Origin of the sequence: Prosthecobacter sp., assembly GCF_034366625.1 — a bacterium.
Taxonomy (GTDB): domain Bacteria; phylum Verrucomicrobiota; class Verrucomicrobiia; order Verrucomicrobiales; family Verrucomicrobiaceae; genus Prosthecobacter.
The window spans coordinates 287087-344757 of record NZ_JAXMIH010000014.1; the positions used below are offsets into that span (position 1 = coordinate 287087).

Below are 57671 nucleotides of genomic sequence, written 5' to 3' on the forward strand. Positions count from 1 at the left end.
GCGCTGGTCCACCGGGAACGGCGGTTTGATCTTCTCCAGAATCCCCACGACCTCGGGATCGATTTCCTTGAGCGCCTTGTGCAGCGTGTTGCGCATCTCCTCGTTCGCTTTCATCGCCTCGTCACGCGATGCGATGACCTCGGGGCGCTGCCAGGCCTTTTCAAAGGCCGCGCGCACCTTGCCACGCTCCGCCTCGGATAGCTTTTCAAAACCATCAAATCCTCGCGACGGCTTCCCGCCCATGCCTGGAATCATGCCTGGAGGGCCGCGCCGCTCGCCATCGCGGAAAGACGGCCCCTCGCCCGGTTTCGGCGGAGGTGGCTTGGTGTCTTCCGACTGAGCAACAGCAGTCGTGACGAGGGCTAAAAACAAGGCCAGAGGGCGCATGGCAGGCATGTTCCGCCGCTGCGTTGGTTTGGCAACTTCATAGCTGGGCTCGGTTTTCATCTCCTTATTAAAACTGGGCTCGACTCCAAAAGTTGCGCTCACTTGAGCCGCTCCAGTTTCAGCAAGGGAGCCGCCGCAGACGCAAACTGGGCCACATACAGGTTTCCATGCGCATCCACCGCCACGCCATGCGGATGAATGAACGTTTTTCCATCGCTCTTCATCGGCTGCAGCACACCGTTTTCATACACGGCAGACGGACCACCGATGTTCGAGACGACTTTCCAGTTCGAATCGACAATGGAGATGAACCCCGGCGCATTTTTGTCCTTCGGCCAGTTGTCGCCGAGATGCGGGATGATCGTGTGCTGGCCGAAAAGCACGATGTCACGCGGATTCCCGCCAGGAAACGGCATTTGATCAACGAAACGGCCCTCTGGAGTGAACATGCGGATTTCCTGCTGGTCGCTCATGCCGATGACCACACGCGGCGTGCCATCGCGGTCATCAAACGCACCACCATGCGGCCCCCAGTGCTTCAATTGGTCCTTCGGGTCGCCCATGTTGCCACCCCAAGCTCGGAGCAGCGATCCATCGGCTTTGTAGTGGAAGATGTAATCCTTCCCGTAACCGTCGAAGACCGCGAACTCGCCACTCGGGAAGTGGATCGTCTTCGAGGGCCGGTATTCCTTCGCATCGGCATGCAGCTTCGCTTTTTCAGGCCAGGGGAACACCGCCAGTTCCTCGCCATCGAGCGTCAGCTTGCGCACCTCGTGCAGTTGAGTGTCCGTGATGAACAGCACCTCGCGCTCTCCCTCTCTCACGAGACTCATGCCGTGCGCGCCTGGCATGCGTGCCGTCCAGTGTTTGATCAACGCACCAGACTTCGTGTCGAGGATGATCACGTTGTTCCGCGCATCATCGGTGAGGAAGAACAACCGCCCTTGCGAGTCGATGACGACCGCGTGGCCGTTTTTCACATTCACCTGCGCTAAAGCCTCGCGTCCCCAGTTTGGAACCACGCGATAGCGGAACTCGCCCTGACCGAGGACTTCTTCAGCCAGAACGGCGGTGTTCATGAGGCAAACGGCAAACAGGATGGCGAAACGGATCATGCGGCCATCCAAACATGCTGCCGCGCCTCCTGCAAGAACGCCGCACACACGATTTGCCTGCCGCTCGATTGGCTGTCAGTGTCCGCGCATGCCGTTTCTGCTCATTGGTGTCGCTCTCTTCGCCGGTCTCGCCCTCGTCCGCTGGGCGCAGGCGCGGCATGCGAGCATGATGACCAAAGGCCTACGGGTGAACGCGCCCACGGCACACAATGCTGGCGAGATCGCCCTCCTGTTTCTCAAATCCGAAGGCGTCGATGATGTGCAGATCGTCGAGCACAACGCCCTCGTCACCAATTACTTCGATCCCGCCCGTCGCAGGCTGTTCCTGCGTAGTGAGGTGGCCCATGGCACGACTTTGACCGCGTGGGCCATCGCCCTGCACGAAGCCGCGCACGCCCTGCAAACAGGAGACAGTCTGGGCGAACTCAAATGGCGGCAAAGCTGCATCCGCATGAGCCGCTACCTGCCCACGCTGGCCGTGCTGGTCATCACCGGGATGACGCTTTTCAAAGTGCTGATTCCACGCAACGCCATCTTCATCGCCGCTGGCGTCCTGCTGCTCCTTTTGCTGTTGAACCTCGGCAGCGTGCCCACCGAGCTCAACGCCAACAAGCGCCTCCGCCGCTTCTTGGAAGAACACCTCAAAAATCACGGCCAGGCGCACGAACGCATCAACGAACTGCTCTTCTGCATGGCCATCCGCGAAACCGGCGACCTGCTCAGCTCCCCGCGCTACTTCTTCCTCAGCGCCCTGCCCGGCACAGGAAAATCACGCCCTTCGTAAGGCTTCGCTCCGCGGCCCGTTTGCCTCGCATGGTCAAAACGATCGCCTTTCTCATCACCACGGCATCTCTCGCGCTCGCTGACACGCAAACGTCCGCTTCCTACAGCGGCGATTTCATCATCAAGGTCAACTACCCCTACCTTCTGTCGAAACCCAAAGGTTATGACGTGGATCAGATGAAGAAATGGCCGCTCGTCATCTTCCTGCATGGATCGGGCGAGCGCGGCACCGATCTCGAACTCATCAAAAAACACGGCCCGCCCAAATTGATCGCGGCTGGGCAGAAATTCCCCGCCGTCATCGCCAGCTTGCAGTGTGATTCGAAGAATCTGTGGAATCCACACGGCGTGAAGGCCGTCACCGATCATCTCATCAAGACCGAGCGCATCGACACAAACCGCGTTTATCTCACAGGCATCAGCATGGGCGGTTTTGGCACTTGGGAGACGGCCTTCGAGTACCCCGACACCTATGCCGCCATCGCACCGGTCTGCGGCGGAGCGGGCGTGCGCTGGGTCACAGCGGAGCGCCTCAAACATCTGCCCGCCTGGATCTTTCACGGCGACAAGGACGGCGCTGTCCCGGTCGAAAACAGCCAGAAAATCTACGACGCGCTCAAGAAGATCGACGCCCCGGTCAAATTGACGATCTATCCCGGTGTCGGCCACAATTCGTGGACTGCGACGTATGACAGCCCCGAGTTCTGGAAATGGCTCTTTGAACAAAAACGCTCATGAAAATCCTCATCGCCCTTCTCGCAGCCACCTCGCTGCATGCCCAAATCCTTCCCGGCACGAAACCGCTGGAGCCGAATCCGGATTTTTCTGCCACGATGGTCGCGGGCATCGACAAATTCGCGCTGCGGCTCATCGAGCAGTCGAAGACGGGCCGCAAGCCGACGCGGGAGAAGCTGAAGGCTGCCATTGGCATCGTGGATGAGCGCGTGCCTGTCACGGCGCTCGAATTCGTCGGCGACACGGCCTCCCCTGCCTTGCTGCTCGAAACGGAGCAGTGCCGCGTTTTCCGCGTACGCTGGCCGGTCTTCGACGGCGTACATGGCGAGGGCATTTATGTGCAGCCGAAGGGCAAACCGCATGCGCGGGTGATCTACCTGCCGGATGCCGACGGCACGCCGGAGAGGCTGGTGGACGAATGGCTGCTCACCACCGGCTGCGAGGTCGTCATTCCGGCGCTGGTGAGCCGCGATTCGGAGTTCAGCACGAATGACAAGTTCAACGTGAAGACGAACATCCCGCACCGCGAGTGGGTGTATCGCCAAAGCTACGAGCTGGGGCATCACATCATCGGTTACGAGGTGCAGAAGGCGCTCTCCATTGTCGATTGGTTCAAGGCGCAGCCGGAGCAGGTGCCGGTGCTCATCGCCGGAGTGGGCGAAGGCGGCATGCAGGCCCTGCACGCGGCCGCCATCGACGAGCGGATCGACAGCGTGTACTCGATGGGCTACTTCGCGCCGCGTGAAGGTGTGTGGCAGGAGCCGATTGAACGCAATGTCTTCGGCCTGCTGCGTGATCTCGGCGACGCGGAGATCGCCAGCCTCATCGCACCGCGTCCCCTGGTGTTGCAGCACTTGTTTTATCCGAACCGTGTCGTCTCGATGGAGGCCCCCAAAGGTATGCGCGCCATCGCCGCGCCGGGAAAACTCTCCGCGCCTGATCTGGCCGCCTTCAACGCCGAGATTGAGCGCGCGAAGACTCTCGCGCCCACCGGCCGCATCCTCGCGGCCACGCAGGAGACGAACAACGATCAGATCATCCGCCATCTGCTGCCCCTGGCCTCCGCCGATGCCGCACTAAAATCGCTAAAGATCACCGGAGCCACGATCACGATCAAACCCGATGCCACACGCCAAAAGAGGCTCGTGCGCGAGCTTGAAGCCTTCACGCAACGATTGCTGGTGACCACCGAGACGGAGCGCAAGGAGCAGTTCTGGAACAAGCTGCCGCTCAAATCGCTGCCTGAGTTTGAAGCCTACACGGTGAAGGAGCGCGAGCGCTTCTGGAACGAAGTCATCGGCCGCCTGCCGGACCCGAACCTGCCGATGAACGCCAAGAGCCGCTTCGTGCGAGAGACGGACAAGGTGCGCATTTACGAAGTCACCTTGGACGTGTGGGACGATGTGTTTGCGTGGGGCTGGCTGTGCCTGCCGAAGGATCTCAAGGATGGCGAGAAACGTCCCGTCGTCGTCTGCCAGCATGGATTGGAAGGCATTCCGGAAGACACCATCACCACGGACGAGACGAACCGCGCCTTTGGAGCCTACAAGGCCTTCACGCTACGTCTCGCGGAACAGGGATTCATCACTTTCGCGCCGCACAACCCGTATCGCGGCATGCACGCCTTCCGCACGCTCCAGCGGAAGCTCAATCCGCTCGGCCTCACGCTCTACAGCGTCATCAACGGCCAGCATCAGCGCATTCTCGAGTGGCTGAAGTCGCAGCCCTTCACACCGCCGGACAAGATCGCCTTCTACGGCCTCAGCTATGGCGGGAAGTCGGCCATGCGCACGCCCGCCGTGCTAACCAATTACTGCCTGAGCATTTGCAGCGGCGACTTCAATGAATGGGTGCGCAAGTGCGTGAGCACGGACATGCCGATGAATTACACGCACACCCACGAGTACGAGATCTGGGAGTGGAACATGGGCCGCACCTTCAACTACGCCGAGATGGCCGCGCTGATCGCGCCGAGGCCCTTCATGGTCGAACGCGGCCACAACGACGGCGTGGGCATCGACGAATGGGTGAACTACGAGTTCGCCAAAGTCCGCCGCCTCTACAACAAGCTCCTCATCGGCGAGCGCACGACGATCGAGCACTTCGACGGCCCGCACACGATCAACGGCGTGGGGACGTACCAGTTTTTGAAGGAGAAACTGGGGTGGAAGTGAGATTCACAACGCCGCGAGAATCTTTTTTAGCAGCAGTCCTGTCGGTTGCACCGGAATCACATCAACGGGAAAGAGCGCATCCTCCCAGATGAGAATGTTGGCAGGCTTGGCATCGAAGACCGCGATGTTTTCCTCGCGGTAATACCATGCCATCGAGGGGCCGACTGACTGGCTGAGATGGAGCTTTTGATAGCCGCGCTGCTGAAACCAATTCTCGATGATGCGCAGCGGACGTTTCGGACTGTCATCGCGGGTTTCTTCGGTGAGGGGGCGCCCCGGAATGAAACGCTGACTGGTGACTGTGGTGAACTGCCCATGAAGGCGGGTGAAACCCTCCAGCCGATAGCCGAGTTCTGGAAAGAGACGGCCGACGAGCAACAACCGGGTGAAATATTGCAGCGGCGTGCCTGGACTGATGTGGAGGATGGGCTCCGCGTGTGGATAGAATCCGCACCCGTCTTTGGTGACACGCATGATCCGCTGCGGGTGCGGATTGCCCACGAGCTTGAAATCGTGCTCCTGTCCGCCGGTTTGAAAATCACCGCAGCCGTCAGGATCGAGCCAAATCCCCTGCTCTCTCGCAAAGACCTCAAGGACAGCTATCTCGCTGGCGCACTGACTGGGAAGCTCGGCGACTGACCAAGATTCCGTCGAATCGAGGCATAAGCATCTTCGAAGGACATCGACGGCATTCTGGAGATGACCGCCTGCGCTTCCTCCTGCGTCATCCACGGCGTCACGGGCCGGGAGCTGGCCGGGGTCGCTTGGTAGGTCGCCGGAGTCTCCTGGATGCATGCATTGGCTGTGACGAGATCGTTCACGCGTTCAAGCTACCCGCATGTCCGGCGGTGGCAAGCACGCTCTCGAAGGCAGACAGCCCGTTGCAATCCCCGCATCGTCCGCTAGGCTCGTGGCGTAACCCCAACGCGCATTATGCAAACACCCAAAATCACCGCCTACCTGAAAACCTACTGTGGCTGGAGCGAAGGCATCCGTGCCATCTTCCGCAAATATGATCTCGCCTACGAGGAGAAGGACATCATCAAGAACCCCGCCTTCCGCTGGGAGATGGAACAGAAGAGCGGCCAGCCGCTGTCACCCTGCGTCGAAGTGAACGGCACCATGCTGGCCGACATCAGCGGCGAGGAAGTCGAGCGCTGGATGACCGAAAACGGCCTCCTCAACCTCAGCGATGCCCCGGCCGATGCGCCGACGAACTCCGCCTGCACGGATGCCCAGCATGCCGCGATGGCGGCCGGTCAGGTCGGCACCTTGAAGTTTGTCGGTTGAATTCCCATGAGTCCTCGTCTCCTCCTCGCCTCGCTGGTCTTCACGCTGGCCGCCTGCAACACGGTCTATTACGCCGCCTGGGAAAAGCTGGGCTTTGAGAAGCGTGACCTGCTCAAAAGCGCGGTCAAAGCCGCGCGTGGCGAGCAGAAGGAGGCTGGTGGGGAGTTTCAAGACGCGCTGACGCAGCTTCAAAAGCTGACCGGCTACAGCGGCGGCAATCTTGAAAGCGCCTACAACCGCTTCAAAGGAGAATACGAAGACTGCGAGGCCCAGGCCACGAGGGTGCGTGAAGAAATCCGCGAGGTGGACACGGTGGCGCGGGATCTGTTCCGTGAATGGGAGCGCGAAATCCGCCAGTATGAGAGCGCCTCGCTCGCGGCGGACAGCCGTCGCAAGCTGGCGGACACACGCAGCCGCTTCGAGCAGCTTTCCAGCTCGTTGCACGCTGCAGAATCGACGATGGAGCCTGTTTTACGTCAGTTTCGCGACCAGGTGCTTTATTTGAAGCACAACCTCAACGCCGCCGCCGTCGGTTCGCTGCGTGGCAAGGCAGACAACATCCAGGGCGACATCCAGCGCCTGCTGGAGCAGATGAATCGCTCCATTGCCGAGGCGGACCGGTTCATTCAGACGCTCTGATCAAGGAGCGGGACCGACCAGAGGGGCAGGATGTCCCCGGCTCTTTCACCTGCCGCAGTGATTTCATGCTTGCCCGGGCGAAAGCGGTTTCATAACCTCACCGTTCTTTCACACCCAACCCAATGAAATTGAACCACACCCTCCCGCTTGTGCTTGGCCTGCTGGCCATGCCAACACTCTCCCGAGCCGAAGACCCCAAACCCGTGCAGCCCGGCGGCAAATTGCCGAAGCCTGTGGCCATCCAACTTGTCAAAGTGGCGGATGATCTCGTCGAACCCGTGCATGTCGCCTGCCCGAAAGACGGCACGGGACGTGTGTTCATCTGCGAACGGCCCGGCGTGGTGAAGATCGTGAAGGATGGCAAGGTGCTGAAGCGCCCGTTTCTCGACATCAAGGACAAGACGGTCAGCTCCTTCCTCGAACAGGGCCTCTACGACCTCGAATTTCATCCGAAGTTCAAGGAGAACGGCCTGTTCTACATCCACTACTCCGACATGTGGTTCAACGGCGACGGTTTCATCGTCGAGTACAAGGTGAAGGCCAGCAATCCTGACCAGGCCGATCCTGACAGCGCCCGCGTGGTGATGCAGCTCGAGCGTCCGTATTGCAATCACAACGGCGGCGAGATCTGCTTTGGCCCCGATGGTTATCTTTACATCGGCAGCGGTGACGGCGGCTGGGAAGGCGACGTGCTCAACGCCGGCCAGGATCTCAGCACCACGCTCGGCAAAGTGCTGCGCATCGACGTGAACACACGCACCACCGAAAAAGGCTATGGCATTCCGAAGGACAACCCTTTCATCACTCCGCTCCAGCAGATGACGCTGTTCGGCATCAGCGAAGAAGCGTTCTCGAAGATCCAGCCGAAGGCACGCCCTGAAATCTGGAGCTACGGCATCCGCAATCCATGGACGATGAGCTTCGACAGCAAGACCGGCGAGTTCTACGTCTATGACATCGGCCAGAACCACTGGGAAGAGATCAACGTCGAGCCTGCGGGCTGCAAAGGCGGCATCAACTACGGCTGGAAGGCCATGTGTGGCAGTCATCCCTTCCCGCAGATCTTGAAGAAGAATCCCGACGGCACCGAAACGAGCGTCAATCCCGACAACTGGGCACAGATCGGCAAACTGCCCGTCGCGGAATACAGCCACGTTGATCAGGGCAACTGCGTCATCGGCGTCGGCGTCTATCGCGGCAAAGATTATCCGAGTCTCGATGGCGTGTGCTTCGTGGCCGACTGGGGTTCCGGTAAAGTTTGGGGCCTGCAACGCGATGGTGCCGGTGCCTGGCAGATGCAGGAGTTACTCGACCTCGATACTCCGCTGCGCCCCACCGGTGGCGGCGAAGGTGAAGACGGCGCGCTTTACATCTGCCACGGCACGGCTGGCTATGGTGGCAAGACTGATCCGTATCAGGAAGCACGCGGCGCGGTGTGGAAGATCGTGGCGGCTGACAAAGTGCCTGCGGGTGCGGAAGTCGCCCCCCTGCAGAAGAAGTAAGCATTGAATCCCTTTCACCGGTCGATTCACGCGGAGCTGGGAAACTGGCTCCGCGTTTTTGTTTTTGCATTGCCACCTCGTTGCCAGCCAGCCAGAATCAGCGCGCATGAAATTCATCCCAACCACATTTGCCACCCTCCTGTTCATCACCACCGCCGTTCTGGCGCAGACTCCGGCTCCCGCCACCAAACCTGCTGTTCCTGCGGTCAAACTGCCGCCGCAGCCGCCGGATGTGGCCGCACCGAAACTCGGACCTGATGGCAAGCCAAACGCGGGCTTCATTGCCGCGCATGAACGTTTTGTGGCCATTGCAAAGGAAGGCAAGGCCGAGCTCGTGTTCCTCGGTGACTCGATCACCGCAGGCTGGGGCAGCAAAAAGGAGATCTGGGACAAGGCGTTCGGCGCTTACAAGCCTGCCAACTTTGGCATTGGTGGCGACCGCACGCAGCATGTGCTCTGGCGCATCACCAATGGCGAACTCGACGGCATCAAGCCCAAGGCCGTCGTCCTCATGATCGGCACGAACAACTCCGGCACCGATTCTGCTGAAGGCATCGCCAAGGGCGTCACCCTCATCGTCGAAACGATCCGCGCCAAGCAGCCGCAGGCCAAGATCCTCCTGCTCGCTGTTTTCCCGCGTGGTGAGAAGGCCGCTCCGAATCCTGGCCGCGAAAAGCTGAAGCAGGTGAACGCCATCATCGCCAAGCTCGACGACGGCAAAAACATTCACTTCCTCGACATCGGTGACAAGTTCCTGCAGCCCGACGGCAGTCTCACCAAGGAGATCATGCCCGATTTCCTGCATCTCTCCCCAGCAGGCTACCAGATCTGGGCCGACGCGATCAGTCCGAAGCTCGCAGAGCTGATGAAATAGGCTGACCACCGCCCAGAACAGGCTGCCACGATTTCATCTGGCATGCCCACCTCCTGCGTGCATAGGAGCGTCATGCCCCAGCCTGTTCTGCTCTCCGACGTTGGCAAAGTTCTCATCGATTTCGATTTCAGCATCGCGGCCAGGCGGCTGGCCGAGCGCTGCGATCATCCGGCGGAGACGGTGCTGACGTTGTTCGACGACATTAAAGGGCCGTACGAGGACGGACGCATGGATGATGTGGCATTTGTGCGCGAGGCAATCGCGGCAACCGGTTTCCGCGGCACGGCGCAAGAGTTTGAGGCCATCTGGTGTGAGATTTTCACGCAGAACGAGCCGATGCGCGCCACGCTGGGCGCGCTGGCAGGCAAATTGCCGATGCATCTGCTCTCGAACACGAGCGGGCTGCACAAGAACTACTTTCTGCGCACTTTTGCCATCTTTCAGCACTTCCAAGACGGCGTGTATTCGTATTCCGCAGGCTGCTCGAAGCCGGGGGAGGCAATTTTTCACCAAACCATCGCCAAACTCGATCTTGATCCCGTGCGCACGTTTTACATCGACGATCTCGCAGCGAACATCGAGACCGCCGCGCGGCTGGGTTTTCGGACCTTTCACTACAGCTTTGCGAAACATCCACAGTTGCAGGCCGAGCTCGATGAATGGCTGGCAGCTCAGGGCATTGGTTGACGGGCGCAAATACCTGTCATAACCAGTACGCGCTGCCGTTCGTATCACTTGTGTGGCATGATAGCATGCACCGACTTAATCCATGAAATGCGACGTTTGCGAGAATGAGGCCACAGTCTTCCTCACCCAGATCATCAACGGTCAGATGACCACGGTGAATCTGTGTGAGACCTGCTCGAAGGCCAAAGGCGTGACCGAGGAGACCGGCTTCGGTCTGGCGGAGGCGTTTCTCAGCCCCTCGCAGCGTGCCGATACGGAAACCATGGAGATCGTGTGCGATGCCTGCGGCTTCACCGCCTCGCAGCTCAAAAAAATCGGCCGCATGGGCTGCCCGGAATGCTACACCGCCTTCCGTGAAGGTTTGGACGGACTGCTGCGCAACATGCACAAAGGCACACGGCATGTCGGCAAGCGTCCCAACCGCAAAAGCATCGTCACACCGCAGATGCTGCCCAGGCAGCGCGCGTCCATCGTCCAGGAGACTCCGCCGTCTGCTCCAGTAGCACCACCGCCCGCGGATGTTTCCCAACTACGCGCCGAACTCGATCTGGCGGTGAGCGAGGAGCGCTATGAGGACGCGGCGAAGTTGAAAGCCGAGATCGAGAGCCTTCAGCCCAAGGCTTCCTCCAAATGAGGTGTGTCGCAGGACGGTTAAGGCGGCTTTTGGCATGCGTGGAGCCGTCCTTGCGTGGTATTCAACACGTATCCATGTTGACACGTCAAACACCTGCCACCCCATGATGCGCTTTGCCACACTGATCAAAAACCCTGCCGACTGGATGAAGGGTGCCGGCCCGCATTCCGAGATCGTCATGACCTCGCGGGTGCGTCTGGCGCGCAATCTGCGCGGCTTTCCGTTTCCCGGCTTCAGCCAGGAGCGCCAGCGCATCGAGCTGCTCGAACGCGCACGACCGGTGGTTGAAGGCCTTCCCGAGATGCAGGATGGCTACAGTGAGGACTACACTGACCTCAGCAAGATCCGCAAACAGGTGCTGGTGGAACGGCACCTCGTCAGCCGCGAACATGCAGCGCGGTCCTCCGGCTGCGCCGTGGTCGTCGATCGCAAGCAGAGCATCTCCATCATGATCAATGAGGAGGATCATTTCCGCATCCAGGGCATCCGCCCCGGCTTAAACCTCACCAGCGCCTACGAAGTGGTGGACCGCGTGGACACGGAACTGGAGGGCCTGCTGCCCTACGCGTTTGACACCAAGCTCGGCTACCTCACCGCCTGCCCCACGAATCTCGGCACCGGCATGCGTGCCTCGGTCATGCTGCATCTGCCGGCTCTGGTGCTCACCGACCAGATCAATCCCGTCATCAAGGCCGTCGGCAAGATCGGTCTCGCCGTCCGTGGACTCTATGGCGAAGGCACGGAGGCGCTCGGCAACCTGTTTCAGATTTCCAACCAGCACACGCTGGGCGAGGCAGAGCCCGAAATCATCGCCCAGATCGAAAAAGTCATCGAAGGCGTCGTGCGCTCCGAAGTGACCGCCCGCGCGAAGCTCAAAGAGGACCACCAGACCATGCTGCGCGACCAGGTCGGGCGTGCCTTCGCCATCCTGCGCTACGCTCACATCCTTACTTCCAAGGAGGCGTTGAACCTGCTTTCCATGCTCCGGCTCGGTGCCGATCTCGATCTGGTCGGCAACTGCGACCGCAGCCTCATCGACATGCTGCTGCTAGAGATCCAGCCCGCACATTTGCAGCTTAATGCTGCGCGTGAATTGTCCCCTGAAGAGCGTGACTGCATGCGCGCTGAAATCACTCGTGCGCGGTTGCAATCCATCGACGGCCCGGGTAGCTTTCCTCCATCCATTTCAACCCCAGGAGGCCCCCCTCCGCCCCCCCATGATGAATAATTTCACCCCACGCGCCCAACAAGTTCTGGCCCTCGCACGCAAGGAGGCCGACCGCTTCAATCACAACTACGTCGGCACGGAACATCTGCTCCTTGGCCTGATCAAACTCGGCCAAGGCGTGGCCGTCAATGTCCTGACCAAGCTTGGCCTGGACCTCGAAACCGTGCGCATGCAGGTCGAGCAGCAGGTCGGCTCAGGTCCAGAGACCAAAATGGTCGGCAACATCCCTTACACGCCGAGGGTGAAAAAGGTGCTCGCACTCGCTTCTAAGGAAGCCAAGGCGCTCAATCACAGCTACGTCGGCACCGAGCACATTCTGCTCGGCCTGCTGCGTGAGGGCGAAGGCGTCGCCGCGCAGGTCTTGCGCAACCTCGATGTGAATCTCGACAAGGCGCGCAGCGAGATCCTCAAAGAGCTCGATCCCAACTTCTCCTCCCAAAACGAAGAAGAAGAGGAGGAGGGCGAACCCGTCTCCCCCAGCGGCAACACGCCTGCGGGTGACAAGAAAAAGAATGAAAAGACACCGGCGCTCAAGGCCTTCGGTCGCGATCTCACCGAACTCGCCATCAAGGGCGAGATGGATCCCGTCATCGGCCGTGCGGATGAAATCGCCCGTGTCATCCAGATTCTCTGCCGTCGCACCAAGAACAATCCGGTGCTCATCGGCGAGGCCGGCGTCGGCAAGACCGCCATCGTTGAAGGACTCGCCCAGGAAATCTCCGCCGGCAACGTGCCCGAAATCCTGCGCGACAAGCGCGTTATCACGCTCGACCTCGCCCTGATGGTCGCCGGCACCAAGTATCGCGGCCAGTTTGAGGAGCGCATCAAGGCGGTCATGGACGAAATCCGCCGCACCAAGAACGTCATTCTCTTCATCGACGAGTTGCACACCATCGTTGGTGCCGGCGGCGCCGAAGGCGCGATGGACGCCAGCAACATCATCAAGCCTGCTCTCAGCCGTGGCGAACTGCAATGCGTCGGTGCCACCACCTTGAACGAGTATCGCAAGTACATCGAGAAGGACTCGGCGCTCGAACGCCGCTTCCAGAGTGTGAAGATCGAGGAGCCCTCCGTCGAGGATGCCATCAAGATTCTGTTCGGCCTGCGCGGCAAATACGAGCTGCACCACAAGGCGAAGTACAGCGAGGACGCCCTCAAGTCCGCCGTGAACCTCAGTTCCCGCTACCTGCCTGCCCGCTTCCTTCCTGACAAGGCCATCGACATCATGGACGAGGCCGGATCGAAGGCCCGCATCGCCGCCATGACGCGGCCGCCCGAACTCAAGGTCATCGAGGCCGAGATCGAGGAAATCCGCGTTGAAAAAGAAGGCTCCATCAAGGAGCAGGACTTCGAGAAAGCCGCCCATCTGCGTGATCGTGAGAAGAATGCGAAAAAACGCTTTGATGATGTGCTTGAACACTGGCGCAGCACGAATCAGGAGCGCATCGTCGATGTCACCGAGGAGGACATCATGTCCATCGTCTCAAAATGGACCGGTGTTCCGCTTCAGCGCATGGAAACTGCGGAGGCCGAGAAGCTCCTCAAGATGGAAGCCGAGTTGAAGGGCAAGGTCATCGGCCAGGACGAGGCCGTCATCGCCATCAGCAAGGCCCTGCGCCGTTCCCGCGCCGATTTGAAGGATCCGCGTCGTCCGATCGGCTCCTTCCTTTTCCTCGGCCCGACCGGTGTCGGAAAGTCCTTCCTCGCGAAGAACCTGGCCGAGTTCATGTTTGGCACGTCCGATGCGCTGATCCAGATCGACATGTCTGAATACATGGAGAAACACACGGCCAGCCGTCTCATCGGCGCACCTCCCGGCTACGTCGGTTATGAAGAAGGCGGCCAGCTCTCCGAAGCTGTGCGCCGCAGGCCCTATTCGGTCATTCTGTTCGACGAAGTCGAAAAAGCGCATCCTGATGTGATGCACCTCCTCCTACAGATCCTCGAAGAAGGCCAGGTCACCGACAACTTCGGCCGCAAGATCGACTTCCGTAACACCATCGTCATTCTCACCTCGAACGTCGGCGCTGAAACCATCAAGCGCCAGACCACCCTCGGCTTCATGGCCATGCAGCAGGACGTGGCCGACAACGCCGGCATCAAGGGCAAGATCACCGAGGCCGCGAAGAAGTTCTTCAAGCCTGAGTTCCTCAACCGCCTCGACGACATCGTCATCTTCCGCATGCTCGAGAAGGAGCAGCTCAATGTGATCGTTGATCTCGAAGTCGCCAAGGTCGTCGCCCGCCTCAAGAAGAAAAACATCCACATCACCCTCGATGAAAGCGCCCGCGAGTTCCTCATGAAGGAGGGCTTTGATCCGCAGTATGGCGCGCGTCCGATGCGCCGTGCCGTGGAGAAAAACATCGAAGACCCGCTGGCCGAGCATCTCCTGCGTGGCGACATCCGCGATGGCGACATCGTCAAGGTTTCCCACGACGAAGAACTCAAGCGCCTCAAGTTCGCCGCCGACAAGCGCGAAACCGAGATTCCGGCCGAGACTTCCGCGTCTTAACCGGGAACGATCCACCGGGCATCGCTTGCCATGATCCGTGCCCTGATTCTCGTCCTCCTGCTTGCCAGTCTCGGTTGGTGGTTGGATCGCGAGCACCAGGCGGGCCGGTTCCAACGTGTGGATGAGCTGTTCCTCGATTTCCTCGTCGCCAATGCGCGCGAGCGCTTTGTCATGGCCGCTGACCATGCGCAGGCTGCTGCACCCGTGGTTCTCGTGAAGATGCGGGTGGCGGACAAGACTGAGTATGCCGGCTGGCCACCGCGTCCGCTCGACTGGCAGATGGTGCTCAAAGGACTGCAGCCCTTCGACCCTGCAGTCGTCGTCATTCCCGAGACCCTCACATGGGGCAAACCCTCGCCGGAATTCGTGAGCGAAGCCGCCCAGGCTCTGATGCCGTTTCCGAGCACGGTCCTCGGTGTCGAAGCCCAGATCGCCACCAGTCGCGAAACCCCGGCGTTCCTCGGTGGCCTTGAAGATTCGCTGCCGAACTTTCAAAAGGTGCAGGGCAGCATCGAACCCGTGCCACCATTGGGCGCTTTGATTGCTGCGCCCGATGATTTGATGCGTCGGCAGGCCGAGCTCGGCATCACCGTCACACGAAAAACAGACGGCACCGTCATGCTGCCCTACGCCGTGCAGGAGAGCGGGCATCTCCGGCCCAGTGTCCTCGCCCAGGCCCTCGCACGTTTCACACGGACACCCTATGCCACGCATCGGCTGCTGCTGGGGCCCGGAGCCGGCGCCTACCTTTCCAATGGCACGTTTGTGCCGCTGTCTCTGTCAGGTGAACTGGCGGTGGATGCGAAGCAAACCTTCCACGAGGTCGATGCGCTCAATCTGATGACCGTGGAAATGGCCGAGGCTTTGTCACCTCAGGACAAGCAGCATCTCTCTGGTGGCAAAGTCATCGTGATCGGCACCGATGACGATTCCCCCGGTGGGCTGGCACGCCTAAATGCGCAGGCGCTGGCCCAAGTGCTCGCCATGCCGCGCTTGCGGCTTCTTCCACCCATGGTGCAATGGATCGTCTGGGCAGTGGCGGGTCTGGCCGGAGCATGGCTTGTTTTTTTCGTACCACGGCCCAAATCCATTCTCCGTGGCGGGCTTTGTATCTTTGCCGCCTTGGTGATCTGCTTCCTCGCCTTCCAGTCCAGCCTCATCTGGTGCCCGCCTACGATTCCGGCGGCGATTATGGCTGCATCGACGGTGTTTGCCCGTTTCGCGGGCCGCAGGAAGGTCTGAAGGCCAAGTTCGCCCTTGTGCACGGCCTTCGAGACCCTAGTATCGCCCTCCCCCTAAAAAAACTGCATGCGTTTCCGTAACCTGACGCGCCGACGTGAGATCGGCGCCAACTCCTACCTCCTCGAAGCCGGGGATCATCGTGTCGTGCTGGATTCCGGCATGCACCCGAAACGAGCGGGCTTCGATGCCCTGCCTGATTTCGGCCCGCTTCCGCACAAAGCGGCGAACGCCATCGTCATCACCCACGCACACCACGATCACATCGGCTCGCTGCCCGTGCTGCAGCGCAAGCAGCCAAACACGCCGGTGCTCATGACCGAGATCACCGGCGAGCTGTCATCCGCCATGCTGCACAACTCCGTCAACGTCATGACGAAGCAGCGCGAGGAGGAAAGCATCACCGAGTATCCGCTCTTCACGCACCGCGAGCTCGATGAAATCCGCGCGCAGTGGATCTATCGCGACATCGACCGCCCGTTCACCATCCCGGACACCGAACTGGAAGCCACCATGTTCGATGCCGGCCATATCCTTGGCTCCACCGGCGTTTTGATCCGCGAAGGCAGCAACACGCTCTTCTACACCGGCGATGTGAACTTCGAGGCGCAGACCATCTGCCGCGCCGCCGATTTCCCCACCAGCGGCATCGACGTCATGATTGCCGAAACCACGCGTGGCGATTACGCACGCCCTGAGAACTTCTCCCGCAAGGCCGAAAAAGAACGTCTCGCAGGCGTCATACGCGACACGCACGAAGCTGGCGGTGCCGTGATGATTCCCGTCTTTGCCCTCGGCAAAACGCAGGAGGTCATGCTCATGCTGCACGAGCTGCATCAGGAAGGCCTGATCCCCGAAATGCCGCTCTACATCGGCGGCCTGAGCACCAAGATCACCGTCCTTTACGATCACTATGCCTCACGCAGCCGCCGCAGCTACCCCGGTTTCCGGCTGTTGGAGGACATGAAAATGCTCGTGCCGCGCAAAAGCAAAAAACGCCAGGAGATCATCTCCAGCCCGCGCACGCTCTACGCGCTCTCCAGCGGCATGATGACCGAGCACACCGTCTCCAACACTTTCGCGCAAAAGTTCCTCGATAATCCGCGCAACACCGTCTGTTTCGTCGGCTACACCGATCCTGAATCCCCCGGCTACAAGATTCGCAACGCCAAACCGGGCGAGATGATCAAACTCTCCCGTGACCTCCCTGCTGTGGCGCTGCATGCCCGTGTCGAAAGCTTCGACCTCAGCGCCCATGCCTCACGCGAGCAGATCGCCGAATACATCGAGAAGGTAAAGCCGAAAAAACTCCTCCTCGTCCACGGCGAAGAACCCGCCCAAATGTGGTTCACCCGCCGCTTCACTGAAAGCATCCCCGGCACTGAAATCATCCGCCCCGAGCCGCATCAGCCCATCGATCTCTGGTAAATTCGGCCAGCCATGCCGCGCCTCATCGCCATCGTCGCCATGTCCAGCAACCGTGTCATCGGACGCGAAGGCAAGCTGCCGTGGCATTTCCCCGAAGATCTGAAGTTCTTCAAGCGCACCACCCTCGGCCACCCCATCCTCATGGGCCGCGCCACCTTCGACTCCATCGGCCGCCCGCTCCCCGGCCGCCAGAACATCGTCCTCAGCCGCACGATGCAGCCCCGCGAGGGCATCACCGTCATCCGCGATGTCTCCGAACTGCCCCAGGTCTGCGGCGATGCTGAAACCATCTTCGTCATCGGCGGCGCCCGCGTTTTTGAAGAACTGCTGCCGCAGTGCGATGGTCTTTACCTCACCTGGATTGCCAAACCTTACGAAGGCGACGTTTTATTGCCACCCTTCGAACATCTCTTCCAGCTCAAGGAGGTCGTTGAGCAGTTGGAGGGCCTGGAATTCCGGTATTACGAGCGCATCACGACGGTCGTTTGAGAGCCGGGTTTACAACCAGCTTACAACTCATTTACGACCACCTGACGTATTGTTTCCGGCCTGTGGAAGAATACCACCAGACAACGAACTGGAGACGGTTCAGTCAAACATTTCAAATAGTGGTTCCTTCTGGCTGTTGGACTCTATCAAGCGACGGGGCGGATCGGGTGATCCGCCCCGTTTGCTTTTCCGGAAGCAGTCGTTTCAAGCCAACGATGAGACATAGGTGGTTTTCCAGAGCCGAAATGCTTGATTTCCCGGCTCATGTCCCGAAGATGCGCGAATCGCCGCCAACCTAGACGATGAAATTCGCCATCTTCGGAGACATTCACGCCAACCTGGAAGCCCTGCAGACCGTTCTGTGGGACGCTCAGGAGCAGGGTTGTTCCAATTACGTCTGTTTGGGTGACATCGTCGGTTACGCCGCCAATCCGGTCGAATGCCTGCAGACCGTGCGTGACATGGGCTGCCCTGTGGTGCGCGGCAATCACGATGAAGGTGCTGCCAGCGAGAGTTCGCTCGAAGAATTGAACCCGCTGGCCCAGAACGCTCTTCTCTGGACTCGTTCACAGCTCAGCGAAGAACAACGCCAGTGGCTGCGCGATTTGAAACTGGTACGCCAGGTGCGTGACTTCACCATCGTCCATGCCACGCTCGATTCCCCTGGCAACTGGGGCTACGTGACCAACCGCTTCGATGCGATGGCCAGCTTCAGCTACCAGTTCACCCAGGTCTGCTTCTACGGTCACACGCATGTGCCGCGCATCTTTGAAAAGGATGACGCCGTGCGTGCCGCCCGTGGCACCGATGTCATGCTACAACGCGGCGTGAAATACTTCGTCAATGTTGGCAGCGTCGGCCAGCCGCGTGATGGTGACTGGCGTGCCGCCTACGCCATCTACGATGTCCAGGCGCAGACGATCACGATCCGCCGCCTCGAATACGACATCGAGACCGCTCAGAGCAAAATCCGCGAAGCTGGCCTGCCCTCGCTGCTCGCCGATCGCCTCGCTTTGGGCAAATGAGCGCCGCCACGCGCCAGCTTCCCAGCCTGCGCGACTTCAAATCCGCGCTCATCATCAAGCCAAGCTCGCTGGGCGACATCGTCCACACCCTGCCCGCTGTGAAGGCGCTGCGTGATGCTCATCCGCATCTGAAAATCCGCTGGCTTGCCAACACCGAGTGGATGCCGATCCTGCAAGGCAGCCCGCTCATCGACGAGGTCATCCCGTTTCCCCGCAAGACTTTTCGCGGCCTTCCCGGCCTCCTCCGTTTCTGGAACTGGCGTCGCACTTGGATGCTGCTGCCGCGTGAAGAGCCCGAGATCGTCCTCGATTTCCAAGGCCTGCTGCGCAGCGGTCTTACCAGTAGTTGGCGTGGGGCACAGTGCGTCATCGGACTTTCAGATGCGCGTGAAGGCGCGCACTGGTTTTACAACCACACCGTGTCCGTTGATGCCGGCACACATGCTGTGGATCGCTATCTGGAGCTTCCACGTGCGCTAGGCATCAAAATCGAGCCTCAAGACATCACGTTTGATCTCACTCCTGGCACACCGCCCGCTGACTGGCCGGAATCACTCACAAATGTCATCGTTTTGCACCCGTGGTCGCGTGGTGAAGGCAAATCACTCTCCAACCCGGCCTTGCAGGCACTTTGTGACGCCCTGGCACCGCATCCTGTCGTCCTTGTCGGCATGACAGACGACAAAGCTCGTCCCACCGGCACTCATATTCATGACTGGAGCCACCGCACCTCTCTACCGGAGCTGATTTGGGTCATGCGGCAGGCGAAATTCTGCATCAGCGTCGATAGCGGCCCCATGCACATCGCCGCCGCCGTCAATCCAAACACCCTCGGCATCCATACCTGGAGCGATCCCCGCAAAGTCGGCCCATATCCGCTCGGCGTTCACGTTTGGAAGACCGGACGCATCGCCAAACGTGATGAGCTCACTGCTGCGGAGTGTTTGGGTGATGCCAGCGTGGACGATGCTGCCGCGCGGGACATAGGCGCATGGGTGCATGCTGCGCTGCGTTAAACCAGCCCGCGCATCGTTCCTGTGCTGGTCGCAAACTTGTCTGTCTCCACACCCATGCGCTGCGCGATGCTCACAAAGAGATTGGGCAGCGGGTAATTGTTCCGCGCATCAAAAGCAAGGTGCTGACCATGCTTATAGCCGCCACCGGCGAGGAGCATGGGCAGGTTCGTGGTTAGATGCCCGCTGGCGTTGCCCAGATTGCTGCCCAGCAGCACTTGTGTGTGGTCGAGCAGGTTTGACTGGCTGTCCTTGAGGCTCGTGAGGAAGTCGAAGAACGCCTGAATGGTCGCCTGCTCGATGAGTTCGAGCTGGCGCAGCATGTCGGGGTTCTTGCCGTGATGCGAGAGGCCGTGGTAGCCGAGCTGCACGCCGGGAATCCGCGGAACGTTGCCATAGCCGGTGCTGCCGAGTGTGATCAGGCGCGTGCTGTCAGTTTCCAGCGCGAGACGCATGACTTCAAAATGCGCCCGCAGCGTGCCGACGAGGTCAATGGACGATATTTCGCCCGGTGGCTTGGCTTTCACTTCAGGCTTCGGTGTTTGGCTCCACTGCGCGGTCTTGGCGAGCTGTTGCTCCGTTTCACGCACAGCGGTGAAGAATTGATCGAGCTTGTCACGATCCGCAGCGCTGACTTTGCGCTCCATCGCTTTCGCATCATCCAGCACCGCGTCCATGATGCTGCGGCCATCTCGCAGGTCACGCTGCTGGTTGGCAATCTCTTGGGCCGAGCCTGTGAGGAAAAGTTTGGCAAAGGCTTTGGCGGCTGATTGCTCCGGTGGAATAGCGACACCATTGGCCGACCACGACAGCGTCTTCTCGCCGAGTGTGAGCGAGGCAAAGCGGGTTTGGTCACCAATCTTCGCCGCGATGAACTGATCCAGCGAGATGGTGTTCTTGAAGGTGCGCGCACCAGGGAATGGCGCGGCGGTGAGGAAGGATTTTTCAGCCGAGTGGCCGCCATCGACGCTCGGATGACTGGTGCCGGAGAAGACGGTGAATTTTTTGCGCAACGCCTCACCGGGCTGCAAATAACGGCTCAGCGCATAGTCGGCTCCGGCTTGCTCAGGGAAAAAATTGGCCGGAATGAAGCCGAGCGGGATGTTGATGGCGACGAATCGGCGCGGCGCGGTCTCAGCAGCGGCACGCAGGCGCAAGGGCAGCATGGCTTCCAGTAGCGGCAGCGCCAGGCTGACGCCGGATCCACGGAGAAAAGTGCGACGAGAGAGCGGTTTCATAAAGTGGGCAAGTTAGCGGGTGGCGAAGGTTTCACTCTGCACGATGGCGTGAATCAGCGTGCGCAGGCCATTGCCTTGCGTCTGGGTTTGCTCGACGATCTTGTCGATGGCCGCACGGTCGCTGAAGCCCATCTCGCGGCCCAGGGCATAGCTCAGCAGCTTCTCCGTGAGGCAACGTGCGAAGTCGGCCCGCCGTGCGAGCAGCAGCTTCTTGAACGCGCGGATGTCGGCAAAGGCTTCACCGCTCGCCGTTTGGCCGCTGCTGTCCACTAGGGCACCTTTCACCACGCTGCCCCAGTTGTGCTCCACGTTGGTCACATTCCAGCGCAGGTAGTTTTCACGATAATCGCCGATGGGATCAAAGCTCTCCAGCGCAAAACCTGGCGGATCAATCTGGCGGTGACACACGTTGCAGCTCTCCACGTTGCGGTGCTTCGCCAGTTGCTCGCGCACCGTCTCAGCGCCGCGAATATCCGGCTCAATGCCAGCCGTGTTCGGTGGCGGTGGTGGCGTGGGCTGTCCGAGGATGTTTTCCAGCACCCACACGCCACGCAGCACGGGCGAGGTCGTCGTGCCGTTCGCCGTGACCTTCAGCACCGCCGCCTGCGTGAGCACCCCGCCGCGCACGCTGTCGGCGGGCAACGCTACTTTGCGCAAATCGAGCCCCGTCACGTCAGCAACGCCGTAGTGCTCGGCCAGTCGTTGATTCAGCATCGCCCACCTGGCATCCAGGAGGTCTTCGATGGGCAAATCCGCCTTCAGCATCTCGCGGAAGTAGCCCTCGCTCTCCCACAGCATGCTCACTTGCAGCAGCTCGTCGAACTTCTTGTACAGCTTCTCGTCAGGTGTGGTGTCGTTGAGCTGGCGCAGGTGCAGCCATTGCCCGGTGAAGTTTTTCACGAAGGTCTCGCTCTTGGGGCTGCTCAGCAAGCGCTCGGCCTGCGCACGCAGCACGGCGGGCGTGCTGAGTTGCTTCTTGGCAGCCAGGGCCAGCAACTCATCATCCGGCGGAGCGCTGCACAAAAAATACGACAAGCGCACGGCGAGCTCTGCTGCCGCGATGCGCGTAGTGTCAGGCTGCGATGCTTCACGCAGATAGATGAAATTGGGCGAGCACAGCACCGCGATCAAACCTGCGCGCAAACTCTCTTCAAAGCTGCGCCCGGACTCCAGCAGTGACTTGGTGAGCGACACAAAGCGGGCCACCTCACCGTCCTCGGCCACACGGCGAAACGCCCGTGGCACAAAACCGCTCAAAATGCGCTCCGCATCGGCCAGCGTGCCCGTTTTGAGGTCAGTGGTGCCGAGCAATCGCGTGTGACTCTCCGGCGGCCATTGCTCAATGAGCGGCCCCGTGATCTCGACCTCGCCGAAACCAACACCGGGATACACCACGCCCGGCTTTTTCTTGAGATAGCCCGGCAAACCGAGCGCGAAGAACTGAATGGCCGATTTCGCCTCCAGCAGCGCTTCGATCTCGAACATCTTCGGCTCCGCACTCACCTCATAGTAGCCCAGATTCTTGTGCGTTGCCTCCAGCCCGGCGAAACTCGATCCCGACACGGTGAACCACAGACGATCCGCTGCATCATGCGCCGCCGCTTGAAAGCGGAAGCGATACCGCCCGCGCACCGGGATGCGGTGATCACGCGTGGACACCTTGGAATACGACGAGTTGTCGGAGGAGGTGAAGATCACCACCCGGCCATCCACGAGGCTGTAAGTGCCATCGGCGAAATACGGCTTCACCTCCCGGGTCGAGTCCACCTTGAAGGTCTCCGTCTTCGGCCGATCACCCGTGACGATGGCCGCATCAATCGCCCGCCGTGCCGCCGCCAAGTAGCCCTGCATCTGCTCCGTCGAAACCGCCAGCGCCTCACCATTGTTATCAAAACCACCCGCCTGCTGATCCTCCGGCAGCAAGTCCTTCAAATCCAGATCCACCGCCAGCAGATCATTGATCGTGTTCTGATACTCAATGCGATTCAGCCGCCGCTGCACCACCTCACGCCCCGCACGATCCGCCGTGATGAGCGCCGGTTTGATCACACCAAGCACCTGCTCCAGTTCCGCTTTTGCAGGCTGCACTTGCTTTGCTGGCGGCATCTCCCCTTTCGCCATGCGGTCATGAATGCTCGTCCACAGATCCGTCTGCGCCCGGCCCGCCATGCCGTAGTCCACGAGTTCCAAATCCAGCCCACCTTTCTTCGTCTCCGCGTCATGACACTCCAGGCAGTGCTTGTCGAAAAAGGCGCCGGCCTGTTGTTTCAGCGTCAACACCGTATCAGCCGCCCACAAACTGCCTGCGCTGAGCATGCAGGCCGTCAGCACCGCTTGGCGCATCGAAAAGAAGGGCAAAAGCCGCAGGGTGTCATCGTTCATCTGGCACACCGACTCTGCCGGGAGAATCGCCGCCTTCAATGATTTATGTCGTCACGATCACAGGCCTCCTGGCAAGTCCGCTGCTTGGTGCTTGCGCAACGGTCCGCCGCTCCGCACCTCGGTCAGCTTGCCATCGCGAATCACCACGCCGCCGTTCACGATCACATCGCTGAAACCTTCGGCGTAATGATGGGGATCGTTGAAGGTGGAAGGATCGCTGACTTTGGCGGGATCGAAGATCACGATGTCGGCAAAGGCCCCCACTTTGAGCTGACCACGATCTTTAAGACGAAAGGTCTGCGCTGGCAGCGAGGTCATGCGCCGCACGGCTTCTTCGATGGAGAGCAGCTTGAGCTCGCGCACATAACGGCTCAAAACACGGGCGTTGTTTCCATAACTGCGCGGATGTGGCACGTCCTCGCCGAGACGACGCGGACCGCCGTCGCTGGCGATCATGGTGAGAGGATGCTTCATGAACGTCTGCAAATCCTTCTCGTCCATGCCATGGAAAACCGCGCCGGCACCGCCGCGTGCCTCGATGTCGAGAATCAGCTCGATTTGATCTTCGAGCGTATCGGCACCACGCACTATCTTCGCGGCCTCGGGGATTGTTTTGCCATTGAGCGCCGGATCGGTTTTAAATTTGGCGATCACGGCATAGCCGTAGTCCTTGCGGCCCTGACGCTCGCGGATTTCGGCCATTTTGGCGATGATTTCGGCTTTTTGCTTCGGATCGGCGATGCGGGCGAGGTAATCCTCGCGCACGCCTTCCAGCGCGCTGTCAGGAATCAACTGCCGCAGGCCTGTGCTGGAGGCGGTGTAGGCATATTGATCGTGCGTGATCTTCAATCCCTCGGCACGCGCCTTGTCGAGCACGGCGAGCACCTCGCCGGCCTTGCCCCAAGCGGTGGGGCCGGAGAGCTTGATGTGCGAGACTTCGCCGCGAATCCCGGCCTCACGCACGACGCGGATGAACTCGTCCAACGCGTCGAAGATCTTCACCGTTTCGTGCCGCATGTGGCTCACATAGATGCCGTCGTGCGCGGCGGCGACCTTCGCCAGGGCGATGATCTCGTCGGTTTTGGCAAAAGAGCCGGGCACATAGATCAAACCGGTGCTCAGGCCGACCGCGCCGTCTTTCATCGCTTGATCGACGATGGCTTTCATCGTCATGAGCTGCGCTTCGTCGGGCGCGCGAATGAAAATGCCGCCCATGCCTTCCTTGCGCACGGAATTGTGCCCGATGAGCGTGGCCACATTCAGCGCCACCTTCGCCTCCGCGATCTCCTGGAAGAACTTCGCCACATCCGTGCGCGAATGGCCGCAATTGCCGGTGATGATGGTCGTCACGCCCATGCGCAGGAAATTCTCCGCCACGGGATTCTGGCAGATGTCCTCCGAATGCGTGTGAACGTCGATAAATCCCGGCGCGGCGACCTTGCCACCCGCGTCGATGACCGAGTCGGCCGTGCCGTCGATTTTTCCGACAGCTACGATTTTCCCGCCCTTCACCGCAATGCTGCCGCTCACCAGGGGTTTGCCACTGCCATCGGCGATTTGTGCATTCGTGATCAGGAGATCAAAATCCACCGCACAAGCTGCCTGGGTGAGCAGCAAAGCGGCAAACAGGAGCTGGCGCGGTTTCATGACCCTAACTCTGGCAGGATTCCTTTGCCAATCCAGCCACCACATTCCATATCTGCGCACCATGCTCGACCTCACGAACAAGAAGATCGCCCTCCTCATGGGCGGCCCAGGCTCCGAACGCAAAGTCTCGCTCAAGACCGCCGAAAGCGTCGCCGAGGCGCTGCGCAGCAAGGGGGCCATCATCACCGAGATCGACGTGACCGGCCCGGACTTCGAGGTTCCAGCGGACACCTTCATCGCCATGAATCTGATTCACGGCACTTTTGGCGAAGATGGCCAGATTCAGGCGATTCTGGAGCAGCGTGGCATCCGCTACACCGGCGCGGGCGTCGAAAGCAGCCGCGTAGCCTTCGACAAACTGCTGAGCAAGGAGCGTTTCACCGCCGCCGGGGCGCCCACGCCGCGTTCACAGACCTACCCGCTCGATGGCAGCCAGCCGCTCGCAATTGGGTTCCCGCTCGTGGTCAAACCGCCGCGTGAAGGTTCCAGCGTGGGTGTCCATATCTGCCATCATCAAGCCGAGTTTGATGCCGCCATTGAAGACGCGAAGAAATTCGGCAAAGAGACGCTCATCGAGGACTACGTGGCTGGCAAAGAACTCACCATCGGCATTCTCGGCGATCAGGTGCTGCCCATCATCCACATCGAGCCGGTCGAAGGCTTCTACGACATCAACAACAAGTACCCGTGGATGGGCGGCACCGGCAAAACGAACTACCACTGCCCGGCCAACCTCAGCCCCGAGGTGACGAAAGCAGTGCAGGACGCCGCTTTGAAAGCCTTCCGCTCCTGCAGCACCGAAGTCTATGGCCGCGTCGATGTCATGCTGCGCGACAGCGATCAAGCCCCCTTCGTGCTCGAGATCAACACCATCCCCGGCATGACGAGCAGCAGCCTGCTGCCCAAGGCAGCGAAGGCCGTGGGCATCGAGTTTCCTGATCTTTGCGCAAAGATCATCGAACTGTCGCTTGCCGCACGGCCTTGAACCAACATCACACGGTCCTGTTTCTGCGGCTGGCGAGAATGAGCACGGCGGCCACGATGCCGAGCGCGGCATTCAGCGTCCAGAGAATCGTTGGGTGGTGATCATACAGCGGCATGCCCAGCGCGGAGCTAGCCGTGTTCCCCGCACACCATGCGAAGCTGAGAAAGCCGACGTAGCGACCGCGCATGTCATCGGGCGCGAGGCTGGCCGAGTAAGCCTGCTGACGCGAAAACGCAGACATCTCACCGATCGTGAACACGACCATCATCAGCACGAACGCGGAGAGCGATCCGCTGACGAGAAACGTGAGGAAACTGGCCCCCATGAGGATGTAACCGAGCGCCATCACCTGCTTCACTGGCCATTGGCGCAATCCGGCGGCCAGCGGCACTTCAAAGAGGCAGATCATCACGCCGTTCATGGCCAGCACGAGACCGCAGAGATGCAGCGAGAGACCGTTGCGCTCGAAGTGCAGCGGAAACGTCGTGTTCGTCTGCCGGAAGATCCAGGCGACGCACACGCAGGCTCCAAACAAAGCGAGAAACGGCTTGTTGGCCCGGATCGACTGCCACGCATGATTCCAGCCGGCATGCTCACGCGCCGTCTGGCGTCCACGTGGCAGAAACAGCCAGGCGATGATGCCAAACACGACCGACGTGGCCGCATCGACCATGAACAGCCAGAAGAACGAATGCTCAGCGAGGAAACCCGCCGTCGCCGGGCCGAGCGACCACGCCAGATTCACCGCGAACCTTTGCACGGCAAAAGCGATGACGCGGTGCTCCGGCGGCACGATGTCCTGCACCAGCGCCGCGCTAGCCGGACTCCCGGCCTCGGTGATCGCTCCTGTGATGAAGGCCAGCAGCGCCAGCATGCGCCAGTCAACGGCCTGCGACATGCAGAGCATGCAGACGGCTCCTGCGAGCGACGACACGGCCATCGTGATGTTCCGACCCAGCCGGTCGGCCATCCAGCCGCCGATCCAGGCGGCGGCGAAACCGCCGAGCGAGTAGGCTGCCACAGCCAGGCCGGCCTGCGCGGCGGTGTTGCCATTCCGGGTGATGAACAGCGTCAGGAACGGCACGACGAAAACGCCGAACCGGTTGACGAACGTGGCTCCTACGAGAACCCAGAAGGGCCGTGGCAGGAGATGAAGTTGGGAAAACAAAGACATGGTTGGAAACAGAAAAAGAGGTTCATGGAAAGTTGGAAGATGAGCTGGAACGCAAAACGGGCCGGCTCGTGTGAGCCGGCCCGTTGAAGGCTTGAAAGGTTGCTGTGTTCGTTTCGGATTACAGGCCTTTGCTCACAATGTATTTCACGAGATCGACGACTCGGTTGGAGTAACCCCACTCATTGTCGTACCAGCTCACGAGCTTGAAGAACTTGCTGTTCAGCTCGATGCCGGAACCGGCGTCGAAAATGGAGCTGCTCTGGTCATGAATGAAGTCGGTGCTCACCACTTCGTCGCTGGTCCAGGAGAGGATGCCCTTGAGGTAGGTCTCGCTGGCCTTTTTCATGGCGGCGCTGATTTCCTTGTAGCTGGTTTCCTTCTCCGTTTTCACGGTGAGATCGACCACGGAAACCGTCGGCGTCGGCACGCGGAAGGACATGCCGGTGAGCTTGCCCTTCACTTCCGGAATGGCGAGGCCCACGGCCTTGGCGGCACCGGTGCTGCTCGGGATGATGTTGATGGCGGCGCTGCGGCCACCTTTCCAATCCTTGGCGCTCGGGCCGTCCACCGTCTTCTGCGTGGCGGTGTAGCTGTGGATGGTGGTCATGAGGCCTTCAGCCACGCCGAAACCTTCCTTGAGCAGCACATGCACCACGGGGGCGAGGCAGTTCGTGGTGCAGGAGGCGTTGGAGATGACGTGATGCTTGCTGGCATCATACTTCTCATGGTTCACGCCCATGACGACGGTGATGTCCTCTTCCTTGCCAGGAGCGGAGATGATGACCTTCTTCGCGCCGGCGTCGATGTGGCCCTGGGCCTTGCTGCGCTCGGTGAAAAGACCGGTGGACTCGATCACGATGTCCACACCGAGTTCCTTCCACGGAAGCGCGGACGGACCCGCACGGACGGCGAGGCATTTGATCTCGTTGCCATCGACCACAAGGATGTCGTCCTCGGCAAGGTCGGGGCTGCTCTTCTTGGAAAAGACGTTCTCACGGGCTTTGCCCTGCGTGGAGTCATACTTCACGAGGTAGGCCAGGTTGTCCGCAGGGACGAGGTCATTGACGGCAACGACCTGGATTTCCTTGCCCAGGAGTCCCTGATCACAGATTGCGCGAAAGACGAGGCGACCGATGCGCCCGAAACCATTGATGCCGATTTTGACCATGTTATTTGAGGTAGTTTGGATTTTTGAGGGCGGCAGTCCTACCGCCGAGGGGGGAGGGTGTCAACCACCGAGGCAGCAGGTTTCGGGCCGCTTGGATGACTGGTTGCGGGGGCCGCTGCACATCTTAATGATGTACGAATGGCATCCAAAAAAGCCCCCGACCTCACCCTACGCCTCCGCGAAAATGCCTGGATCGGCGACGCCGTGCTCGAACTCTATGTGCGCAGCCATATTCTGCGCCAACAGGGCAAAGTCGATGCCGAGATGAAGACCCGCTTCACCTGCAATCAGTTCCTCTCCTGCCACGGCAATCCCACCGCCGTCGAGGCCGACATCGGCGTCATCTACCAGCGTGAAGGTCTCGAAGCCGCCTTCACCTGGATTCGCGACGCCTTGGAGCCGCTTTTCGTGAAGCAAGAGGCGAAGCGAGCGCGGAAAGGTTTGTAGTTCGGGCTTTAGCCCGTTTCGATCGCTTCCCAAACACGGGCTAAAGCCCGAACTACAAGCGAATCGCTTTCAGCTTCGCCTCGCCCTCGCTCCATGGCACCTCATGCGGCAGACGTTTCGTCACCGCCGCAATCGCAGCCGTCACGCCAGCCGCCTCACCCATCGCCACGGAGTTGCCGGTCACGCGATAACTCGCATGCGCGATGAAATCGCCGCTGATATTGCGCCCGGCCATCATCAAGCCATCCACATCCTTTGCGATCAGCGCCCGCAGCGGCACATCATACGGCTTCACTTTGATGCCTGCGTTGCTGTAAGCCGCCGTCTTGTTCGCTTCCTTGCTCAGCGCGTGGATGTCCACCGGGAAAGTCGGGCGCACGACCGCATCGTCATAGCGAGCACCAGCGATGAGATCATCTTTGTTCACGGTGTAACGTCCCGCGATGCGACGCCCGTCGCGCACGCCGATCTGTTCGGCGGTGGCGGCGATTTGCAGGCCCTCCCACGGCCCGCCGAGCTTGCGCAGGCCGTTCACGATCTTGTGCAGCTCCGCGCGGGCCTGCACGGTGGCCTCGGTGATCTTCGCGGCATCGAAACACGGCACACCGTATTGATGATTCATCATCACCAGCAGCAGATTGTCCCGCACCTGCCACAGCGTCGGCTTCGAATACGATGGGAAATGCTCCCCGCGCTGGATCTCCTTCAAAAACACGTCTTTGGCTATGCCATCGGCCCTGCTGGGATCGGAGCCATGGATGAAGGGCTGCAACGCCGCCACATCCTTGCAAACCAGCAGCGCATTGAGCGACATCGGCTGGCAGGGACACGAATCAGACTCGCCATACTCAAACGCACAGCCCGCCAGCGCCCCGAGATCGCCATCGCCCGTCGTGTCGATGAAAACAGGCGCCCGCCACGCCTGCCGCCCCGACTTCGACTCCGTCACGATCGTCGTGAGTCGCTTCCCCTCGCGATAAGCGGCGCTCACCCGCGTGTGGAGCTGAAATTTCACACCCGCCTCCACAAACATCTCCTCCAGCAGCAGCTTCATGCCCTCCGGCTCATAGACCACGTTGCCCTTGCTCGTGCCGCGCCGCATGTCGCGCTCGTCGAGACGCTTCAGCAGTTCTTGATTGAAGCCCGGCTTGTCGAAATCCAGCAAGTAGCCCAGCAATCCCGCCGTCCACACGCCGCCAAGACAGCCACGCCATTCAAATACCCGCACCTTCGCCCCGGCACGCGCCGCCGTGATCGCAGCCGCAATGCCTGCCGGTCCCGCGCCGCACACGATCACATCCGCATCCTGCACCAGCGGCAAATCGCGTGCTTCTTCATGAAACTGACCCGCGATGGCCTTCTCCACCTCCGCCGCGTTCATCACGCCCGGCGTGACCAGCGCCCCGGAAAATGCGGCGCGTAGGAAGGAACGGCGTTTCAGGTCGTTGGAAGTGGCTGGAGTGTCCATGGTGAAAAGAGTCTGGCTCAAGACGCCGTTGGACGCCATTCTTTATCCGATGCGCTTTCTCGTCTTCCTCGCTCTCAGCATCCCTCTTTTCGCCAAACCGCCCACCATCAAGGCGGGCCGCCAGCATTGGGCCTTTCAGCCGCTGAGCGCCGCGAAACCGCCCGCCGTGAAAAACACCGCGTGGCCGAAAAACGACATCGACCGCTTCATCCTCGCCAAACTCGAATCCAACGGACTCCAACCCGCTTCCGAAGCCGATCCCGCCACTTTGATCCGTCGTATCACTCTGGATCTCACAGGCCTGCTGCCGTCTCCGGAAGAAGTCGAAGCCTTCGTCAACGATTGCCGCCAAGGTTCGTCATTCGGAATTCGGAATTCGTCATTAGAGGCGCTGGCCGACCGCCTCCTCGCCAGCCCCCGCTACGGCGAACGCTGGGGCCGCCACTGGCTCGACCTCTCGCGTTACGCTGACACCAGCGGCACCCACAACGACCTCGACCGCCCGCACGCCTGGAAATACCGCGACTACGTCATCCGCAGCTTCAACGCAGACAAACCCTACGCCCGCTTTGTCGCCGAGCAGATCGCGGGCGATGAAATCGACGGCACGGATGAGCAAAGCCTCATCGCCACTGGTTTCTGCCGCAACGGCACCAGCAACGATGACAACATGGGCAAAAACGACGACGCGCTGGCTCAATACCGCGCCGATCAGCTCGACGACGTCATCTCCACGACGAGCAGCGTCTTCCTCGGCCTCACCGTCGGCTGCGCCCGCTGCCATGATCACAAAACCGATCCGCTGCTGCAACGCGATTACTACAGCCTGCTCGCCATCTTCAACGGCACCGAAAAATACGGCCTCGTGCCCGGCACACAGGACAAGAACGACAAGCGCGTCAAAATCGACGAGACCGCGAAAGTCCACGCCCTCATCGAAACCAGCCCGCTGGTACCCACCACGCGCATCATGCTTCGCGGCAGTGCCCTGAACCTCGGCGATGAAGTCGGCCCCGCCATTCCCACGCTCTTCAAGCCCATCCCCTTCCCTTCGCCCACCACCAAAACTTCCCTGCGGCGCAAAACCCTCGCCGAGTGGATCACAGAACCCGACAACGCCCTCGCGTGGCGTGTCATCGCCAATCGCATCTGGCAGCATCATTTCGGCAAAGGCCTCGTCGCCAGCCCGAGCAATTTCGGTTTCACCGGCACCAAGCCCACGCATCCCGAACTGCTCGATTACCTCGCCCAGCAGCTCATTCAAAACGGCGGCCACTTCAAAGCGCTGCACAAGCTCATCCTCATGTCAGCCGCGTATCGTCAGAGTTCTTCCACAGGAGATAACAAAGAAAACAAAGATCAGAAATTCAGTTCTCCGTTGCCTCCGTTATCTCCTGTTCAAAAAGATCCGGGAAACTCACTCCTGTCCCGCCAAAATCTCCAACGCATGGAAGCCGAAGTCCTCCGCGACTCCATCCTCACCGCCAGCGGCAAGCTCAATCCCAAACTCGGAGGCCCAGGCATCAAACCCCGCTTGCGGCCCGATCTCCTGCCCGTCAGCCAGCGCAACAAATGGCCCGTGTTGCAACAAGAAGGCCCCGAGCAATGGCGGCGCAGCATCTACATCTACATCAAGCGCCAGCTCCTCATGCCGAGCATGGAACTCTTCGATGCGCCCACGACCACCGACAGTTGCGCCATGCGACTCGACAGCACCGTGCCCACGCAGGCCCTCGTGCTCATGAACGACGAGTTCGTCGAAGAACAAGCCGCCTTCCTCGCCCAACGCGCCACCTCCGGCACTCTCGAAAAGACCATCCAGCGCATGTTCATGCTCACGCTGAGCCACGAAGCCGATGAAAAACGGCTCCAGCAATCTCTCGTATTCGTGAAGGCCCGTGAAGTCACCAGCACTTGCGATCAAGCCCTCACCGACCTCGCTCACGTCCTGCTCAACAGCAGCGAATTCATCTACATCGAATGAAGCGCTATCACGTCCGCTCAAGCGCCAGTTCCATCCTCGATTGGTCCCAGGCCGAAGCTCTGACCGATTTTACCTTCGCGTGGGAAGACCGTGCCGCGCCCAAAACCGAGTTTCGTGCGCTCTGGGATGAAACCCACGTTCATTTCCGCTTCGACTGCCAGGATGAAGATCTCGTGCTCCCCGATGGCCCTACAGCCAAGGATCGCGTGATCGACTCGGATCGCGTGGAGATCTTCTTCGCGCCGGATTTGAGTCTGAAGCCGTATTTTTGCCTCGAAATGTCTCCGCGCGGCGATGTGCTGGCCTATGAGGCCAATTTCTACCGCGAGATGAACTGGAACTGGAGATGTGAGGGTCTGCAAATCGACGCCAAAATCGACAACAACCACTACACCGTCACAGGCAGTCTGCCACTCGATACCCTGCGTGAACTCAACGTCCTCAAGGCCGGCTCCAACGAGATCCATGCCGGCATTTACCGTGCCGAGTTCTCTCACAAACCCGACAGCACCATTCATTCCGGCTGGATGCCCTGGGTGAATCCGCAAACGGAGCGCCCCGACTTCCATGTGCCGTCATCGTTCGGTGTGTTGGAACTGATCATCTGACCACACCCGCACAACGGTTTCACGCCGTCTCCGGCATGAAGGTGGGGAAGACGATGCCTTGGGCGGATGAAACGGGCGCGGTGGATTGCGCGACATGGAGTTCGACATTGCGTGCGCCCCAAGAATAAGCCGTGCGCACGAGATTCGCAGCAGCGCAGGGCAGGAGAAAGACCAAGGTCTTGCCACGCAGACCATCAAGCGCACGCCAGAGCAGCGCGGCGGCCATTTCTTCATCCGCGGCGACACCGGGGCCGATCATGCTGAAGGACGGATGCGTGCTCATGGCGAGGAACCCGTTCAACGAGCCGTCTTCCCGCTCCGAAACAAGCACGCGCCACGATCCGACTTTGTTTTGCAGGAAGAAGGCGAAGTCCTTCTCGCGTCGGATGCCTTGCTGTGAGTGCTCAAAGTCGGCGATGCTCTCGGCTTCGTCGGATCGAGCTTCACGCACGCGAGTCGATCCCGTTGGTTCGGGAGAAGTCATGCCGTCCTCCGGCACGGTGATGAGCATATCCTGAAAAATCGCGCCGGGCGCGAATCCAAGCCGCGTGTAGAGCGAGAACGAATCGAGATTCAGCAGGCTGGACACCAGACGCGCCGGTTTGCCGAGATTGCGGGCTTTTTCGAGCACTGCGGCCATCATCTGCTTCGCGATGCCGCGTCCGCCTGCTTCTGGCGCCGTCGCCACGATGCCGATGGCGACGTGCGTCTCGCGTTCATGTGAGAAACATACGCCGAGCACTTCGCCGGTCTGCGTGTCACGCGCGGTGACGGCTTCGCCGGGATCTAGAGCCTCATACACCTCCGGAAAGAGCAGAAACGGCTCGTGGCTGTCGCCGAACTTCGCACCCTGACGGAGGCGGCTTTCATACCACTGCACCAACGAGCGATGTAGCAATTTGGCGACGGCTTCGTGATCCGCAGCGCTGAGCGGGCCGAATGAAATGGAGAAGGACATGGCAGTGATCAGACGATTTCCCAGCCTTTGCGATACGTCTCCTTGATGAAGGGCTCAGCAGCCGGCAGGCCGGTGGCTTTCATGCCTGGGGCATCCCATTCGATGGGTTTCTGCGTGCGCAGCGACAGCAAGCCCAGCAGGGCGATTTCCGTGAGATGAGCTGCATAGGCAAAGGGGCTCGTGGCAGGTTCACCGCCTTTGCAGGCGTCGATCCAGTCGCGGTGATGGCCGTTGGAGCGCTTCAGCTTCGGCGCAGGCTTCTGGTATTCGGCACGGCGTGCGTCGGGGAAGAGTCGTGGGGCTCCACCACCGCCATCGCATTGAATGACACCTTTTTCGCCGATGAAGAGGCAGCCGCGCTTTGGTAGAGGGAAGCGTCCGAGCGCCTCGGGAGTGCGAGGCATCATGCCGCCGTCATACCATGTCATGCGAATCTCCGGTCGTGATCCTGCGGCGGGGAAGGTGTAGTAAATGAGCGCACCGTGCGGGGCGATCTCGCTGTCCATCAGGCCTGCGGCATGAGCCTCGATGCGCGAGGGGATGGGCAGGTCAAAGGCACGCACTGCCGTGTTCAAGTCGTGGCAGGCAAAGTCGCCGATGCCCGTGCAGCCGAAATCCCAGAAGTCGCGCCAGGCCACCGGGAAGTAGGCGGGATGAAACGGGCGCTCCTGACGCGGCCCGAGCCAGAGATCCCAGTTCAAGCCCGCAGGCATAGGAGGCGTGTCGGTCGGTTTGCTCGTGAGAGTGGGGTTCCAGCGCTTCGCACCGACCCACACGTGGATTTCCTTCACCGCACCGATGGCTCCGTCCTGGATGTATTCGATGGTCTCACGCGTGCCGAGCGAGGAATGCCCCTGGCTGCCGAGTTGTGTCGCCACACCGGTTTCGGCGGCCACTTTGGCGACGTGACGCGCCTCCCAGATGTTGTGCGTGAGTGGCTTCTCGCAGTAAACATGCTTGCCCGCACGCATCGCGATCACTGAAGCATAGGCATGCAGATGATCCGGCGTGGCGATGAGCACCGCGTCGATGGACTTCTCCTTCTCCAGCATCTCACGGAAATCGACATAGTCCGCGCAGCGATGGTTCGGCGTCTTCGTCGCGTAGTGCTTCTCGATCTCCGCCTTCACCGGCAGGCGGCCGCCCATGCCTTTGAAGTAAAAGTTTTCCAAACTGAACGACTCCGCCGGATCAGCCACGGCGATGATCTGGGCATCGTCGAGTTGCATCAGCGCCCGCACGTTCGTCCTGCCTTGGCCACCCGTGCCGATGATCGCCACATTCACCTTCTCACTCGGCGGCACGAAGCGAGGCCCGCCCAGCACATGCCTCGGCACGATGTTGAACGTCGCCACGGTTGCAGCGGCGGTTTTGAGGAAGTGGCGGCGTGAGGAGGGAATGGAAGTCATGCGGTGAGACGATACGCTGGTGGTTGCAAAACTCTTCGCGGGTCTTGACGGCCAATCGTTGAGTCACGAGTGCTTCAAAGACTCCAGTCCGATAGAGTAATACATGAACACCGGACAGAAGGATGGCGGTCAGTTGGCGAAATCCAGACTCATCTCTGCGATTTCTGACAGAACAAAAAAGCCGCGCCTGTTGATGGGCGCGGCTTGATGAGTGGCGTGGAGAATCGGTTAGGGTTTCTCTGCCATTCCTCCCTTCGTGCCTTTGCCGCCGCGACCGGGGCCGCCTTTGCCCTGGCCTTTGCCTTTTCCCTTACCCTTGCCTTTTCCTTTGCCGTGCATGGCTCCGGGGCCGGCTTCAGGCGGGTTGTCCTGGCCGGCTGCGGCTTTCATGCGGGCTCCACCGTGGGCGAAGGCGGCTGGGATGGAAACCGCGAGCGCGGCGGCGATGAGTGTGACGAGTGTTTTCTTCATGGTGTGTTGGATGTGACCGGGTTGTTTCAATCACATGCCCACGATGACTCGCGAAGATGACGCGAAGGTGATGCCTCAGCACTTTTTCAGCGTGAAACTCAACACGCCGCCAGACAGCGATGCGTCGAGCCGGCAACCAATGGCACTGGCTGCCTGTTGGGCGAGCGAGAGGCCGAGTCCGCTGTGCGTGCTGTTGCTGCGTGATTGCTCAGCACGCCAGAAGCGGTCGAACAAATGCGACAGGCCTTCTTGAGTCAGTTCGGGCGCTGCATTGGCGATGGTGATGCTGCCGGGATCGAGTTCGATCTCGATGCGGGTGGATGCTGGTGCGTATTCCACCGCGTTGGTGAGCAAATTGGAGAGGATGATGCGCAGCAGTCGTGCGTCGGTTTCCATCGAGAGTTCGGGTTCTGAGCGGAGCTGAAGGTCGAGCTGCTTTGCTTCCACCTTTTCAGCGCAGGGTTGTAGGCATTCGTGACACAGGGCGCTGAGATCGACGGTGGAGAGTTGGAGGGCCGTCTCACCGGATTCGAGCCGGGCGAGTGTGAGCAGGGCTTCGATCAGGTTTTCGAGTTGCGAGGCAATGGCGAGCGTGTGAGCCGGAAGCTCTGGATCAGTTTGCTCCGGCCATTTCAGGGCGACCTCGCCGAGCATTTTGAGTTCGGCCACGGGCGTGCGCATTTCGTGGGCGAGATCGGCGCTGAAGCGTCTCTCTCGTTCAAATCCCTGCTCAAGACGATGCAGCAGCTCATTGAGGGCCGCGTAGATCGGCTGCAACTCGGCGGGAACATGCGCGGCATCGAATCGCGCCTTCAGCGATGGCGCGTCGATGTTCCTTGTCTGCTCGCTCAGCGTCTTCAATGGGCGCAGACCATGACGCAGAGCCATGGTGACGAGGACAAACGTGCCCGCCGCCGCGAGCAGGCCCGCGATGCCGATGCCGCCAAGCAATGAAGCGAGCGTTCCCTCCATCTCCGAAGTTTCCTTGGCTAAAGCGATGAGGCTGGAGCCAGCACCGTGACGCCCCTTGCCCTTGCCTTTCGGTCCACCGCCGCCTGCTGCCGCCGTGCGAAAGCTCATGAGCCGAACGGCGCGGCCATCGCCGAGCACCGTGGATGAAAAAGCGGGATCGTTCCCGGAGATGTCCAGTTTGGGCAAGGTGACATCGCCGAGGCTCTCGGAGCGCTCGCTGACCTCGCCTTGACTGTTCCAGACTTGGTAGAATGAGCGGCCTTGAGGGTCGTGATAGTCCGCCAGACGATCTTGCAATCGCTGACCGCGACCTCGCGCGGTGCCATCGTCGGAGTCTGAATCGCCGAATGCGGTGAAGCGAGCAAGTCGTGCATCCAAGGCAAGCGCGGTGTCGATGGATTGATACAAACTGTGTCTGACACTGAAATAGATGCCTGCGCCGGTGCCGCACCACAGCAAGGCCAGACCGGCGAGCAGCCAGAGCATGAGGCGCTGTTTAATGGACCTCATGCGGGACGCGCCTCCATCACATAGCCCTGTCCGCGCCGGGTGTGAATCAGCGGCATCGAATCCTCATTCATGGCAATTTTTCTGCGCAAGGCGCACACGGCAGAGTCCACGACGTTGCTCATGGGCGAAACAAGATCGTCATAGATGTGCTCCTCGATTTGAGTGCGCGTGACGATCTGGCCGGCTCGCAGCATGAGATACTCCAGCAGCGCAAACTCACGAGCGGTGAGGTCGAGCGTCACACCGGCTCGTGTGGCCGTTTTAGCCGTTGAATCGAGGGTCAGGTCGGCCAGAGTGGTCTCGCTGGCGGCTTTTTGATAACCCCGTCGGCACAGCGCCTCCACGCGGGCTAGCAGTTCCTCCAGGGCGAAGGGTTTGACGAGGTAGTCATCGGCTCCACTGCGCAAACCGGCCACGCGATCAGCCACAGCATCCTTCGCTGTGAGGAACATGACGGGCGTGCGATTGCCCGCTGCACGCAGCGTCTTGAGGATGCTGACGCCATCCAGCGAAGGCAGCATGATGTCCAAAATGGCGGCATCGTAGGGGTGATCCTCTGCCATCTCCAGGCCCTCGCGTCCATCGCCCGTTGCATCCACGGCGTAACCACTGCGCCTCAGCGCGAGCACGATGGACTCGCGGAGGCGGTTGGAATCTTCGACAACAAGGATGCGCATGGGTCAGAGTAGCTCGCTCGCCGACGCTGCAAAGGGGCGAATCGAATGCGGTATCGTAGCAACCCAAGATGATGCGAACATGATGTCGCGGGCGGAGGTGTGATTGCCCGATTTTTTCCGGCGCATCATGTTCACGTCATTTTCCACCTGCAAGATGGCTTCATGACGCAACCGACGACCCTCATTCTGCTTTTTGCCCTCACCACTGCACAGGTGCTTGGTCAGGAGCCTACTCCAGAAAAGCCGGACGAAACTCCACCGCCGGCCATGCGCGGCGGTTTTGGCAAAGGAAAGGGGAAGGGCAAAGGCCGCTTCATGCCACCCGTGCCTCCGACTCCTTCACCGGTGCCAGCTCCCCCACCGGCTCCAGCATTGCCTCCGAGCACGCCGACGGGTCAGACGCCATCCGGCGCAAAGGGAGGGCAGGCTGCCGGTGCGGACTTCTTCCAGCAGAAGATCCTGCCCGTGCTTCAGCAGAAGTGCTTCAACTGCCATCAGACCGGGCGCAAAATGAAGGCCGGACTCGCAGTGGATTCGCATGCGGCGCTGATCGCGGGCGGTGACAGCGGCCCTTCGCTCGTGCCGGGCGATGCCGCGAAGAGCCTGCTCTATGTCTCGATGACGTATGCGGATGACGATTTGCAGATGCCGCCGCGTGAACGGCTCTCCGCGTCTGTGCTGGCCGATTTTAAAAAGTGGATCGAGATGGGTGCGCCATTTGGCATCAACTCCACTCCGGTAGCGAGCAAAGGCGCGCCTGTGGCTGAAACGGAGAGCGGCGGCTTTTTCGCCACACTCACGGCTGCGCGTGGTAACTCCGTGACTTACACCCGTGATGATGCTGGCGGTGGCATGATGCGTGGCGGCATGGGCAAAGGAATGGGCAAGGGCGGCGCGATGCGCGGCGGAGGCGGTGAAACGACGCAAAAACTCGCAGACAAGGCGCTCATCACCTCCGCCACACTGGCTCGGCGCACGCAGGACTTGCTGGTGGGCATCGAGCTGAGCGGCGGGTTGTCGAATCCGGCGTTTGATGCGGTGCGGCAGGGTGGTGCGAGGGCGCATCTCGTCGTGAAGGACGGACAGATTACCGAATTGAAACTCATCACGGCCCAGGAGGAAAGCGATGCGCCCATTGCCGTGAAACCCAAGCGTCCGCCCTCGAAATCCACCACGCTCACACCATGAAACGATTGCTTCTGCTGACCCTGCTAGCCGCAGCGACCTCTCCCGCACAGCAGAGTGCGAAAAAGGAAGTGTTTTGGTCTTTTCGGCCGCCAGCGGCGGTTTCGCCGCCGGTTGTCAAAAACACCGAATGGCCGCTCAACATGGTGGACCGCTTCATTTTGGCAGCGCAGGAGCAAAAAGGCCTTTCACCGTCCAAAGCAGCGGAACCACGCGTGCTCGTGCGGCGCTTGTTCTTCGCGCTTTGCGGGCTGCCGCCGGCTGCGGACGTGATGGAGCACTGGCAACGGGAAATCGGGCCCGAGCTGAATCAAACCGCCATCGCAGCACTCGTGGACTCGCTGCTGAAGTCACCACGCTTCGGCGAGCATTGGGGACAACACTGGCTCGATGTGGCACGCTTTGCCGAATCCACCGGCGGTGACGCCAACGGCATCCATCTCCATGCCTGGCGTTATCGAGACTATGTCATCGACAGCCTGAATGCGGACAAACCTTTCGACCGCTTCATCCGAGAGCAGATCGCGGGTGATTTGTTGCCGATCTCATCAGACAAGGAGTGGGCGCAGAACCTCGTCGCCACGGGTTTCCTCGCCGTGGGTCAAAAACTCGTCGGCGAGGTCGAAGATCGAAAGTTTTTTGCCGATCTGGTGGATGAGCAGATCGATGCGACCACTCGCGCTTTCCTCGGCCTCACCGTTTCATGTGCGCGGTGCCATGATCATAAGACCGATCCCATCCCGCAGGCGGACTACTATGCTCTCGCTGCCATTTTTCGGAACACGGAGACGCACTACGGCCTCATCAAGGCGCAGTCGCGGCAGTATTCCACGCTGCTCGATGTCACCGGCATGGGTCTGCCCGCGGGGCGCGATGCTTTGACCGCACAGCAGCTCGCGGACATGAAAGCCGAGCGCGAGGCCGCCGCGCAGAACATGGATGACATCATGCGCACGATTCGCGGCGGCGATGGTGTCACGCGTGCGATGCTGCGGCGCTCACGCACGCAGCGGGATGAAAGCGAGGCGCTGCTGCAATCCTACGATGCCCAGGGCAACCCACTCACCTTCGTGATGGGCGTGCAGGATCGCGATGCACCGCTGGAGACACGCATTCTCGAGCGTGGCGAGTTGGACAAGTCCGGCGCTCTCGTCGCGCCCGGCTTTCTGCATGCGCTGCATCCGCAATCCTCACCTCCCGTGCTGCGTCTGCGTGAAGGCAGCGGACGCCTGCAACTCGCCGACTGGCTCGCCAGCCCGCGCAATCCACTGACAGCCCGCGTCATCGCCAACCGAGTCTGGCACTGGCTCTTTGGGCAGGGCCTGGTCCGCACCGTGGACGACTTCGGCTTCACGGGTGACAAGCCCACGCATCCCGAACTGCTGGATTTTCTCGCCCTGCGCCTCATTGAACACAAAGGGTCGCTGAAGTCACTCATCCGCGAACTCGTGCTCACGCGCACCTGGCAGCAGGCATCCACCTTTGACGAAGACAAGTTCGATCACGATCCCGACAACCTGCTTCTCTGGCGCATGAGTCCACGCCGTCTCGAAGCCGAGGCCGTGCGCGATGCGATGCTGGCCGTGAGCGGAGAACTCGACTTCACCCGGCCCGCAAAGCCGCTCATTGCCGCCGCAGGCGAAGGAACCGTGGGCCAGGCCGTTTTCGAGCCGGAGATCCGCAAGATCGAGGCGCCCGTGCGCAGTGTGTATCTGCCGCGAGTGCGCAGCGTGCTGCCCGAGATGATGGAACTCTACGATGCACCGGATGCCAGCAACGTCATGGGCGCACGCGAAACGACCACCGTGCCGCTGCAGGCACTGCACGCGCTGAACTCCGCCTTTGTGCGTCAGCAAGCGGAGGCCTTTGCCGACCGCCTCGGCAAGCTCACCGTGTTTGAGCAGTTCGATCACGCCTGGCTCTCTGCCTTCGGACGACCGCCGACGACCAAGGAGCGCGAACTCGCCAACGCGTTCTCATTCGAGATGGAAGCGAGCCTTGAAGGTCCCGGAACGCAATCCCAGCGCGAGGCACTCATCACACTCGCCCAATCGCTCCTCTGCGCGGCGGAGTTTGTCGTCGTGGATTGATTTCAGCACTCTTCATCTCATGAAACCCAACTCATTTTGTCTCAATCGCTCCGCTGCCGTCACTCGCCGGGATGCGCTGCGCTCGCTATCGGCGGGTTTTGGCTATCTCGCCTTCCAAAGCCTCGCTGCGGCGGCCACATCGCCCCTCGCCAGCAAGCAGCCGCATTTCGCCCCCAAGGCCAAGCGGGTCATTTTTCTCTGCATGAGAGGCGGGCCGTCGCATCTCGACACCTTTGACTACAAACCGCGCCTCATCGCCGATGCCGGCAAACCTTCACGCCAAGCCGGATCGCAGCTCATGCCTTCACTTTGGGAGTTCAAGCAGCGCGGACAGAGCGGGCTGTGGATTTCCGAGGCGTTTCCAAATGTAGCGCAGCACGCTGACGACCTCTGCCTGCTGCGCGGCATGACCTGCGACCAGCCCAGCCACGCCCAGGCCTTTGTGCAGATGCACACGGGCGTGTCGCAGTTTGTGCGGCCATCCCTCGGTGCCTGGACTCTCTACGGCCTCGGCTCGGAGAATCAAAACCTGCCGGGCTACATCACCATCAATCCGCCGAGCGCGAATGGCGGCTCGCAAAACTACGGCAGCGCCTTTTTGCCCGCCGCCTATCAGGGCACGAAGTTTCAAATCAGCGACAGCAGCCAGCGCAATCGCATGATCGACATCAAACGCCGTGGCGAGGTGAACAACGACGGCCTTGCCCACCTCCGCAATGAACACCTCACCGACGCGCAGCAGCGTCGCCAGATTGACTTCATCAATGCCCTGAACCGCGAAAAGCTCGCGCACGACACGCACGCGCCGCTCATCGAAGGAGCTATCGAAAGCCATGAACTCGCCTTTCGCATGCAGGATGCCGTGCCAGGCGTGATGGACCTCAGCAAGGAGTCTCCGCAGACACTCGCACTCTACGGCATCAATGAGGACCCAACGGATGGATTTGGCCGCCAGTGCCTGCTCGCACGGCGATTCGTCGAAGCGGGCGTGCGTTTCATCGAACTCGGCCATGGCTCGTGGGACCAGCACGCCAACATCCAGACGGCGCTCGGCCAAAACTGCGCCCAGACGGACAAACCCATCGCGGGCCTGCTGGCCGATCTCAAACAGCGTGATCTGCTCAAAGACACGCTCGTCATCTGGGGCGGCGAGTTCGGCCGCACTTCGTATTCACCCGATGCCAATGGCCGCGACCACAACCACAAGGGCTACACCCTCTGGATGGCCGGCGGCGGCGTCAAAGGTGGCTTCTCACACGGAGAAACCGACGAGCACGGCTACGAAGCCATCACCGGCAAAGTCCACATCCACGACTGGCACGCCACGGTGCTGCACCTCCTCGGCTTCGACCACGAAAAGCTCACCTACCGCTTCGGCGGCCGAAACATGCGGCTGACCGACCTTTACGGGAGTGTGGTGAAGCAGATCGTGTCTTAATATTTGATTTTTCAAACGCCACTTTGATATGCGGAAAAATCCAAAACTCAACTTGCGGAGCAAGTTCGTTACTTTGCTGACGCACCCTCGATGACCCTCGTGACATCCTCCTCAAGCAGAAAACCCTCCGCCTGGAGCTTCTTCGCCGCTTCAGTGAGGCGCGACAGATAGTCCGCACGAGTCGGATAGCGTTCTTCGAGCGACAAACGCGGATCACCGGTCTTTTCGCGTTCGGCTTTGGTTTTGGCGAACGGCACAAACATGCCGTCGAGCGGCGATAGCATCGTTTCGGCACCGACTTGAGGCGAGCGGAGGTTCCAGCCGGTGTAGGTGCCGAGCGGCGCGGCGACCTCGGGAAGCACGATGCCGCAGGTTTCATTCCCATCGGCATTCACGGCGGGCAGGAGTGTCTGAAATGGTTTACCGACCTTCGGCGGGATGATGTCGGCGATGCCTTCGCTGTGGAAGCGCGAGCCGAAATCGAGCCTCGGCGGCTGATAGGCATGTGTGGGCATGTTGTGGCCAGGCATCTTTGGAAACTGCGTCTTCCAGGTGTCGAAGCTCACGAGGCTTTGATCGGCGAGACGCGGATGACGGCTCGGCGGTGGTGCTTTGCCGTTTTGCACCCAATCCGAGAGATTGAGGAGCATCGCACGCAGCACGGGACCACGATCATCGAGCGTGTTGCGCGGCTGCTGGCAGATGCCGGGCGTGCCGTCGCTCTTGCCGAGGTGCTGTGCACCGGCCACGAGATACACGCGCACGTCGTCGGGCAGCGTGAGGTCCGCTTTGCCCTCCACGTCGGTGTGCAGCAGCGAGGCGGCTCGGCTCCAGTATTCGGTGGAGGTTTGCGTGAAGAGAATGCGCGGCGTGTGGCCGGATTTCCGCGAACGGGCGAGCGAGTCGTCTGATTCACCCGTGACGGGATCGGTTTGCGGCAACGGCGCGAGCGGGAAGAACTCGCTGCCCGAAAGATGGCCCTCGTGCTGCGTGCCATACTCCGTGCTCATGCGGAAGCGATGATTGAACATGCCTTTACCCGAACCCGCGACGTGGATCAAAGCGCCGTCGAAAACGATGCGACCCTGCTCATCGCTGTTCAGGCCTTCAAAGAGGAAATGGTGAATCACACGCCCCGACTGCGAGATGCCGAACACGCTGGCTTTTTCAATCGCACCCGCGAGCGGATTCATTTTGGCATCACCGTGACGAAAGTACGCCACGCAATCTCGCATCGCGGTGAGGCCGAATCCGGTCACGCGGGGTTCCTTCGCCGTGTAAACGAGGTCATAGAGCCAGCCAGGACGCAAACCAGCCTTCACATACACATGCTTGGCATCGGGGATGAGCGTCTCGTTCTCCCAACGCCCAAACGTCCACTCACCACGAGGCACCTCAACGCCTTCCGCTCCGCGATGGGGTCGCATCGTGAGCGTGGCGTCGGCATTGTCGAGGCTCAGCGATGGAAATGCCGCGCCGATGCCCCACGGGCTCCATGAAAAGGCGCGGCTGAAGACCTTCTCCGTGCTCGTGATCTCCAGATGCGCCCGTCCGGTGATCGTCTTGCCGTTCTCCGTCGCGATGGGCAGCCCGCAGAGCAGGCGCTGTGTTTCATCCGCCTGCACCTCGCCATTCCAGCCGCACCACAGCACGGAGAAGCCATGCTTCATGAGGAATCCATGCCCGGCATGCGCCTCCGTCCTCGGATCATTCGTGCGCTCGCCATCGTTGAAGGTCCACAGCGCCAGCATGTTGCCGCGATTATTCACATCGTAGAGCAGTTGTCCGTTGCCCTTCTTCGCATCGACCGGCTTCAGCAAAAAGAAGTCCGTCCAGCTCTCGACCTTGCCGCGAGCATTGCGTGGTGCCCGCTTCAAGTCACTGATGCGGATGTTGGCTTTGTTCGCCGGATCAGTCTCGATGAACATGCGCCCCTTGATGCGCTCGTAGGCTCCAGCGAGGCCGAAGCTTTTACCATCCGCAAACGATGAGCGCCCGGCGATCTCAACGCGCACGACTTCGGCGCGTGAAACGAGGCTAACAAAGACAAGGATAAGACAAAGGTGGCGCATCATGGTTTTTCGATCACGAGTCCGGCCTTTTCATCCGAGCGGGCGATCACGACGCGACCTTGATTGCCCTTGCCTTTCACGACGGTGTTTTGCCCGACGAGAAAGCGCCGTCCGTCGAGCGGAACGATCCCAACAGAGGCATTGAACTCCCATTTGCCAGTCGTCCGATACTGCATGTCCGAACGCAGCAGGATCGTTGGTTTGCCGTAGCAGCCGAACCACCACGCGCCGTCGGCAAACGTCACCGTCTGGATGCCCATGAGCGTGTAACCGCTCGCCAGCACGTGACGGGCGCGGAACTTGAATGCCTCATCGTATTCATAGAGGTAGTTTTCGTTCACGCCGGGCGGCAGGCCGCCGACGATGATGAATTTGCCATCGTGATAGGCCATGCCGCCCGCGCCATGTACCAGTTCGGGCACCGCGTGTCGCGTGATCTCGGCGAGCGTGTCGCCATCATAGACATAGACCCACGAATCGGCCTCTCCGGCGGGCCGGTTGAATTTCCCGAGGTTCGTGGCGACATAGACGTGACCCGCGTGATAACACAGATCGCCGTGATGATTCGCCACCGGCACTTGCTTGAGGATGCGGCCCTCGGTGTCGGTTTTCACCAGCGCACCCGTCCAGCACCAGTAGATGGCATCGCGTCCGTTGGTGCAGATGCCTTGAAGGTGGCGCGGGTAGGTTCCCTCACAGGCCGTGGCGCGCAGTGGTTCCTCAGCGACCAAGGAACCCAATGCAAAGCAGGACAGGATGAAAACAGAAAGATGGTTCATAAGCAGATGAGAATCCGCAGTTCAAGGGTGCCTCATGCCAGCCAGCGTCTGCTCGATGAACTTCGTCACATGCGGCCAGCATTCCTTGCCGCAGCGGCCGTGGTCGGCACCCTCGATGACGATATGCCGGATGTCCTTGTGGCCGACAAGCTTCATCATGGAAACAAAATAAAGATTCTCCTCCGCGCGCATGAGCATGTCCACGCCCCAGCCGCCGGTGATGCAAAGCGTGGGCGGCGCATCTTTGCGAACGTGGTAGAGCGGCGCGAACTGGTCGATGGTCGGGCGGAACTTGCTGGGTTCGATACCCTGCTCCTTGCGCACGGTTTGATGGGTGATCATCTGGCCGGTCACCGGGATCAGCGCGGCGATCCGATTGGCGTCGATGTCGTGCTTGGCGAGGTAGCTTTTGTCCAAACCAACCATGGCGGTGAGATAACCGCCCGCCGAGATGCCGGTGACGAAGATCTTTGCGGGGTCGCCGCCATACGTCTCGATGTTCTTGAACGTCCACGCCAGCGCCGCCGCTGCATCTTCGACGTAAACCGGATGTTTCACGACCGGACTCAGGCGGTAACTCACACCGATCACGGCCCAGCCTCGATTTTTCAACTCAGTCGGAATGGAGCGGCTGCCTCCGGTGAGTCCACCGCCATGATAATAGACCACCGTGGGAAAACCCTTCACACCGACGGGATGGTAGAGATCGAGACGGCACTTCTCCCTGGCATATTCGGAGGCTGAGGTGACTTCGTCGGACAGGTAGTGGATGCCCGGCTCGATTTGATACTCGACTGTCGTGCCGGGAGATTGTGCGGACAGGCTGGTGGCAAACAAAAGCGATGTCAGCGCGGCGATAGTGGAGCGGGTGAATCTCATGGATGATTGAAAGTAATGGAGTGAAAATGAAACGCTACTTCGCAGCCGCGTTCATCTCCTTCGCGAGCGTACGCGTCTTTTCCTTCCACGTTGCCGTGTCGGTTTCCACGCAGCGCAAGACGACCTCGGCCTCGAACTTCGTCCCGGTGGCAATCGTCGCGTTGGAGTAGATGTGATTGTAGAGCTTGTGATAGACGGTCTTGTCCCAGTAGAAAGTCTTCATCCCCTGCCCCACGAGCGGCTTCGGATACCAGACGAGCGTCGCACGTTGGGATTTCGGATCATGAATAGCGGTCCATTTCACATCCTCGCGCAGGCGATGACCGCCCTGGCTGTCGAAGACACCTTCCACTGCCGTTCCATCTGCTTCCTCGGCCATCCACTCAGTCGTTGAAGGCAGAAAAGGATGCATGAAACCGTAGAGCACACCGATCTTCACCTCCTCGGTGGCCTCGTAGCGATGCTGCTCGATCACACGATCATCCATGACGGCGTAAACCGCCTCCAGCCGGAGCGCCCCCATCATGGACTGCTTGCGCAGCTCTGCGTGATGGCCTCGATAGACCGCCTTGTCCTTCAGTTCGCATGGTTTGCCATCCACGGTCAGCACCGCTCTCTCCACTTTCTCGATGCCACCTTCGTTGTGCCCGGTGCCGATCCATTTGCCGCCCACGGGTGAAAAGACCGTGCCGTAAAAGCCCGTGCGGCCGGTGATCACAGCGCCCTTATGCAGGATGCGACTGATCGTCCACGCACGATCCCCGGCGAACTCGATGGTCATGTCGCGCGTTTCGATCGTGACGTAGGCCGCAGGCCCCGGCTTGTCACCCGCAGCCTGCAAAGGAGCGGCGGCGAGAAGGCTCGTGGCGATGAGTATAAGCAGAGAACGATCCATTTGGAACAAACGCTGTGCCACAGGCCTATATTCGCCGCGAATACGAGGCGATTTCGCACACCTCAAACCAGGATTTCCTTCACCACGCTGCCGCCTTGCAGGCCGGTGAGTCGGATGCGGCGGCCGCCACTGACGACTGCGAGATTTCCGTGATCGAGGCCGAGCAGATGCAGGATCGTGGCGTGCAAGTCGCGGAAATGAACCTTGCCCTCGACAGGGGTGGAGCCCGTTTCATCCGTGCTGCCATGCACATGCCCGGCTTTCACGCCGCCGCCGGCCATCCAGAAGGTGAACGCGCGATGTTGGTGCCCGGTTTGGTCCTTGTCCTGCCCCGGCGTGAGACCCGGACGACCAAACTCGCCGCCCCAGACAACCAGCGTGTCCTCTAACAACCCGCGTTCGTCGAGATCATCGAGCAACGCAGCGATGGGAGCATCCGTGGTGGCGCAGTTTGCCGTCAGATCACGCCGATGATCCGTGTGCTGGTCCCAACTGCCATGCGTGATCTCGATGAAACGCACCCCCGCTTCGCAAAATCGACGCGCCAGCAGGCACTGGCGGCCAAAGTCGCTGCCCTTGCAGGTTCCAGCCGCGTAGTTCTTGCCAACACGATAACGATCCAGAGTGGCCTTTGATTCCGTGGAGATGTCGAGAAGCCCAGGGGCCGCCGCCTGCATGCGGAAGCCGAGTTCCATCGTCTGAATGACGCCTTCGAGCTGCGCATCGTCCGCTCGCAGGCTGAGATGATCGCGATTCATCGCCTGGATGAGATCAAGCTGCCGGCGCTTCACATTCAGCGGCAGATGATCACCCTGGATGTTGCTGATCATCGCTTTCGACATGTCCTCGCCATTCACACCGATGGGCGTGCCACCAAACACGGAGGGCAGTTGCGCAGCCGAGTATTCAGCGGGCTTCGCGGTGTTGAAGCTGATGAAACCGGGCAGGTTCATGTTCTCCGTGCCCAGACCATACGCCACCCAGGAACCCATGCTCGGGCAGGGCCGCAGGCGGTCGCCCGTGTGCAGTTGCAGCATCGACTGCGCGTGGATGCTCGTGTCCGCCGTCATGGCATTCAGCACGCAGAGCTTGTCGGCATGCCGCGCAATGTTTGGCAGCAGTTCACTCACCCACAGCCCGCTCTCGCCACGCCGTTTAAAGTCCGCGATGGAGCCCGCGTGCGGTTTCTTCCCGATCTGTGGCTTGTAATCAAAGGTGTCCATTTGCGCCGGGCCGCCCGCCATGTTCAGGAAGATCACGCGCTGTACCTTTGCACGAAGACGTGGCGGGCGCACAGTCAGATCCGCGCCTGCTGCACTCGCGATGCCCGACATCGCCAAATAGCCGAACCCGCACGAAGCGGTGGACAACATCTGGCGTCTGGAGAGATGGTTCATCGGCGCATTCATACGGCAGAATCAGTCCACATATCGCAGCTCGTTGCTCGCGAGCAGCGCCTGGCAAAACGCAGCCCAGGAGCTCGCAAGGCGCCCGTTCTCGTCGTTCTCGGTAGAAGCGAGCATCAATTCAGCTTCGCAGATGAAATTATGAGCCCGTTGGATTTCGCTGCCGGTCGGCTTGCGAGCAAAAGCATGACTATAGGCCGTTTGGATGCGAGTCATCGAGTCAGAGGAAGCTTTCATCAGGCGCTTGGCGAAACGCTTAGACTGCTCGACGAGGAAGGCGTTGTTCAGCAGATAGAGCGATTGCGTGGCGAGGGTGCTGGAGTCACGATTTCCGGTAACGGTGACGGCGTCGGGGAGATTGAAAGGCGTCAACTCAGGCGGCATGGAGTTGCGCAGCATGAGCAGGTAAACACTGCGGTGCGTGCTGGGCTGATGCAGCGGCGGCAATTCATTGATCAGCACGTTTTGATGCTGGATGAGCGAGCCATGGCCGGGCTGCGGATTCAGATCGCCAGTGGCAGCAAGCATGGCATCGCGTACGGCCTCGGCGTCGAGGCGACGGCGGTTATGGCGAGCGAGGAGGAGGTTGTCAGAGTCGGCTTCACGCAGTTTGTCATCGCATTGGCTGCTGAGCTGGTAAGTGTGGCTGAGGACAATGCTGCGGATGAGGCGTTTGATGGACCAGCCTTCACTCATGAAGCGCGTGGCGAGATGATCGAGCAACTCGGGGTGCGTGGGGCTCTCGCCTGTGATGCCGAAGTCAGCCGGCGTGCGCACGAGGCCTTCGCCAAAGAGATGCTGCCACACGCGGTTCACCATCACGCGTGCGGTCTGCGGGTGTTGCCTGCTCGTGAGCCACTGTGCGAGCTGAAGCCGTCCGCTCTGCTTGGGATCAAGTTGGATCGAGGGGTCCATGGCACCGCACGCGGTCAGGAAGCCGCGCGGGACCGCTGCGCCGAGTTTCTTGGCCTCGCCGTCGATGTTTAGTTTGCAATCGACCGCTGTCTTGGCCTCGCGCACGCCCATGGCGAGCGGCGCATCGGCGGCGTATTTGAAAGCGGGCTTCGCAGGCGGCCGACGCGGTTCGTGCTTGGAGATGATGGCCTCCGCCTCCGGCCGCACAGTCACCTTCTCGGCGGTCTTGAGTTCATGCAGTGGCGTCTGCGGCGCTGTGAGTCCCTGATGAGCCGCAGCACCCCAAAGCGTCTCCGTGCTCTTGAAGATGCCCGCGAGCGCGTAGTAGTCGCGCGTCGGGATCGGATCTGTCTTGTGATCATGGCAGCGCGCGCAGCCGACACTCAAGCCCATGATGCCGTGTCCGATGACGCCGATCTGATCCGCAACGACATCCATCTCAAAATTGTCATTCATCGCTTTTGCCGGCTTCGCGCCAATGGCGAGGAATCCGGTCGCGATGAGCTGCCGGTCCCGCTGCGCCTCCGAATCCGCCGACAGCAAATCACCCGCGATCTGCTCCGTGATGAAGCGATCATAAGGCATGTCTTCGTTGAACGCACGGATGACATAGTCACGGTACCGCCATGCATGCGGGAAGCTGGGATTGCGGCTCAGGCCATCGTTGCCATTCGACTCCGCGTAGCGCGCCACATCCAGCCAGTGGCGGCCCCAGCGTTCGCCGAAGTGCGGCGACTCCAGCAGCTCATCCACGACTTGCTGGAAAGACAAATGGCGGCTGACAAATGACAAAACCTCCCCGGCAGATGGCGGCAGGCCGATGAGATCGAAATAGACGCGTCGAATGAGCATCTCCGGGGTGGCATCCTTCGTTGGCGAGAGGCCTTTCACTTCGATTTTGGCGAGCACGAAGCTATCGATGGCGTCACGCGCCCAGTCTTTGGCCTTCACCATGGGCGGCTTCGGATGGGTGACGGGCTGATACGACCACAACGCCGCTTTGTCCGTTGTCAGAGTCTTCTTGGCTGATTTGGGCGCATCCACACGCGGATCAGGCGCGCCCATTTTGACCCAGGTGATGAAATCATTCACCACCTGCTCCGGCAGCCTCTTCTTCGGCGGCATTTCGAGACCGTCGTAGCGAACCGCCTGAATGATGAGGCTTTCATCCGGTTTGCCTGGAATCAATGATGGCCCCGACTCTCCTCCAACGATCATCTCCGACGGCGCGTCGAGCAAAAGCTTCCCTCCAATCTTCTTCGCACCCTGTGCGTGGCATTCGTAGCAGCTCTTCACCAACACCGGGCGAATTTTGCTTTCAAAGAAGGCCCGCTGGTCCGGCGTCATGTCGCCAGCACAAACCCCGCCCACGCACGCATAAAGCATCACGACTGTGATGCTGTGGAGAAAGTGTCGATGGGCGGGTGATAGGCTGTACATCAAGAGCCAAACCAACGCGCTGCCAGCAGCCGTTTTTGCCGGGCATTCAATTCTCCACGGACAGGATTGTCTTCCCTATCCTTTCTTGGTCGGCCCCTTGCCTTTGCCCTTGCCGCGCTCCTGTGACATTTCCCCACGTTCGAGGGTGCCATGGGCTTGATCACCAAGACCCGCACGGATGTGGGCCTTGAGTTCTCTTTGAAGCTGCGTGGCGATCTCGCGCTTCTGTTTCGCCAAATCACGCGTTTCGCTGAGATCGTTCACGAGATCAAAGAGGAAGCCTTCCTTCGTGTCCCAGAAGTAGAGGAGCTTGTAGTCGCCCTTGCGGATCGCGGACTGCGGATGCTCGACTTCGACGGTTTGATGCCAGACGAAACGATCAATGGGCCGCTTCACCGGTGCTTTGCCGCCGCTGAGCAAAAGTGGCTTCCAACTGCCACCTTCGACACCTTGGGGCAATGCGAAGCCAGGCGTGACGAAATCGAGCACGGTGGCCATGAGGTCGTAGCCGATGACGGGCGTGTCGCTGCGTGTGCCACCCTTGATGCCAGGGCCGCGCACGATGAGCGGCTCGCGGATGCCGCCCTCGCCGAGATCGCCTTTGCCGCCGTTGAGTATCCCTGTGCGACCGCCGTTGTCGGAGGTGTAGATGACGAGCGTTTCATCGGCGATGCCGAGTTCGTCGAGCTTCTTCAAAACCTCGCCGACGCAGGTGTCGAAGTCCTCGGTCATCGCGGCCATGACGGCGCGATCTCCCTTCCCGCCTTTGCCGAGATTCATGCCTTCATACTTCTTGATCGTCGAAGCCAGCGCCTGTGGTGTCTGATGCACGGCGTAGTAGCTGAGTTGCAGATAAAACGGATGCCCGCTCTTCACCTGCGCGTCCATAAAAGCCTTCGCACGCCGCGTGATGCCAAAGGACTGCTTCGGATCCTCGGGATCGGTCGTGTCGCCATCTTCGTTCATCGTGATGCCATCGCTCGCGTCGTAGCCCATCGACTCCGGCGTGTGAAACCACTGCCATTTGCCGAAATGCGCCGCCTGGTAGCTGCGATCCGCTTTTTTCAGCGTGTTCACGAGCGAATCCGTGACCGGCGCGCTCCAGTTGCGCGCATTTTTGTCCGCTGCGTTGAGTGTGGTCGTCGTACGGCCCATTTGGATCGCCGCACGCGAGCACTCGCACTTGCAGTGTGCCGCGTAGGCCTGCGAGAAGACCATGCCCTGCGCGGCGAGCTTTTCGAGATTCGGTGTGCGGAACTCGCGGCTCGCGCTGGCGGCCTCGCCCGGCATCATGCGTACCGAGGTGCCGCTCCATGCCTGATCATCGGCAAGGATGAACAGGATGTTCGGCACTTTGGCGAAGACGTTTGTAACGAAAACAAAAAGCGTGGCGATGAGGATGAGTGATTTCATTGTTGTGGCGCTCCTTTCACATCAAGGTCCGGCTTCGTGTTCCAGCGCTGCTTCCAGTCAGGTTTCTCGATCTTGGCGCGGAAAATGACGGTGTTGTCGAGGGCGATGTCGTCGCTCCAGATGAACTTCGCGCCTTCAAAATCGTTCTCAAAGTAGGGCTGCTTGGGATCGACTTCTTCGACGGTGTATTCCTTGGCTTGTTTCCACGAGCTGTCGTTGAAATCGACGCTCCACCAGTTCGAGGGGAGAGGCTCTTGTTTGACTTGGGGATTGGCGGTGTCGCCGTTCACGGGACCGTGGAAGAAGTTTTTGGCCTTCCATGTGGCATTCGTAACGGTGCCGTCGGCGAACTTCAGGCAGAAGCCGCCATCGCCGATGCTCGTGCCGTATTCCAGGCCGGTCTTGGGATCGGCGTTGTCTTTGGCGAGCACGGCGATGGTCATCGGATACTCGGGGAGGAAATCGACGCTGACGATGTTGTGCGGCGTGAACTGGATGCTGTCCACGGCGACGAGGCGATCGTTCACGTAGAGCATGAACCAATTGTCGGCATAGACGTTGAGCTTCATCGTGTCGGCAATGCTGGGCTTGATGAGGCCGGGCGGGCCACCTTTACCCCTGCCCTTTCCTTTGCTGCCGCCGGACGCAGGTGGAGAAACCACAGGGTTGGATCGGTCCGATCCGATGGATGCCGTCCCTCCCCCACTGTTGTAAACAACCCGCAGCGATGAACTCGCGAGCACTTTGCCCTTCATCGCTGCTAAAAGCTCCTCACGACCTGGCGTGCCACGCACATCTAACTCACCCGAAAGAGCATAGAGCGTGATCACATACGTCTTGGCTCCAGGGCCTTTGGAGTGCGGTGGCTCGTAGCCGATTTCACCACGAAAGCCGGTGCCCATCTTGCCAACGGACTGAGAGTTCTTCGACAGGCTCATGACGTTCGCCGGGATGTCATAGACGGTCCAATACCACTTCTTGTCGCCGCCAGGAGCGACATGATCCATGATCAAGGCATAGCTCTTGGCCGCTGCTGGTGCTCCTGACCACTCCAAGGGCGGGCTGATGCCATCGCCATCACCGGTGAACTCCACGGGCAGATTCTTGAGGTCTGGGACGACGGGGCTGTTGAGCATGAACTTGCCATCGCTGCTGCGCGGTTGATCGGGCAATGCAACAAAGGCTTCCTGCCTGCCGCCGCGACGACCGCCAGCGCCGGGCTTCATCTCTTCGCGGGCGGGCGGCTCATCGTTACGAGGTTGCGAAGGGCTGCTTGTCGTTGAATGACCGGCGAGCTCATCGAGTTCGGGAGTGTCGAGCTTGCCATCGCGATTGTGATCGAAGGCATCAAACTGCTCCTTCGCTTTCGCCATCGCCTCGGGCAGCGAGGCACCGCTCTTGGCGGCATTCGTCTTCGCGTTGTCGGCGAACTCCTGTGCGGTCACCACGCCGTCGCCATTCACATCGAGAATGCCCTGCACCGCAGCCTGCGGGTGCGGAGACCGACCACCTTCGCCTCTTCCCTTGCCCTTTCCTTTGCCTTTCATGCCATCGGGGCCACCCCCTTGACGATCTTGACCACCACCTTGACCTCGTGACGAGAAAACCTCCTTCGTCTTTCCCTCACTGCCGTTGTCGAACTCAAAGGGATAGGTGCCATCCGCCTTGATCGCGTAACGGACGCTGCGTTTGTCGCCATTCACCTCGTAGCTCAGCTTGTAGCTATCCTTCCCGGTGCTCTCAAAAGCCGTAATCTCAGCACCACGCAGAGCCGGGAGCGCCTCGCGCACGCCTTGAGCGCGCGGTTGCGGATCGACCTGCTCGCCCGCCTCCACGACCTCGCCGTGGAAGCCGCCAATGACATACGGATATTTGTTCGACGCATGATAATGATAGCCGCTGGCCGATTCGTGACCGTGGCAGTCGTCGAGCTTGCCCACAGGCGAGCCATCGGGTTCCGTGAGGCCGTAGATCGGATAACCATCCAGCGCATACGCCACCGGCATGCCTTTGCCCGCCTGCGTCTGCAAATGCAGCGGCGTGATGTGGTAGTGATAGTCATCTGCGCGACCGCAATGCCCGCCCCACTGATCCAACTCACCGATCTCATAGCTGATCTCGCCGCGATTGTTCTGTGGGTTGAAAATCGGAATGCCATTTACCGCCAGCGCGATCGCGCCGCGCAAGAAACGGCCCTTGATCATCGCGGGCTCCTTGGCGGGCACCGGCTTCAGCGGGATGCGCCAGGCATTATCCTCAAAGTAGTTCTGCGGCAGCGGCACCTGCTGCTGCCAGGCAGTGATGCCCACCATCATGCTATGATCTGGCATCCCATTCGAGCCCACATAGAGAAACTCGCCATTCGCCCGCAGATCAAGCCTTGTGAAGGGCAAAAACGCCTTCGCCGTGACCGGTGCGTTCGCCGCATTCGCCACGGCTGCGGCAGCGAGTTGCAGGGTAGATGCAGTGGAAGCGACCTCGACAAGCTCACGCCTCCACTCCTCCAGAATATGTGCTCGCAGCACCTCGCGGTCGGTGGTGGCCAGATCGTGGGCCGCGAGGCTCGTCGTGAGCAGGAGAAAGAGGGAGAGCGTTTTCATGATGCCCTGTTTAACTTCTGCTGTGTCAGGACGGCTTCAGTGAATCACAGGAGATTTGTCGGGATTGTGTAAAGACGCTTCAACGCTGGCGAAACCAGCCCGTGATGCTCATGCGCGTCTTCTTTGCAGGCAGCACCTCGTGCCAGAAGTCTCCGGCCATGAAGCACACCATCGTTCCCATGCGCGGCTCGATCAGGATGAAGGCACCTGCTTTGTCTCCTGAAGTCGTCCACAACTTCAGTTCGCCGCCATCACCCGGCTGCCAGCTCGGATTCAAATAGAGAATCGTCGTCACAATGCGGTCGCTCGTACCCGTATGACGATCCAGATGCGCCTTGTAGAAGGCCCCTTCGGGATAGATGGCGAAGTGGCCCTCATACTCGAACAGTCCGAGGAAGAACCGCTGGTTCAAACCCAGCCGAAGCAACTCCAGCTTTGCTAAATAGGTGACCTGCTCCACTGAGGCCGCATCGCTTTGCAGCCACATCACCTGATCCCGCCGGATGTCGTCACGAACCTCTAGGTTCAGCCCACGCCCCACGCCGGCACGCTTGAAATCACCTCGATCACAAGCATCCTCACATTCAGCCCTCAAGCGCATGGACTCTGTTGCCCCAAGACATCCAGGCATCGAAGCCCAACCAAACTGGTCCATCGCATTGAGCATCTCGATCATTTGCCTACCAGCGAGAGCCATAGCCCGATAGCGAGACAAATCGTACGCCATCGGGGCAATGCACAAAGAACTTTGTCAGCATCCAGTAAAGACCCTCGCGAAATGAGGCCTCAGTGCCGATAGTATGCGAGTGACATCCTCCATCCGCATCCTGGTCATTGATGACGACGCCGAGCTTTGCCAGCTCGTTGCGGACTATTTGAAGCCGATGGGTTTTGAAGTCGAAATGGAGCATGACGGTGTGCATGGGGCAGAACGTGCCACGAGCGAGCAATGGCACGCCATCATCCTCGATGTCATGATGCCCGGCTGCGATGGCTTTGAAGTGCTGCGGCGCATCCGGGCAAAGTCAAAGGTGCCCGTCATGATGCTCACTGGGCGTGGCGAGGAGGTGGACCGCATTGTCGGCCTCGAACTCGGTGCCGACGACTATCTGCCGAAGACTTTTTCGTCGCGCGAGTTGCTGGCGCGGTTGCGGGCGCTGCTTCGACGCACCGGCTGGATTTCGGAAACGGTTCCTGTTGTTCCCATCAAGGAAATCGTGGTCGGTGAGCTGCGCATCAATCCAGAGTCACACGCCGTCGTGCTCGGCGACGAGCCTTTGCAACTCACGCCAGCCGAGTTCGGCCTGCTGCTCTCGCTTGCGAAAGCCCACGGTCGCGTGAAGACGCGGGAGCAACTCATCGAAGAAGTCGCTGACCGTGAGTGGGATGTCTTTGATCGCGCCATCGACATGCATATCTCCATGCTGCGCAAAAAACTCGGTGATGACCCGAAGGAACCGCGCTTCATCAAAACCGTGCGCGGCTATGGCTATCAACTCGTGACTCCCGGATGATGAGCCGCCTCAAACTACCGCTCTACGGCAAGATACTCCTCTGGTTCCTGGTGAACTTGGCGGTGCTGGCGCTTTTTGGGTATGTGTATGTCAGCAAGCTCATCACTCCGGAACTCGAATGGCTGCTGAGCGGTCCACCCGGCAGCAAGTTCGAACATCTGTCGGCCCGTCTTCGTGACCAGTTGATCAGCAAGCCACAAAACGGCTGGCTGGATGTGCTTGAGCGTTATGAAGATCGCCGAGGCGTGACTTTTGCCTTGTTCAGTTCCGACGGGCAGCTTGTTCTGGGTCATGCGCCCGATCCACCGGAAGAAGTACGCAAGAGTCTGATCGACAAACGCAGGGCTGAACCTCGCCAGCGACCACAGCGCCCCGAGGCCTCGTCTCAGCCACCCAAACCGAGATTCCTGCTGCGCAGCGAAAATCCCACCCGCTACTGGGCAGGCATCCACATGGACATTCTTTATGAGCAGGGCGACTTCTGGCATCCGCTCACCATGGTGATGGTATCCAGTGACGTCAGTGCAAACGGCCTGCTGTTTAACTGGACGCCTTGGGCGATCCTCTTCAGTTGCGGCATTCTTTTTTCCGCCCTGCTATGGTTGCCAGTCGTCCGGGGCATAACCGAAGCGATTCGTCGTACCAATGAGGCCTCCAGACGGATCGCAGCGGGTAAGTTCGACGTGCGCCTGTCCGACACACGCGGCGATGAACTCGGCGAACTCGCCACTTCCGTTAATGTCATGGCCGCGCAGCTCGGAGACTATGTCGCGCAGCAGCGCCGCATCACGGCAGATGTCGCGCATGAGCTGTGCTCGCCCATCGCGCGAATGCAGATGGCCCTCGGCGTCGTGGAGCAGCGCAGCACACCGGAGCAGGAGACCTACCTCAAAAAGCTCGATAACGAACTCCAGCACATGGCGAAGCTCGTGGAGGAGGTGCTCGCTTTCTCCAAAGCGGCGACGTTGCCTGATCGTGAAACCGCCGAGACTTTCGACCTGCGTGAACTCATCGACCAAGTCATCGCCCGTGAAGCGCCGGAATGTGAGATCCGGGTTATCGTCGAAGACTTGAATTTTCACACGCTGCGCTCGGCTCTGGATCGAGCCTTGGGTAATGTTTTACGCAATGCTGTCCGCTATGCCAGAGACATCGAGATCCACGCCTGCAGTCAAAACGACCGAGTGACCATC

General features: G+C 60.3%; 49 protein-coding genes and 1 pseudogene (2 of these 50 running past the window's edge). 26 read left to right on the top strand and 24 right to left on the bottom strand.

Translation table 11 applies throughout. From position 1 onward, the window contains the following. A protein-coding gene (locus U1A53_RS17005) for a hypothetical protein (RefSeq protein ID WP_322282794.1) crosses the window boundary here: on the bottom strand, window positions 1-447 show its 5' portion. The gene continues 369 nt to the left of window position 1, outside the view; the window shows 447 of its 816 coding nt (coding positions 1-447); it begins with the start codon at window positions 445-447; the stop codon falls past the left edge of the window. Between the two features lie 38 nt (window positions 448-485). Continuing rightward, window positions 486-1502, bottom strand: coding sequence for a hypothetical protein (locus U1A53_RS17010; protein WP_322282795.1), 1017 nt, complete (start codon window positions 1500-1502; stop codon window positions 486-488). 88 nt (window positions 1503-1590) lie between these two features. On the opposite strand from U1A53_RS17010, the gene U1A53_RS17015 reads away from it, so the two are divergent. From U1A53_RS17015 to U1A53_RS17025, 3 genes are read left to right on the top strand one after another with little or no spacing between them, the layout of a single operon-like run. Next, the gene (locus U1A53_RS17015; RefSeq protein WP_322282797.1) at window positions 1591-2286 is read left to right on the top strand and encodes a zinc metallopeptidase; all 696 of its coding nucleotides are present in this window, start codon (window positions 1591-1593) and stop codon (window positions 2284-2286) included. 29 nt (window positions 2287-2315) lie between these two features. Next, window positions 2316-3023, top strand: a complete 708-nt coding sequence (locus tag U1A53_RS17020; protein ID WP_322282799.1) for a prolyl oligopeptidase family serine peptidase — start codon at window positions 2316-2318, stop codon at window positions 3021-3023. Then, a complete protein-coding gene (locus U1A53_RS17025) occupies window positions 3020-5194 on the top strand; it encodes an alpha/beta hydrolase family protein (protein ID WP_322282802.1) in 2175 nt (724 codons plus the stop codon). The genes U1A53_RS17020 and U1A53_RS17025 overlap by 4 nt, the downstream gene beginning before the upstream one ends. Window positions 5195-5197: 3 nt before the next feature. Here the strand turns inward: U1A53_RS17025 and U1A53_RS17030 are convergent, their stop codons facing one another. Then, complete coding sequence (locus U1A53_RS17030; protein WP_345786492.1) at window positions 5198-5668, bottom strand: hypothetical protein; 471 nt, start codon at window positions 5666-5668, stop codon at window positions 5198-5200. Between the two features lie 39 nt (window positions 5669-5707). On the opposite strand from U1A53_RS17030, the gene U1A53_RS17035 reads away from it, so the two are divergent. The 14 genes from U1A53_RS17035 to U1A53_RS17100 all read left to right on the top strand — a co-directional run bounded on the left by U1A53_RS17035 (window position 5708) and on the right by U1A53_RS17100 (window position 19757). Beyond that, window positions 5708-5833 carry a hypothetical protein gene (locus U1A53_RS17035; RefSeq protein ID WP_322282959.1) on the top strand — a complete coding sequence of 42 codons (126 nt, stop codon included), beginning with the start codon at window positions 5708-5710 and terminating at the stop codon, window positions 5831-5833. Window positions 5834-6127: 294 nt separating this feature from the next. Further along, window positions 6128-6484 carry a glutaredoxin gene (locus U1A53_RS17040; protein WP_322282804.1) on the top strand — a complete coding sequence of 119 codons (357 nt, stop codon included), beginning with the start codon at window positions 6128-6130 and terminating at the stop codon, window positions 6482-6484. A 6-nt stretch (window positions 6485-6490) separates the two neighbouring features. Then, complete coding sequence (locus tag U1A53_RS17045) at window positions 6491-7123, top strand: DUF2959 family protein (protein ID WP_322282806.1); 633 nt, start codon at window positions 6491-6493, stop codon at window positions 7121-7123. 122 nt (window positions 7124-7245) lie between these two features. Further along, window positions 7246-8625, top strand: coding sequence for a PQQ-dependent sugar dehydrogenase (locus tag U1A53_RS17050; protein WP_322282808.1), 1380 nt, complete (start codon window positions 7246-7248; stop codon window positions 8623-8625). A gap of 106 nt (window positions 8626-8731) precedes the next feature. Next, window positions 8732-9499, top strand: a complete 768-nt coding sequence (locus tag U1A53_RS17055) for a platelet-activating factor acetylhydrolase IB subunit (RefSeq protein ID WP_322282810.1) — start codon at window positions 8732-8734, stop codon at window positions 9497-9499. A 72-nt stretch (window positions 9500-9571) separates the two neighbouring features. After that, on the top strand, window positions 9572-10186 hold the full coding sequence (locus U1A53_RS17060; RefSeq protein ID WP_322282811.1) for an HAD-IA family hydrolase: 615 nt from the start codon (window positions 9572-9574) through the stop codon (window positions 10184-10186). Window positions 10187-10268: 82 nt separating this feature from the next. Next, window positions 10269-10820, top strand: coding sequence for a UvrB/UvrC motif-containing protein (locus U1A53_RS17065; protein ID WP_322282813.1), 552 nt, complete (start codon window positions 10269-10271; stop codon window positions 10818-10820). A gap of 103 nt (window positions 10821-10923) precedes the next feature. Further along, a complete protein-coding gene (locus U1A53_RS17070; protein WP_322282814.1) occupies window positions 10924-12048 on the top strand; it encodes a protein arginine kinase in 1125 nt (374 codons plus the stop codon). Next, window positions 12041-14560, top strand: coding sequence for an ATP-dependent Clp protease ATP-binding subunit (locus U1A53_RS17075; RefSeq protein ID WP_345786495.1), 2520 nt, complete (start codon window positions 12041-12043; stop codon window positions 14558-14560). The genes U1A53_RS17070 and U1A53_RS17075 overlap by 8 nt, the downstream gene beginning before the upstream one ends. Window positions 14561-14590: 30 nt before the next feature. Beyond that, window positions 14591-15802: a hypothetical protein gene (locus U1A53_RS17080; protein ID WP_322282817.1), complete on the top strand. Its 1212-nt coding sequence runs from the start codon at window positions 14591-14593 to the stop codon at window positions 15800-15802. 66 nt (window positions 15803-15868) lie between these two features. After that, window positions 15869-17227, top strand: coding sequence for an MBL fold metallo-hydrolase (locus U1A53_RS17085; RefSeq protein ID WP_322282819.1), 1359 nt, complete (start codon window positions 15869-15871; stop codon window positions 17225-17227). A gap of 12 nt (window positions 17228-17239) precedes the next feature. Further along, window positions 17240-17716: a dihydrofolate reductase gene (locus U1A53_RS17090; protein WP_322282821.1), complete on the top strand. Its 477-nt coding sequence runs from the start codon at window positions 17240-17242 to the stop codon at window positions 17714-17716. Window positions 17717-18018: 302 nt separating this feature from the next. Further along, a complete protein-coding gene (locus U1A53_RS17095; protein WP_322282822.1) occupies window positions 18019-18741 on the top strand; it encodes a metallophosphoesterase family protein in 723 nt (240 codons plus the stop codon). Further along, window positions 18738-19757 carry a glycosyltransferase family 9 protein gene (locus tag U1A53_RS17100; protein ID WP_322282823.1) on the top strand — a complete coding sequence of 340 codons (1020 nt, stop codon included), beginning with the start codon at window positions 18738-18740 and terminating at the stop codon, window positions 19755-19757. The genes U1A53_RS17095 and U1A53_RS17100 overlap by 4 nt, the downstream gene beginning before the upstream one ends. Here U1A53_RS17100 and U1A53_RS17105 read toward each other — a convergent pair. The 3 genes from U1A53_RS17105 to U1A53_RS17115 are packed head-to-tail and all read right to left on the bottom strand — an operon-like array spanning window position 19754 to window position 25021. Next, window positions 19754-20992, bottom strand: coding sequence for a DUF1552 domain-containing protein (locus U1A53_RS17105; RefSeq protein WP_322282825.1), 1239 nt, complete (start codon window positions 20990-20992; stop codon window positions 19754-19756). The genes U1A53_RS17100 and U1A53_RS17105 overlap by 4 nt on opposite strands. Before the next feature lie 12 nt (window positions 20993-21004). Continuing rightward, the gene (locus tag U1A53_RS17110; RefSeq protein ID WP_322282828.1) at window positions 21005-23374 is read right to left on the bottom strand and encodes a DUF1592 domain-containing protein; all 2370 of its coding nucleotides are present in this window, start codon (window positions 23372-23374) and stop codon (window positions 21005-21007) included. Between the two features lie 57 nt (window positions 23375-23431). Beyond that, window positions 23432-25021, bottom strand: a complete 1590-nt coding sequence (locus U1A53_RS17115) for a D-aminoacylase (protein ID WP_322282829.1) — start codon at window positions 25019-25021, stop codon at window positions 23432-23434. A 61-nt stretch (window positions 25022-25082) separates the two neighbouring features. On the opposite strand from U1A53_RS17115, the gene U1A53_RS17120 reads away from it, so the two are divergent. Further along, a complete protein-coding gene (locus tag U1A53_RS17120; RefSeq protein WP_322282830.1) occupies window positions 25083-26006 on the top strand; it encodes a D-alanine--D-alanine ligase in 924 nt (307 codons plus the stop codon). 7 nt (window positions 26007-26013) lie between these two features. On the opposite strand, the gene U1A53_RS17125 is transcribed toward U1A53_RS17120, so the two are convergent. Continuing rightward, window positions 26014-27180 carry an MFS transporter gene (locus U1A53_RS17125; RefSeq protein ID WP_322282831.1) on the bottom strand — a complete coding sequence of 389 codons (1167 nt, stop codon included), beginning with the start codon at window positions 27178-27180 and terminating at the stop codon, window positions 26014-26016. A 118-nt stretch (window positions 27181-27298) separates the two neighbouring features. Continuing rightward, window positions 27299-28348, bottom strand: a complete 1050-nt coding sequence (gap, locus tag U1A53_RS17130; protein WP_322282832.1) for a type I glyceraldehyde-3-phosphate dehydrogenase — start codon at window positions 28346-28348, stop codon at window positions 27299-27301. Window positions 28349-28486: 138 nt separating this feature from the next. Between gap and U1A53_RS17135 the strand changes: the two genes are divergently transcribed. Then, window positions 28487-28795, top strand: coding sequence for a hypothetical protein (locus tag U1A53_RS17135; RefSeq protein ID WP_322282833.1), 309 nt, complete (start codon window positions 28487-28489; stop codon window positions 28793-28795). A gap of 52 nt (window positions 28796-28847) precedes the next feature. On the opposite strand, the gene U1A53_RS17140 is transcribed toward U1A53_RS17135, so the two are convergent. Next, the gene (locus tag U1A53_RS17140) at window positions 28848-30263 is read right to left on the bottom strand and encodes an FAD-dependent oxidoreductase (protein ID WP_322282834.1); all 1416 of its coding nucleotides are present in this window, start codon (window positions 30261-30263) and stop codon (window positions 28848-28850) included. Here U1A53_RS17140 and U1A53_RS17145 point away from each other — a divergent pair. Both U1A53_RS17145 and U1A53_RS17150 read left to right on the top strand, forming a co-directional pair. Continuing rightward, entirely contained in the window at window positions 30262-32247 is a 1986-nt protein-coding gene (locus U1A53_RS17145) for a DUF1549 and DUF1553 domain-containing protein (RefSeq protein ID WP_322282835.1), read from the top strand. The two genes, U1A53_RS17140 and U1A53_RS17145, sit on opposite strands and share 2 nt — an antisense overlap. Then, window positions 32244-32855: a carbohydrate-binding family 9-like protein gene (locus U1A53_RS17150; RefSeq protein ID WP_322282836.1), complete on the top strand. Its 612-nt coding sequence runs from the start codon at window positions 32244-32246 to the stop codon at window positions 32853-32855. The genes U1A53_RS17145 and U1A53_RS17150 overlap by 4 nt, the downstream gene beginning before the upstream one ends. Before the next feature lie 19 nt (window positions 32856-32874). Here the strand turns inward: U1A53_RS17150 and U1A53_RS17155 are convergent, their stop codons facing one another. The 5 genes from U1A53_RS17155 to U1A53_RS17175 form a co-directional block, all read right to left on the bottom strand. Then, window positions 32875-33813, bottom strand: a complete 939-nt coding sequence (locus U1A53_RS17155; RefSeq protein ID WP_322282837.1) for a GNAT family N-acetyltransferase — start codon at window positions 33811-33813, stop codon at window positions 32875-32877. A gap of 8 nt (window positions 33814-33821) precedes the next feature. After that, entirely contained in the window at window positions 33822-35222 is a 1401-nt protein-coding gene (locus U1A53_RS17160) for a Gfo/Idh/MocA family oxidoreductase (RefSeq protein WP_322282838.1), read from the bottom strand. Window positions 35223-35450: 228 nt separating this feature from the next. Further along, the gene (locus tag U1A53_RS17165) at window positions 35451-35693 is read right to left on the bottom strand and encodes a hypothetical protein (protein WP_322282839.1); all 243 of its coding nucleotides are present in this window, start codon (window positions 35691-35693) and stop codon (window positions 35451-35453) included. A gap of 75 nt (window positions 35694-35768) precedes the next feature. Then, entirely contained in the window at window positions 35769-37151 is a 1383-nt protein-coding gene (locus U1A53_RS17170) for an ATP-binding protein (protein ID WP_322282841.1), read from the bottom strand. Between the two features lie 20 nt (window positions 37152-37171). Next, window positions 37172-37852: a response regulator transcription factor gene (locus U1A53_RS17175; protein WP_322282842.1), complete on the bottom strand. Its 681-nt coding sequence runs from the start codon at window positions 37850-37852 to the stop codon at window positions 37172-37174. 162 nt (window positions 37853-38014) lie between these two features. On the opposite strand from U1A53_RS17175, the gene U1A53_RS17180 reads away from it, so the two are divergent. Genes U1A53_RS17180 through U1A53_RS17190 form a run of 3 tightly spaced genes read left to right on the top strand, consistent with a single transcriptional unit; the run spans window position 38015 to window position 42565 of the window. After that, window positions 38015-39040: a c-type cytochrome domain-containing protein gene (locus U1A53_RS17180; protein ID WP_322282843.1), complete on the top strand. Its 1026-nt coding sequence runs from the start codon at window positions 38015-38017 to the stop codon at window positions 39038-39040. Continuing rightward, window positions 39037-41127 carry a DUF1549 and DUF1553 domain-containing protein gene (locus tag U1A53_RS17185; RefSeq protein ID WP_322282845.1) on the top strand — a complete coding sequence of 697 codons (2091 nt, stop codon included), beginning with the start codon at window positions 39037-39039 and terminating at the stop codon, window positions 41125-41127. The genes U1A53_RS17180 and U1A53_RS17185 overlap by 4 nt, the downstream gene beginning before the upstream one ends. A gap of 19 nt (window positions 41128-41146) precedes the next feature. After that, the gene (locus U1A53_RS17190) at window positions 41147-42565 is read left to right on the top strand and encodes a DUF1501 domain-containing protein (protein ID WP_322282846.1); all 1419 of its coding nucleotides are present in this window, start codon (window positions 41147-41149) and stop codon (window positions 42563-42565) included. A gap of 68 nt (window positions 42566-42633) precedes the next feature. On the opposite strand, the gene U1A53_RS17195 is transcribed toward U1A53_RS17190, so the two are convergent. From U1A53_RS17195 to U1A53_RS17235, 10 genes and pseudogenes are all read right to left on the bottom strand, one after another. Then, entirely contained in the window at window positions 42634-44640 is a 2007-nt protein-coding gene (locus U1A53_RS17195) for an alpha/beta hydrolase domain-containing protein (RefSeq protein ID WP_322282849.1), read from the bottom strand. Beyond that, complete coding sequence (locus U1A53_RS17200; protein ID WP_322282851.1) at window positions 44637-45416, bottom strand: hypothetical protein; 780 nt, start codon at window positions 45414-45416, stop codon at window positions 44637-44639. Before U1A53_RS17200 ends, U1A53_RS17195 begins: the two co-directional genes overlap by 4 nt. Window positions 45417-45437: 21 nt before the next feature. Continuing rightward, the gene (locus tag U1A53_RS17205; protein WP_322282852.1) at window positions 45438-46295 is read right to left on the bottom strand and encodes an alpha/beta hydrolase; all 858 of its coding nucleotides are present in this window, start codon (window positions 46293-46295) and stop codon (window positions 45438-45440) included. Between the two features lie 34 nt (window positions 46296-46329). Then, window positions 46330-47190: a hypothetical protein gene (locus U1A53_RS17210; RefSeq protein WP_322282854.1), complete on the bottom strand. Its 861-nt coding sequence runs from the start codon at window positions 47188-47190 to the stop codon at window positions 46330-46332. Between the two features lie 62 nt (window positions 47191-47252). Next, a complete protein-coding gene (locus tag U1A53_RS17215; RefSeq protein WP_322282856.1) occupies window positions 47253-48587 on the bottom strand; it encodes a DUF1501 domain-containing protein in 1335 nt (444 codons plus the stop codon). A 21-nt stretch (window positions 48588-48608) separates the two neighbouring features. Beyond that, entirely contained in the window at window positions 48609-50858 is a 2250-nt protein-coding gene (locus U1A53_RS17220; RefSeq protein WP_322282858.1) for a PSD1 and planctomycete cytochrome C domain-containing protein, read from the bottom strand. A gap of 168 nt (window positions 50859-51026) precedes the next feature. Continuing rightward, the gene (locus tag U1A53_RS17225; RefSeq protein WP_322282860.1) at window positions 51027-52364 is read right to left on the bottom strand and encodes a sulfatase-like hydrolase/transferase; all 1338 of its coding nucleotides are present in this window, start codon (window positions 52362-52364) and stop codon (window positions 51027-51029) included. After that, window positions 52361-53050 carry a hypothetical protein gene (locus U1A53_RS27105; RefSeq protein ID WP_345786496.1) on the bottom strand — a complete coding sequence of 230 codons (690 nt, stop codon included), beginning with the start codon at window positions 53048-53050 and terminating at the stop codon, window positions 52361-52363. The genes U1A53_RS17225 and U1A53_RS27105 overlap by 4 nt, the downstream gene beginning before the upstream one ends. A 36-nt stretch (window positions 53051-53086) precedes the next feature. Continuing rightward, window positions 53087-54964 (bottom strand): annotated as a pseudogene (locus tag U1A53_RS17230) (YHYH protein); the annotation flags it as partial. 79 nt (window positions 54965-55043) lie between these two features. Further along, the gene (locus U1A53_RS17235) at window positions 55044-55505 is read right to left on the bottom strand and encodes a 2OG-Fe(II) oxygenase (RefSeq protein WP_322282864.1); all 462 of its coding nucleotides are present in this window, start codon (window positions 55503-55505) and stop codon (window positions 55044-55046) included. Between the two features lie 265 nt (window positions 55506-55770). Between U1A53_RS17235 and U1A53_RS17240 the strand changes: the two genes are divergently transcribed. Both U1A53_RS17240 and U1A53_RS17245 read left to right on the top strand, forming a co-directional pair. Then, window positions 55771-56478: a response regulator transcription factor gene (locus U1A53_RS17240; protein ID WP_322282866.1), complete on the top strand. Its 708-nt coding sequence runs from the start codon at window positions 55771-55773 to the stop codon at window positions 56476-56478. Further along, window positions 56475-57671, top strand: the 5' portion of a protein-coding gene (locus tag U1A53_RS17245) for a HAMP domain-containing sensor histidine kinase (protein WP_322282869.1). It continues 219 nt past the right edge of the window; only the first 1197 of its 1416 coding nucleotides appear in the window; the start codon lies at window positions 56475-56477; its stop codon lies beyond the right edge, outside the window. The genes U1A53_RS17240 and U1A53_RS17245 overlap by 4 nt, the downstream gene beginning before the upstream one ends.

What these genes read in the sequence shown, in the direction of transcription:
- U1A53_RS17180 (WP_322282843.1), top strand. Translation starts at nt 38,015, where the DNA reads ATGACGCAACCGACGACCCTCATTCTGCTTTTTGCCCTCACCACTGCA.
- U1A53_RS17065 (WP_322282813.1), top strand. Translation starts at nt 10,269, where the DNA reads ATGAAATGCGACGTTTGCGAGAATGAGGCCACAGTCTTCCTCACCCAG.
- U1A53_RS17020 (WP_322282799.1), top strand. Translation starts at nt 2,316, where the DNA reads ATGGTCAAAACGATCGCCTTTCTCATCACCACGGCATCTCTCGCGCTC.
- U1A53_RS17015 (WP_322282797.1), top strand. Translation starts at nt 1,591, where the DNA reads ATGCCGTTTCTGCTCATTGGTGTCGCTCTCTTCGCCGGTCTCGCCCTC.
- U1A53_RS17105 (WP_322282825.1), bottom strand. Translation starts at nt 20,992, where the DNA reads ATGAAACCGCTCTCTCGTCGCACTTTTCTCCGTGGATCCGGCGTCAGC.
- U1A53_RS17025 (WP_322282802.1), top strand. Translation starts at nt 3,020, where the DNA reads ATGAAAATCCTCATCGCCCTTCTCGCAGCCACCTCGCTGCATGCCCAA.
- U1A53_RS17145 (WP_322282835.1), top strand. Translation starts at nt 30,262, where the DNA reads ATGGTGAAAAGAGTCTGGCTCAAGACGCCGTTGGACGCCATTCTTTAT.
- U1A53_RS17150 (WP_322282836.1), top strand. Translation starts at nt 32,244, where the DNA reads ATGAAGCGCTATCACGTCCGCTCAAGCGCCAGTTCCATCCTCGATTGG.
- U1A53_RS17115 (WP_322282829.1), bottom strand. Translation starts at nt 25,021, where the DNA reads ATGAAACCGCGCCAGCTCCTGTTTGCCGCTTTGCTGCTCACCCAGGCA.
- U1A53_RS17095 (WP_322282822.1), top strand. Translation starts at nt 18,019, where the DNA reads ATGAAATTCGCCATCTTCGGAGACATTCACGCCAACCTGGAAGCCCTG.
- U1A53_RS17045 (WP_322282806.1), top strand. Translation starts at nt 6,491, where the DNA reads ATGAGTCCTCGTCTCCTCCTCGCCTCGCTGGTCTTCACGCTGGCCGCC.
- U1A53_RS17155 (WP_322282837.1), bottom strand. Translation starts at nt 33,813, where the DNA reads ATGTCCTTCTCCATTTCATTCGGCCCGCTCAGCGCTGCGGATCACGAA.
- U1A53_RS17110 (WP_322282828.1), bottom strand. Translation starts at nt 23,374, where the DNA reads ATGAACGATGACACCCTGCGGCTTTTGCCCTTCTTTTCGATGCGCCAA.
- U1A53_RS17195 (WP_322282849.1), bottom strand. Translation starts at nt 44,640, where the DNA reads ATGATGCGCCACCTTTGTCTTATCCTTGTCTTTGTTAGCCTCGTTTCA.
- gap (WP_322282832.1), bottom strand. Translation starts at nt 28,348, where the DNA reads ATGGTCAAAATCGGCATCAATGGTTTCGGGCGCATCGGTCGCCTCGTC.
- U1A53_RS17040 (WP_322282804.1), top strand. Translation starts at nt 6,128, where the DNA reads ATGCAAACACCCAAAATCACCGCCTACCTGAAAACCTACTGTGGCTGG.
- U1A53_RS17185 (WP_322282845.1), top strand. Translation starts at nt 39,037, where the DNA reads ATGAAACGATTGCTTCTGCTGACCCTGCTAGCCGCAGCGACCTCTCCC.
- U1A53_RS17175 (WP_322282842.1), bottom strand. Translation starts at nt 37,852, where the DNA reads ATGCGCATCCTTGTTGTCGAAGATTCCAACCGCCTCCGCGAGTCCATC.
- U1A53_RS17215 (WP_322282856.1), bottom strand. Translation starts at nt 48,587, where the DNA reads ATGAACCATCTCTCCAGACGCCAGATGTTGTCCACCGCTTCGTGCGGG.
- U1A53_RS17170 (WP_322282841.1), bottom strand. Translation starts at nt 37,151, where the DNA reads ATGCTCTGGCTGCTCGCCGGTCTGGCCTTGCTGTGGTGCGGCACCGGC.
- U1A53_RS17100 (WP_322282823.1), top strand. Translation starts at nt 18,738, where the DNA reads ATGAGCGCCGCCACGCGCCAGCTTCCCAGCCTGCGCGACTTCAAATCC.
- U1A53_RS17190 (WP_322282846.1), top strand. Translation starts at nt 41,147, where the DNA reads ATGAAACCCAACTCATTTTGTCTCAATCGCTCCGCTGCCGTCACTCGC.
- U1A53_RS17140 (WP_322282834.1), bottom strand. Translation starts at nt 30,263, where the DNA reads ATGGACACTCCAGCCACTTCCAACGACCTGAAACGCCGTTCCTTCCTA.
- U1A53_RS17060 (WP_322282811.1), top strand. Translation starts at nt 9,572, where the DNA reads ATGCCCCAGCCTGTTCTGCTCTCCGACGTTGGCAAAGTTCTCATCGAT.
- U1A53_RS17200 (WP_322282851.1), bottom strand. Translation starts at nt 45,416, where the DNA reads ATGAACCATCTTTCTGTTTTCATCCTGTCCTGCTTTGCATTGGGTTCC.
- U1A53_RS17030 (WP_345786492.1), bottom strand. Translation starts at nt 5,668, where the DNA reads ATGCGTGTCACCAAAGACGGGTGCGGATTCTATCCACACGCGGAGCCC.
- U1A53_RS17050 (WP_322282808.1), top strand. Translation starts at nt 7,246, where the DNA reads ATGAAATTGAACCACACCCTCCCGCTTGTGCTTGGCCTGCTGGCCATG.
- U1A53_RS17090 (WP_322282821.1), top strand. Translation starts at nt 17,240, where the DNA reads ATGCCGCGCCTCATCGCCATCGTCGCCATGTCCAGCAACCGTGTCATC.
- U1A53_RS17085 (WP_322282819.1), top strand. Translation starts at nt 15,869, where the DNA reads ATGCGTTTCCGTAACCTGACGCGCCGACGTGAGATCGGCGCCAACTCC.
- U1A53_RS17010 (WP_322282795.1), bottom strand. Translation starts at nt 1,502, where the DNA reads ATGATCCGTTTCGCCATCCTGTTTGCCGTTTGCCTCATGAACACCGCC.
- U1A53_RS17120 (WP_322282830.1), top strand. Translation starts at nt 25,083, where the DNA reads ATGCTCGACCTCACGAACAAGAAGATCGCCCTCCTCATGGGCGGCCCA.
- U1A53_RS17070 (WP_322282814.1), top strand. Translation starts at nt 10,924, where the DNA reads ATGATGCGCTTTGCCACACTGATCAAAAACCCTGCCGACTGGATGAAG.
- U1A53_RS17125 (WP_322282831.1), bottom strand. Translation starts at nt 27,180, where the DNA reads ATGTCTTTGTTTTCCCAACTTCATCTCCTGCCACGGCCCTTCTGGGTT.
- U1A53_RS17225 (WP_322282860.1), bottom strand. Translation starts at nt 52,364, where the DNA reads ATGAAATCACTCATCCTCATCGCCACGCTTTTTGTTTTCGTTACAAAC.
- U1A53_RS17075 (WP_345786495.1), top strand. Translation starts at nt 12,041, where the DNA reads ATGAATAATTTCACCCCACGCGCCCAACAAGTTCTGGCCCTCGCACGC.
- U1A53_RS17210 (WP_322282854.1), bottom strand. Translation starts at nt 47,190, where the DNA reads ATGGATCGTTCTCTGCTTATACTCATCGCCACGAGCCTTCTCGCCGCC.
- U1A53_RS17205 (WP_322282852.1), bottom strand. Translation starts at nt 46,295, where the DNA reads ATGAGATTCACCCGCTCCACTATCGCCGCGCTGACATCGCTTTTGTTT.
- U1A53_RS17165 (WP_322282839.1), bottom strand. Translation starts at nt 35,693, where the DNA reads ATGAAGAAAACACTCGTCACACTCATCGCCGCCGCGCTCGCGGTTTCC.
- U1A53_RS17220 (WP_322282858.1), bottom strand. Translation starts at nt 50,858, where the DNA reads ATGACGCCGGACCAGCGGGCCTTCTTTGAAAGCAAAATTCGCCCGGTG.
- U1A53_RS17080 (WP_322282817.1), top strand. Translation starts at nt 14,591, where the DNA reads ATGATCCGTGCCCTGATTCTCGTCCTCCTGCTTGCCAGTCTCGGTTGG.
- U1A53_RS17055 (WP_322282810.1), top strand. Translation starts at nt 8,732, where the DNA reads ATGAAATTCATCCCAACCACATTTGCCACCCTCCTGTTCATCACCACC.
- U1A53_RS17135 (WP_322282833.1), top strand. Translation starts at nt 28,487, where the DNA reads ATGGCATCCAAAAAAGCCCCCGACCTCACCCTACGCCTCCGCGAAAAT.
- U1A53_RS17160 (WP_322282838.1), bottom strand. Translation starts at nt 35,222, where the DNA reads ATGACTTCCATTCCCTCCTCACGCCGCCACTTCCTCAAAACCGCCGCT.